This window comes from Frankia sp. EI5c, assembly GCF_001636565.1.
In the GTDB taxonomy this organism is placed as follows: Bacteria; Actinomycetota; Actinomycetes; order Frankiales; family Frankiaceae; genus Parafrankia.
On record NZ_LRTK01000025.1, the window covers coordinates 1 to 57,671 of the forward strand.

38 protein-coding genes and 23 pseudogenes (1 of these 61 running past the window's edge) are annotated in these 57,671 nt (G+C 72.7%); 35 read left to right on the forward strand and 26 right to left on the reverse strand.

Translation table 11 applies throughout. The features are described 5' to 3' along the window. Positions 1 to 73: 73 nt before the first annotated feature. The 3 genes from UG55_RS13700 to UG55_RS13710 are packed head-to-tail and all read left to right on the forward strand — an operon-like array spanning position 74 to position 5,204. Positions 74 to 2,464: a glycosyltransferase gene (locus tag UG55_RS13700; RefSeq protein ID WP_396230902.1), complete on the forward strand. Its 2,391-nt coding sequence runs from the start codon at positions 74 to 76 to the stop codon at positions 2,462 to 2,464. Beyond that, the gene (gene asnB / locus UG55_RS13705; RefSeq protein WP_066068010.1) at positions 2,464 to 4,341 is read left to right on the forward strand and encodes an asparagine synthase (glutamine-hydrolyzing); all 1,878 of its coding nucleotides are present in this window, start codon (positions 2,464 to 2,466) and stop codon (positions 4,339 to 4,341) included. The genes UG55_RS13700 and asnB overlap by 1 nt, the downstream gene beginning before the upstream one ends. Then, complete coding sequence (locus UG55_RS13710) at positions 4,338 to 5,204, forward strand: glycosyltransferase family 2 protein (RefSeq protein ID WP_066068013.1); 867 nt, start codon at positions 4,338 to 4,340, stop codon at positions 5,202 to 5,204. Before asnB ends, UG55_RS13710 begins: the two co-directional genes overlap by 4 nt. Positions 5,205 to 5,243: 39 nt before the next feature. Here UG55_RS13710 and UG55_RS36615 read toward each other — a convergent pair. The 6 genes and pseudogenes from UG55_RS36615 to UG55_RS13730 form a co-directional block, all read right to left on the reverse strand. Then, positions 5,244 to 5,388 (reverse strand): annotated as a pseudogene (locus UG55_RS36615) (acyltransferase); the annotation flags it as partial. Between the two features lies 1 nt (position 5,389). Continuing rightward, a pseudogene (locus UG55_RS46240) lies at positions 5,390 to 5,792 on the reverse strand (acyltransferase); the annotation flags it as partial. 101 nt (positions 5,793 to 5,893) lie between these two features. After that, positions 5,894 to 6,400 (reverse strand): annotated as a pseudogene (locus UG55_RS36620) (O-antigen polymerase); the annotation flags it as partial. A gap of 1 nt (position 6,401) precedes the next feature. Next, positions 6,402 to 7,423, reverse strand: a pseudogene (locus tag UG55_RS47230) (hypothetical protein); the annotation flags it as partial. After that, complete coding sequence (locus tag UG55_RS13725) at positions 7,420 to 8,505, reverse strand: hypothetical protein (RefSeq protein ID WP_066068018.1); 1,086 nt, start codon at positions 8,503 to 8,505, stop codon at positions 7,420 to 7,422. The pseudogene UG55_RS47230 and the gene UG55_RS13725, both read right to left, overlap by 4 nt. Before the next feature lie 346 nt (positions 8,506 to 8,851). Next, positions 8,852 to 9,421: a hypothetical protein gene (locus UG55_RS13730; RefSeq protein WP_157901513.1), complete on the reverse strand. Its 570-nt coding sequence runs from the start codon at positions 9,419 to 9,421 to the stop codon at positions 8,852 to 8,854. Between the two features lie 422 nt (positions 9,422 to 9,843). On the opposite strand from UG55_RS13730, the gene UG55_RS13735 reads away from it, so the two are divergent. The 10 genes and pseudogenes from UG55_RS13735 to UG55_RS13750 all read left to right on the forward strand — a co-directional run bounded on the left by UG55_RS13735 (position 9,844) and on the right by UG55_RS13750 (position 19,815). Beyond that, positions 9,844 to 10,959, forward strand: coding sequence for a glycosyltransferase (locus UG55_RS13735; RefSeq protein ID WP_128422985.1), 1,116 nt, complete (start codon positions 9,844 to 9,846; stop codon positions 10,957 to 10,959). Next, positions 10,956 to 11,602 (forward strand): annotated as a pseudogene (locus tag UG55_RS47235) (hypothetical protein); the annotation flags it as partial. The gene UG55_RS13735 and the pseudogene UG55_RS47235, both read left to right, overlap by 4 nt. Before the next feature lies 1 nt (position 11,603). Then, positions 11,604 to 12,232, forward strand: a pseudogene (locus UG55_RS47240) (DUF4082 domain-containing protein); the annotation flags it as partial. Between the two features lie 25 nt (positions 12,233 to 12,257). Then, positions 12,258 to 12,728 (forward strand): annotated as a pseudogene (locus UG55_RS30015) (right-handed parallel beta-helix repeat-containing protein); the annotation flags it as partial. A gap of 873 nt (positions 12,729 to 13,601) precedes the next feature. Further along, positions 13,602 to 13,893 (forward strand): hypothetical protein (locus UG55_RS47245; protein WP_396230903.1); only part of this gene is annotated, 292 nt, incomplete at its 3' end. Position 13,894: 1 nt separating this feature from the next. After that, a pseudogene (locus tag UG55_RS47250) lies at positions 13,895 to 14,019 on the forward strand (hypothetical protein); the annotation flags it as partial. Position 14,020: 1 nt separating this feature from the next. Next, positions 14,021 to 15,578: pseudogene (locus UG55_RS47255) on the forward strand (N,N-dimethylformamidase beta subunit family domain-containing protein); the annotation flags it as partial. Position 15,579: 1 nt separating this feature from the next. Then, positions 15,580 to 18,291 (forward strand): annotated as a pseudogene (locus tag UG55_RS47260) (DUF4082 domain-containing protein); the annotation flags it as partial. A 1-nt stretch (position 18,292) separates the two neighbouring features. Then, positions 18,293 to 18,401 (forward strand): annotated as a pseudogene (locus UG55_RS47265) (hypothetical protein); the annotation flags it as partial. Between the two features lie 151 nt (positions 18,402 to 18,552). Beyond that, positions 18,553 to 19,815: a glycosyltransferase family 4 protein gene (locus UG55_RS13750; RefSeq protein ID WP_066068030.1), complete on the forward strand. Its 1,263-nt coding sequence runs from the start codon at positions 18,553 to 18,555 to the stop codon at positions 19,813 to 19,815. Between the two features lie 26 nt (positions 19,816 to 19,841). Here UG55_RS13750 and UG55_RS45980 read toward each other — a convergent pair whose 3' ends face one another. The 8 genes and pseudogenes from UG55_RS45980 to UG55_RS36630 form a co-directional block, all read right to left on the reverse strand. Then, positions 19,842 to 22,133, reverse strand: coding sequence for an oligosaccharide flippase family protein (locus tag UG55_RS45980; protein ID WP_066068032.1), 2,292 nt, complete (start codon positions 22,131 to 22,133; stop codon positions 19,842 to 19,844). Further along, positions 22,126 to 22,743: an acyltransferase gene (locus tag UG55_RS13760; RefSeq protein WP_242424296.1), complete on the reverse strand. Its 618-nt coding sequence runs from the start codon at positions 22,741 to 22,743 to the stop codon at positions 22,126 to 22,128. The genes UG55_RS45980 and UG55_RS13760 overlap by 8 nt, the downstream gene beginning before the upstream one ends. A 25-nt stretch (positions 22,744 to 22,768) precedes the next feature. After that, positions 22,769 to 23,908 carry a DegT/DnrJ/EryC1/StrS aminotransferase family protein gene (locus UG55_RS13765; protein WP_066068036.1) on the reverse strand — a complete coding sequence of 380 codons (1,140 nt, stop codon included), beginning with the start codon at positions 23,906 to 23,908 and terminating at the stop codon, positions 22,769 to 22,771. Between the two features lie 13 nt (positions 23,909 to 23,921). Next, on the reverse strand, positions 23,922 to 24,304 hold a 383-nt coding region (locus tag UG55_RS47270; RefSeq protein ID WP_396230899.1), incomplete at its 5' end, for a DegT/DnrJ/EryC1/StrS family aminotransferase. 1 nt (position 24,305) lies between these two features. After that, a pseudogene (locus tag UG55_RS47275) lies at positions 24,306 to 25,115 on the reverse strand (DegT/DnrJ/EryC1/StrS family aminotransferase); the annotation flags it as partial. Beyond that, positions 25,112 to 26,110 carry an NAD-dependent epimerase/dehydratase family protein gene (locus UG55_RS13775; RefSeq protein WP_128422991.1) on the reverse strand — a complete coding sequence of 333 codons (999 nt, stop codon included), beginning with the start codon at positions 26,108 to 26,110 and terminating at the stop codon, positions 25,112 to 25,114. The gene UG55_RS13775 and the pseudogene UG55_RS47275, both read right to left, overlap by 4 nt. A gap of 5 nt (positions 26,111 to 26,115) precedes the next feature. Beyond that, a partial coding sequence (locus UG55_RS47280; protein WP_396230900.1) for a Gfo/Idh/MocA family oxidoreductase occupies positions 26,116 to 26,506 on the reverse strand: 391 nt, incomplete at its 5' end. Between the two features lies 1 nt (position 26,507). Next, positions 26,508 to 27,151: pseudogene (locus UG55_RS36630) on the reverse strand (Gfo/Idh/MocA family protein); the annotation flags it as partial. A gap of 660 nt (positions 27,152 to 27,811) precedes the next feature. Here UG55_RS36630 and UG55_RS45985 point away from each other — a divergent pair. Then, positions 27,812 to 28,967: MFS transporter (locus UG55_RS45985; RefSeq protein WP_396230904.1), on the forward strand; the 1,156-nt coding region annotated here is incomplete at its 3' end. Positions 28,968 to 30,189: 1,222 nt separating this feature from the next. Next, positions 30,190 to 30,744: a YdcF family protein gene (locus UG55_RS13795; protein WP_242424297.1), complete on the forward strand. Its 555-nt coding sequence runs from the start codon at positions 30,190 to 30,192 to the stop codon at positions 30,742 to 30,744. A gap of 58 nt (positions 30,745 to 30,802) precedes the next feature. Here UG55_RS13795 and UG55_RS13800 read toward each other — a convergent pair whose 3' ends face one another. Both UG55_RS13800 and UG55_RS13805 read right to left on the reverse strand, forming a co-directional pair. Then, a complete protein-coding gene (locus tag UG55_RS13800) occupies positions 30,803 to 31,306 on the reverse strand; it encodes a hypothetical protein (protein WP_066068134.1) in 504 nt (167 codons plus the stop codon). Positions 31,307 to 31,432: 126 nt separating this feature from the next. Beyond that, positions 31,433 to 32,776 (reverse strand): ABC transporter substrate-binding protein, encoded by a 1,344-nt coding sequence (locus UG55_RS13805; RefSeq protein WP_066068049.1) that lies wholly within the window; start codon positions 32,774 to 32,776, stop codon positions 31,433 to 31,435. A 145-nt stretch (positions 32,777 to 32,921) separates the two neighbouring features. On the opposite strand from UG55_RS13805, the gene UG55_RS13810 reads away from it, so the two are divergent. Both UG55_RS13810 and rsmA read left to right on the forward strand, forming a co-directional pair. Continuing rightward, positions 32,922 to 33,746 carry a TatD family hydrolase gene (locus UG55_RS13810; RefSeq protein WP_066068137.1) on the forward strand — a complete coding sequence of 275 codons (825 nt, stop codon included), beginning with the start codon at positions 32,922 to 32,924 and terminating at the stop codon, positions 33,744 to 33,746. 56 nt (positions 33,747 to 33,802) lie between these two features. Next, complete coding sequence (gene rsmA / locus UG55_RS13815; RefSeq protein ID WP_242424303.1) at positions 33,803 to 34,621, forward strand: 16S rRNA (adenine(1518)-N(6)/adenine(1519)-N(6))-dimethyltransferase RsmA; 819 nt, start codon at positions 33,803 to 33,805, stop codon at positions 34,619 to 34,621. 101 nt (positions 34,622 to 34,722) lie between these two features. On the opposite strand, the pseudogene UG55_RS36635 reads toward rsmA, so the two are convergent. The 5 genes and pseudogenes from UG55_RS36635 to glmU all read right to left on the reverse strand — a co-directional run. Beyond that, positions 34,723 to 35,081, reverse strand: a pseudogene (locus UG55_RS36635) (tryptophan--tRNA ligase); the annotation flags it as partial. 1 nt (position 35,082) lies between these two features. Beyond that, positions 35,083 to 35,745: pseudogene (trpS, locus tag UG55_RS36640) on the reverse strand (tryptophan--tRNA ligase); the annotation flags it as partial. 115 nt (positions 35,746 to 35,860) lie between these two features. After that, a partial coding sequence (gene prs / locus UG55_RS13825) for a ribose-phosphate diphosphokinase (protein ID WP_242424298.1) occupies positions 35,861 to 36,539 on the reverse strand: 679 nt, incomplete at its 5' end. Position 36,540: 1 nt separating this feature from the next. Beyond that, positions 36,541 to 36,835: pseudogene (locus tag UG55_RS36645) on the reverse strand (ribose-phosphate pyrophosphokinase-like domain-containing protein); the annotation flags it as partial. Between the two features lie 345 nt (positions 36,836 to 37,180). Further along, positions 37,181 to 38,644, reverse strand: a complete 1,464-nt coding sequence (gene glmU, locus UG55_RS13830) for a bifunctional UDP-N-acetylglucosamine diphosphorylase/glucosamine-1-phosphate N-acetyltransferase GlmU (RefSeq protein WP_083986785.1) — start codon at positions 38,642 to 38,644, stop codon at positions 37,181 to 37,183. Between the two features lie 1,171 nt (positions 38,645 to 39,815). Between glmU and UG55_RS36650 the strand changes: the two are divergent. Together UG55_RS36650 and UG55_RS13840 are read left to right on the forward strand one after the other, a co-directional pair. Continuing rightward, positions 39,816 to 40,080: pseudogene (locus UG55_RS36650) on the forward strand (acyl-CoA desaturase); the annotation flags it as partial. Between the two features lies 1 nt (position 40,081). Further along, a pseudogene (locus UG55_RS13840) lies at positions 40,082 to 40,838 on the forward strand (acyl-CoA desaturase); the annotation flags it as partial. A 19-nt stretch (positions 40,839 to 40,857) separates the two neighbouring features. On the opposite strand, the gene UG55_RS47285 reads toward UG55_RS13840, so the two are convergent. The 3 genes and pseudogenes from UG55_RS47285 to UG55_RS13850 form a co-directional block, all read right to left on the reverse strand. After that, complete coding sequence (locus tag UG55_RS47285) at positions 40,858 to 40,947, reverse strand: hypothetical protein (RefSeq protein ID WP_396230905.1); 90 nt, start codon at positions 40,945 to 40,947, stop codon at positions 40,858 to 40,860. Position 40,948: 1 nt separating this feature from the next. Further along, positions 40,949 to 42,684, reverse strand: a pseudogene (locus UG55_RS13845) (ABC-F family ATP-binding cassette domain-containing protein); the annotation flags it as partial. A gap of 34 nt (positions 42,685 to 42,718) precedes the next feature. Continuing rightward, positions 42,719 to 43,759: a 4-(cytidine 5'-diphospho)-2-C-methyl-D-erythritol kinase gene (locus UG55_RS13850; RefSeq protein WP_396230901.1), complete on the reverse strand. Its 1,041-nt coding sequence runs from the start codon at positions 43,757 to 43,759 to the stop codon at positions 42,719 to 42,721. Between the two features lie 352 nt (positions 43,760 to 44,111). Here UG55_RS13850 and UG55_RS13855 point away from each other — a divergent pair, with 352 nt between their 5' ends. The 11 genes and pseudogenes from UG55_RS13855 (at position 44,112) to UG55_RS13900 (ending at position 50,490) form a co-directional block, all read left to right on the forward strand. Continuing rightward, positions 44,112 to 44,687 carry an Asp23/Gls24 family envelope stress response protein gene (locus UG55_RS13855; RefSeq protein ID WP_066068067.1) on the forward strand — a complete coding sequence of 192 codons (576 nt, stop codon included), beginning with the start codon at positions 44,112 to 44,114 and terminating at the stop codon, positions 44,685 to 44,687. A gap of 242 nt (positions 44,688 to 44,929) precedes the next feature. Continuing rightward, a complete protein-coding gene (locus UG55_RS13860) occupies positions 44,930 to 45,241 on the forward strand; it encodes a hypothetical protein (RefSeq protein WP_128422989.1) in 312 nt (103 codons plus the stop codon). 500 nt (positions 45,242 to 45,741) lie between these two features. After that, complete coding sequence (locus UG55_RS13870) at positions 45,742 to 45,981, forward strand: DUF2273 domain-containing protein (RefSeq protein ID WP_066068077.1); 240 nt, start codon at positions 45,742 to 45,744, stop codon at positions 45,979 to 45,981. Positions 45,982 to 45,999: 18 nt separating this feature from the next. Then, positions 46,000 to 46,491 carry a hypothetical protein gene (locus UG55_RS13875; protein WP_066068146.1) on the forward strand — a complete coding sequence of 164 codons (492 nt, stop codon included), beginning with the start codon at positions 46,000 to 46,002 and terminating at the stop codon, positions 46,489 to 46,491. Positions 46,492 to 46,588: 97 nt separating this feature from the next. Further along, positions 46,589 to 46,777, forward strand: a pseudogene (locus UG55_RS36655) (hypothetical protein); the annotation flags it as partial. Between the two features lie 24 nt (positions 46,778 to 46,801). Continuing rightward, positions 46,802 to 47,422, forward strand: a complete 621-nt coding sequence (locus tag UG55_RS13880; RefSeq protein ID WP_396230906.1) for a DUF6286 domain-containing protein — start codon at positions 46,802 to 46,804, stop codon at positions 47,420 to 47,422. Beyond that, on the forward strand, positions 47,419 to 48,045 hold the full coding sequence (locus tag UG55_RS13885) for an alkaline shock response membrane anchor protein AmaP (protein ID WP_242424299.1): 627 nt from the start codon (positions 47,419 to 47,421) through the stop codon (positions 48,043 to 48,045). The genes UG55_RS13880 and UG55_RS13885 overlap by 4 nt, the downstream gene beginning before the upstream one ends. Before the next feature lie 219 nt (positions 48,046 to 48,264). Then, the gene (locus tag UG55_RS13890) at positions 48,265 to 48,894 is read left to right on the forward strand and encodes a 50S ribosomal protein L25/general stress protein Ctc (protein WP_066068087.1); all 630 of its coding nucleotides are present in this window, start codon (positions 48,265 to 48,267) and stop codon (positions 48,892 to 48,894) included. Between the two features lie 17 nt (positions 48,895 to 48,911). Beyond that, on the forward strand, positions 48,912 to 49,345 hold a 434-nt coding region (pth, locus tag UG55_RS13895; RefSeq protein WP_242424300.1), incomplete at its 3' end, for an aminoacyl-tRNA hydrolase. 1 nt (position 49,346) lies between these two features. Next, positions 49,347 to 49,499, forward strand: a pseudogene (locus UG55_RS36660) (aminoacyl-tRNA hydrolase); the annotation flags it as partial. A gap of 394 nt (positions 49,500 to 49,893) precedes the next feature. Continuing rightward, positions 49,894 to 50,490, forward strand: coding sequence for a PIG-L deacetylase family protein (locus UG55_RS13900; RefSeq protein WP_255360479.1), 597 nt, complete (start codon positions 49,894 to 49,896; stop codon positions 50,488 to 50,490). Positions 50,491 to 50,546: 56 nt separating this feature from the next. Here UG55_RS13900 and UG55_RS13905 read toward each other — a convergent pair whose 3' ends face one another. Further along, positions 50,547 to 51,782, reverse strand: a complete 1,236-nt coding sequence (locus tag UG55_RS13905; protein WP_066068096.1) for a glycosyltransferase — start codon at positions 51,780 to 51,782, stop codon at positions 50,547 to 50,549. Between the two features lie 410 nt (positions 51,783 to 52,192). Here UG55_RS13905 and UG55_RS13910 point away from each other — a divergent pair, with 410 nt between their 5' ends. From UG55_RS13910 to UG55_RS13915, 3 genes and pseudogenes are all read left to right on the forward strand, one after another. Further along, positions 52,193 to 53,404, forward strand: coding sequence for a glycosyltransferase family 2 protein (locus UG55_RS13910; protein ID WP_066068100.1), 1,212 nt, complete (start codon positions 52,193 to 52,195; stop codon positions 53,402 to 53,404). A gap of 86 nt (positions 53,405 to 53,490) precedes the next feature. Continuing rightward, positions 53,491 to 53,650: pseudogene (locus UG55_RS36665) on the forward strand (glycosyltransferase family 2 protein); the annotation flags it as partial. A 1-nt stretch (position 53,651) separates the two neighbouring features. Continuing rightward, positions 53,652 to 54,432: pseudogene (locus tag UG55_RS13915) on the forward strand (glycosyltransferase); the annotation flags it as partial. Positions 54,433 to 54,456: 24 nt separating this feature from the next. On the opposite strand, the gene UG55_RS13920 reads toward UG55_RS13915, so the two are convergent. Beyond that, positions 54,457 to 56,094: a S8 family serine peptidase gene (locus tag UG55_RS13920; protein ID WP_313954610.1), complete on the reverse strand. Its 1,638-nt coding sequence runs from the start codon at positions 56,092 to 56,094 to the stop codon at positions 54,457 to 54,459. Between the two features lie 427 nt (positions 56,095 to 56,521). On the opposite strand from UG55_RS13920, the gene UG55_RS13925 reads away from it, so the two are divergent. Both UG55_RS13925 and UG55_RS13930 read left to right on the forward strand, forming a co-directional pair. Continuing rightward, the gene (locus tag UG55_RS13925) at positions 56,522 to 57,547 is read left to right on the forward strand and encodes an NAD(P)-dependent oxidoreductase (RefSeq protein ID WP_066068103.1); all 1,026 of its coding nucleotides are present in this window, start codon (positions 56,522 to 56,524) and stop codon (positions 57,545 to 57,547) included. Next, positions 57,547 to 57,671 carry the beginning of a dTDP-4-dehydrorhamnose 3,5-epimerase family protein gene (locus tag UG55_RS13930; protein WP_066068106.1) on the forward strand. Its footprint extends 436 nt past the window's final position, so 125 of the gene's 561 nt are visible here — the first part of the coding sequence; the start codon lies at positions 57,547 to 57,549; the stop codon falls past the right edge of the window. The genes UG55_RS13925 and UG55_RS13930 overlap by 1 nt, the downstream gene beginning before the upstream one ends.

Here is a 57,671-nt window from a genome sequence, read left to right on the forward strand (position 1 = left end):
GGCTGAGTCGGCTGAGAGGGCTGAGTCGGCTGAGTCGGCGGGCGAGACGGGGCATCCGGTTGTCTCCATCGTCATCGTCACCTTCAACAGTGCTTCAGTACTCGCCGAATGTCTGTCAGCCCTGCCCGCGGCCTGCGGACGGGTGCCGGTGGAGACTCTTGTCGTCGACAACGGCTCAAGGGACTCGACGCGGGAAGTCGCTCGCGCGGCCGGCGGTGTCCGGGTCCTGTCGACCGGGGGCAACGTCGGCTACGCCGCGGCAATCAACCACGGCACGCGGGCGATGTCGCCGACCGTACGCGCCGTCCTGGTGCTGAACCCCGACATCCGGCTGCGTTCCGGCGCGGTGCCCGCGATGCTGCGGATGCTGGACGAACCAGGTACCGGCGTCGTGGCACCCAGGCTGCTGGGGCCGGCCGGGGAACCGGCGCTGTCGTTGCGCCGGGAGCCGTCCGTCAGCCGGGCCTGGGGGGAGGCGCTGCTCGGTGGCCGGGCCGGCCGGTGGCCCGTCCTGGGCGAGGTGGTGACCTCGCCGAACTCCTACGCCAGGCCGGTCACCGCCGACTGGGCGACCGGCGCCGCGCTCCTGATCTCCCGCCCCTGCGTCGACGCCGTGGGTGACTGGGACGAGCGGTACTTCCTCTATTCCGAGGAGACCGACTTCCTGCTGCGGGCCCGGGACATCGGCTTCCGGCTGCGGTACGCGCCGGACGCGGTGGGCGTTCATCTCGGCGGCGAGTCGGGCAGCTCACCGGCACTGTGGACGTTGCTCACGGCCAACCGGCTGCGGCTGTACCGGTCGCGGCACGGCGTGGCCGCGAGCACCGCGTTCGCCGCCGGGATCGTGACCGGTGAGCTGGTGCGGGCCGCGTCCGGGCGGGCGACGAGCAGGGCGGCGCTGGCGGGGCTGCTCACCGCGAGCCAGCCGCGGCTGGTGGCCCGGGCCGGAGGTGAGGGGCCGGCGTCCGCGTCGTGGTCCGGGCGGCGTGCCCGGCTGGCGGTCCTCACCGACCGGATCCCCGCCGTGGTCTCCCTCCCGATCGGCGTCGGCGCCTCCCGGGCGCCCGCGGCCGGGCGGTTCACCGGGCAGGCGGGACGTGGGCCCGGCGGTTCGGGTGGTGCCGCCGGCTCGGGCGGCAGCGGGGGCTCGGGCGCCGGCGGGGGCGCGGGTGCCATCGAGCCGCCCATCGTGTGCTTCTCCGGCCAGGACTGGTGGTACCACAACCGGGCGCATTCCGATTTCCAGCTCATGACCAGGATCGCCGCCCGGCGCCCGGTGCTGTTCGTCAACAGCCTGGCCGTCCGCATGCCATTGCCGGGTCGCAGCACCCAGCCGCTGCGGCGCATTCTCCGAAAGGCGCGGAGCATCTCCCGCGGGGTGCGGACACCGCGAGCGGAACTCCCGGACTTCCACGTTCTCTCGCCGGTGCTGCTGCCTCTCTACGGCAGCCGGACCGGTCGCGCGGTGAATGCCTGGCTCGTTCGCCGACAGGTCACCGCGGTCGCCCGCCGGCTCGGCCTGGATAATCCGTCCTATTTCGTGACGATGCCGACCGCCTGGGACGCGGTGCGCCCCCTTCCGCGGGCTGGTCTTCTGTACAACAGGTCCGACAAGCACTCCGAATTCACCGAAAGCAACGGTGCGGTGGTGGGTGCGCTGGAGGACGAGCTGATGCGGCACAGCGACCGGGTTCTGTACGTCAGCCACGAACTCATGAACCGCGACGCCGCCGTGGTGGGCGAGCGGGCGCACTTCCTCGGTCACGGGGTCGACCTCGACCATTTCAGCGCCGCGGCCGCCGGTCCCGCCCCGGCTGACATCGCGGATGTCCCGGGGCCGCGGATCGGCTTCTTCGGCGGGCTGGACGACTACACCGTCGACTTCGACCTGCTGGAACGGGTCGCCGCGGAGATCCCGACCGCGAGCCTGGTCCTGATCGGCGACGCGACCTGTTCGATGCGCCGGTTCGACGCCTACCCGAACGTGCACTGGCTGGGCTTCCGGCCCTACGAGACGATCCCGTCCTACGGCCTCGCCTTCGATGTGGCGATCATGCCCTGGCTGCGCAACGAGTGGATCCGGTTCTGCAATCCCATCAAACTGAAGGAGTACCTGGCGCTCGGGCTGCCCGTGGTGACCACGGACTACCCGCAGATCGCCGGCGACCGCGGCGTCGTGCGGGTGGCCGCCAGTCCCGAGGAATTCGTCCAGATGGTTCGGGAGACGATCGCCGACGGTGGTCCCGGTGACCCGGTCAGCCGGCGCAGGCACGTCGAGCGGGACTCCTGGGACGCGCGGACCGACGAGCTCCTGGAGCTCATTGACAAGATCGCGGGAGAGCCGGAACCCGGGCCGGCCGGGCGGCGGCGGGTCACCGGCCTGAGACGTCGGCTGTCGCCGGGCGGGCTGTCGGGCCGGCAGCCGAACCGGCGGCCGAACCGGCGGCCGGGCGGGGTCGGCTGATGTGCGGGATAGCGGGCGTCCTGCGCTTCGACGGTGAGCCGGTCGACCCGGCGTTGCTGTCAACGATGACCGGCCTGCTCACGCACCGGGGGCCGGACGCGGAGGGCTTCTGGCGCGCCGGGCCGGTCGGCTTCGGGCACCGGCGACTGTCGATCATTGACCTCGCGGGCAGCGCCCAGCCGATGGCCTCCGCCGACGAGCGCCACCACATCTGCTTCAACGGCGAGATCTTCAACTACCGGCAGCTGCGCGAGCGGATGTCGTACCCCTTCCGCACCGGCGGCGACACCGAGGTCGCGCTCGCGATGTTCGCCACGAAGGGAGCCGAGGGCCTGCGCAGCCTCGCCGGCCAGTTCGCCTTCGCCGTCCACGAGGCGGACAGCGGCCGGGTGACGCTGGTACGCGACCGCCTGGGCGTGCTTCCGCTGTACTACCACGTCGACGGCACGCAGCTGGTCTTCGCCTCCGAGATCAAAGCGATCCTGCCGGCGCTGACGAAGTCGCCGGGCGTGGACCTGCTCTCGGTGGTGGACTACCTGGCGGGCCGTTCGGTGCCGGCGCCCGCGACCCTGTTCGAGGGGATCCGCAAGCTGCTCCCCGGGCACCTGCTCACCGCGACGAGGGACGGCCGGACGGAGCTCAGGCGCTACTGGTCGCCGCCACACCCCGCCGAGGCGTGGCCGGTCGGACCCGAGCGGGCGGTCGAACTGGTCGACACCGCGTTGCGGCGGGCGGTGGAGCGCGCGACCGTCGCCGACACCCCGGTGGGCGCCTACCTGTCCGGCGGCGTCGACTCCAGCCTGGTGACCGCGCTCATGACCAGGCAGACCGACGAGCCCGTCCACACGTTCTCCGTCGGCTTCGGCCCGGGGCCCAACGACGAGCTGCCGATGGCCCGCCTCGTCAGCGGGCAGTTCGGCACCCGCCATCACGAGATCGAGGTCAGGCCGAGCGACTTCGTCGACCTGTGGCCGACCCTGACCTGGCACCGGGACGCTCCCGTCTCCGAACCGGCGGATATCGCCGTGCACCGGCTCGCCCAGCTCGCCCGGGAGCACGTGCGCGTCGTCCTGTCCGGCGAGGGCGCCGACGAGCTGTTCGGCGGCTATCCCAAGTACCGGCTCGCCGGGCTGACGTCCCGCATCGGCGTCCTCCCGTCCTGGCTGCGGGGGCCGGCGTTCGACCGGGCCCAGCAGGCACTGCCGGCGGGTGCGCACCGGCTGCGGATCGCCCTGCGGGCGCTGGGGGAGACCGACGTGCCCAGCCGGCGGGACGGCTGGTTCGCACCGTTCACCGAGCGCGAGCGGCTCCGCCTGCTGGGCGCCGCCAGGGGGGAACCCGGCCGCCTGCTGCCGGGACGGCACAACGATCCGCTGCGCGGCATGCTCGAGGCCGACCTCCTCGGCTGGCTGCCGGACAACCTGCTCGAGCGCGGGGACCGGATGACCATGGCCGCCTCGGTGGAGATGCGCCCGCCGCTGCTTGACCACGAGCTCGTCGAACTGGCCTTCCGGCTGCCCTCCGATGTGAAGGTGCGCAACGGCCGCGGCAAGTGGGTGCTCAAGGAGGTGGCGCGCCGCTACCTGCCGGCGCAGATCGTCGACCGGCCGAAGGTCGGTTTCCGGGTCCCGCTGGACAGCTGGTTCCGCGGTGACCTCTCCAAGCTCGCCACGGAGATGCTGACCGGCCGCGACTCGTTCGTCGGCGAGCTGCTCGGAGTGGCGCCCGTCCGGGAGCTGCTGACCGGGCATGCCCAGGGCCGGCGCAACGAGGAGATCCGGATCTGGACGCTGCTGTGCCTGGAGGTCTGGCACGAGGTCTTCTTCCGGCGACCTGTCCAGACCCGGCCGACGGGGCCCCGGGGAGTGGGGCTGTGAGCGACGCCGGCCGCGGCCCGGGTTCGGTGCGCGCGAGTGTGGTGATCCCGGCGCACAACGAGGCACGGGTGATCGGGCGCCTCCTCACGGGGATCGTCGGGAGCGCCGGCGGCGGGTGCTTCGAGGTGATCGTCGTGTGCAACGGGTGCACGGACGGCACCGAGGAGATAGCGGCCTCCTTCGGCCCGGGTGTGCGGGTGCTGAGCACCGACATCCCGTCAAAGATCAATGCGTTGCGGATGGGGAACGCCGCCACGGACGTCTTCCCGCGGATCTACGTCGATGCCGATGTCGAGATCGACCGGGAGGGCCTGCTCGCGCTGGCCGACGCCGTCGACGGCGGTGGCTACCTCGCCGCGTCCCCGGAGCGCATGCTGCACCTCGCCGGTTCGCCCTGGCTGGTGCGGTCCTACTACGCGGTGTGGTCCCAGCTGCCGGTGGTGTCGAACGGGCTGGTCGGCCGGGGTGTGGTCGCGGTGAGCCGGCTGGGCTACCAGCGCATCGCCGCCCTGCCCGACGTCGTCAACGACGACCTTTACCTCCACCTGGCCTTCGAGCCCTCCGAGCGAACGGTGGTGCGCGCGGCCTGTTCGACGGTGCGGCCCCCGCGCCGGGTCGCGGACCTGCTGCGCCGCCGCGCCCGGGCCTCCATGGGCAACGCCGAGCAGGCGCACTCGCGGCCCCGCGGTGGGGCCGCCGCGAACCTCCGGGTCGTCGCCGGGATCCTCCGCGGCCACCCCGGTCAGGTTCCGACGGTGGCGGGGTTTCTCGTCGTCACCGCGGGTGGGCGGCTGTGGGCGCGGGCGCATCGCCGCCGCGGCGGCCCGGTCACCTGGCTGCGGGACAACAGCAGCCGGGCCTGACCGTCCGGATGTGACGACGAACAGCGCCCGGGGCGGGGATCACCGCGCGGCGCGGGGCGGAAGGTCGCGAACCCGGCGGGCCGGGACTCCGGCGTAGACCCCGTCCGCCGCGCAGTCCGCGGTGACCACGGCACCCGCGGCGATCACGCATCCGTCCTGGATGGTGACCCCCGGCATGATCGTTNCCCGGGCCCCGATCCAGCAGCCGTCACCGATCACGATCGGGCGGCCGGCGAGCGCTCCGGCGCGGGACCGGCCGAGCCCCGGCTCATGGGTGCTCGTGCACAGCAGCACCTGCATGCCCAGGTGACAGTCGGCGCCGATCGTGATGTCCGCGAGCGAGTCAAAAAAGCACCCGCGGTTGACGTAGGTACGCGGGCCGATGGAGACATTCCGGCCGCCGAACCAGCACCCGGGGGAGATCGCGGCTCCGGACACCCGCAGGCCGGTTCGGTGCAGCAGCCGCACCCGCAGCGGCCGGGGGGCGACCGGCGTGGCGAGCGCGCCGTTGAGGACCACATCGCGGACCATCTCGCGGGCGACCTGGCGAGCCCGGGTGAGGCGGGGTGGCACGTCTGCCGGAGGCATGTCTGCCGGGGCGGCCAGGCCGCCGGATTGCGAGACGGCCTCGCCGCCCGGCGCGCCGCCGTCCGGCGCGCTGTCGTCAGCGTCGGGCTGGGTCAACGCGGTCAACGTGTAGTCCTTCCGTGCTCCGCTCGTGTGCTCCGTGGTCCGGCCGTGTGCTCTGCGCTCCGGGTCGGCGCCTTCGTCAGCCGCCAGGCCGCCCCGCAGCAGCCGAGCAGGAGGAAGGTCAGGCTGGCGATCAGCGAGAAGCTCATCGCGTCGAAGGTCACGTAACTGAGCATCACCGCGAACACGCTGGCGGTCAGCGCGCGGATGAGGTCCCGGGAGCGCTGGTCGGGCGCCCGCCGCAGCGCGATCACCACGCAGACCAGGGGAACCACGAACAGCAGGATGAGTGCGACCAGGCCGACCGCGCCGATCTCGACCAGACCGCCCAGGAACTGGTTGTCGAGGGTGCGGTAGATGTCCGGCAGGAAGGTGCGGAAGCCGCGGCCGAACAGCGGCGCCTGGTCGAAGTAGTAGCCGACGGTCGCGTAGTCGCTGGTCCGGCCGGAGGTGCTCGGGTCGTTCGCGATCCCGGAGAACATGCTGCGCACGGTGCCCAGCAGCCCNGGAACGGCCAGTCGCATGAGAACCAGGAAGACCGGCGCGATGATGAGCGCCCGCAGGCGCACCCGGGCGGGCCAGCCGGTGAACAGCACGATGATGGTGACCATCGCGGCGAGCAGGCCGCTGCGGGACAGCGTCATCGGCAACGCGGCCATCAGCATGATCACGCCACCCCAGCGCAGCCGGCCGCGCAGGCGGCTGGCGGCGGGCTGCAGCGCGAAGTGGAACGCGAACGGCAGGATGGCCGCGAAGACCACGCCGGCCTCGATCGGATGGCTAGCGGTCGCCTTGATCCGGACGAAGTCCGACCGGGTGCTCAGCTCGTCGAAGTCGGCGACCGCCTGCAGGCCGGGCGGGCGGAGGGCGGCCAGCGGGTTGAAGCCGGTGTAGAACTGCACCAGCCCGAGCAGGCCGAGCAGGCCGCCGCCGATGGCCAGCCGCCGCAGCAGGGTCTCCAGCCGGTCGAGGCTGGTCACACCGTCACAGGCGAGCAGCATGACGCCCAGCCAGCACAGGGTGGCGATGAGGCCTCGGTCAGCCGCGCGGATCTCCACCGCGGACGTCACCCGGACGTTCGAGGCGGTGTAGCTGAGGAGCACCACGATCAGGAAGAGCAGCCCCGTGGTACGGACCGGGTTCGCCTCCCGGGCCAGGCCCAGCGCGGGATGCAGGCGGCCGCCGAGCCAGTACAGCAGGCCGACGAGGCCGATGAGGTTCGCCGGGGTCGCGGCGGAGCCGAGCGAGCCGATGACCAACTGGGCGGACAGGCCGAGCAGCAGCACCACGAAGACCGTGAGCAGGCTGACCACGTCCAGGTTGGCGAGCGGTCGCAGCAAGGCCACCAGCGCCGGCCCCGCCGTGCCAGGCGGGCCGGGCACGGCCGGGCCGCGGAGGCCGGATGTCGCCTGGGTGCGATCCGCGCCGGCCGGCCAGCCGGGGGAGCGCACCGAACTCTGGTCTCCGCGGCCGAGCCGGTTCCCCGTGGCCGCGCCGGCCGGCGAGATCCTCGAAGTGCCGGTGGTCATGAAAGTCGATCGGTGCCCAACGGCCGGCGGTCGAAGACCGACTCGGTGCCGTCGTCAGGCGCGTTCGGTCTCCGCAGCGGGATCCGGTAGGTGCGTTCGGTGTCGTTCTCCGAGCGCTTCTGCGGCGCGGGCTCGAAGATGTTCGGCTGGTCGGCCGCCGGGCGTTCCCGGCGCTCGTCCCGCGTCGGCCGGGCGGCCGGCGGGGCGTCCCGGTCGTTCCGATCGGCCGTGGCGCGGGCGGGCGTGGCGCGATCGGCCGTGGCCGGCCGCGAAGCACGGGACACGTCTTCGTAGCCCGGCCGCTCCGGGCGGTCGGAGCGCTCGGGACGGTCCGGGCGCGCGGGGTAGCCGAGGTGGTCGGCGTAGTCCGGACGTTCGGACCGGCCAGGGCGGTCGGGATAGCCCAGACCGTCGGCGGGCTCGGGCGGGCCGGGGCGGCCGGCATCCCCGCCGGGTGGTGCCGGAACGGCGGCGGCCGGTCGCGGGGACCGGAACCGGTCGAACAGCAGAACACCCAGGAAGGTGAACAGTGAGCACACCGCGAGCGCGAGCACGGCACGGGTGTAACGGGCCTTCTGGTTCACCGTCACCAGCGGCGACTGGGTGATCTTGTTGAGGACGAACCAGGAGGAGCGCGGAGCACCGCCCTTCTGCTGCTCCTCGTCCAGGATCGCACCCAGTCTGGTGACCACGTAGTTGACGGTGGTCACGACCGCGGCCCGGTCCGGCCCCTTTGCCTGCACGTTCAGAACAGGGCCGGCGGCGTCGGTGGGGATGCCCACCATGTAGCCCGCGGTGGCCCCCTGCGCCGCGGCCTCGTCGACCGCCTCGGCGGTGCTCACCAGTCGGCTGAGCACTTCCGCGGTGATCCGCAGCGCCTGCCCGAAACCCAGGTACGGATTGTCGACCTTGCCGGTGTCCGCCGACGTGGCCGAGGGCAGCAGGAAGACCTGGGCTGACCCCTCATAACTGACGGGAGTGGCGACGTAGCCGCCGATGGCGGCCACCAGGGTGACGATGACGCCCACGGCGGTGAGCCGCCACCGGCGAAGCAGAATGGCGAGCGGTCCGTTCAGCTGCATCGCGTGTTCCCCTCGGTTCCGGGCCGGAAAGCGGTGCCGGTCCGGAAGGCCTGGGCTTCCGAGAACGGGCGAGGCNGCGGTGGCCTCCGGGCACGGGGGTTGGCGCGGCCTGATCCAGGTGGCGCACACCAGCCGCGGCCCGGTCTTGCCGAGCGCAGGATTCCGATTCGAGAAAGCAAGAGAATACCCCCCCAGTTCCCAGGGTCACACGCCGCCGCCGACGGCATATGGGCGTGGGAAAGCCGCCTGGCAGGCGCGCAGGCTGTCAACACGTCGTCGTTACCCGAAGCGGTTGCGGTTCGGTGCCGCCGGGCGCTCATCCGCCGGCCGCTCATCCCCGGGGCGCTCATCGGAGCCGCGCTCGCCGGGCACTGGTTCCCACGGCCGCGGCCGAGATGGCGGTGACCAGCAGGACGCCAACGGCGGCTCGGGGGCGGCTGCCGCCCGCGTAGGAGGCCGGACCCGCCAGGCTGGTGGTCTCCCGGTTGCCTCGCGGCAGCGGCACCAACACGATGCGCTTGCCCGTGGGAATTCCATCCTGCCAGCGCTCGAGCTGCTCCGACAGCCGGCTCACCACCGCGCTGACGGTGTTGCGAGCCATCGTGCCGTCACTGTCCGCGGCGACGATATTGATGATTGTGCTTCGGTCGATGACATCCGCGAAGGGCTCGGTGCTGTTCCGGGAGAAGGCGAGCTGAAAACTGCTCAGTACACCCGGGCCCAGCGCTCCCGGCCGGGTCAGCTCGGAACGCGCATAGTAGATCAGCAGCTCACCGGCGAACTGGGCGTTCGCCGCATCGTCGCGGCCCTCGTCCACCCGGAGCACAACCGCCAGGCTCGCGGCCTGTGGGGGCGGGCGCAGGAAAAGCGTGACCGCGCCCAACATCGCTCCGGCTGCCAGTACGGCAGCCAGCACAATTCGGGCCCGCCCCATTCCCGTCCCCCCATGGCGCCCTCGCCGGTTGGCGCCGGGCGGATGTAATCGGCTCCCGAGAGCTTCGCACGGCCGGAGCCGATGGCGCCCCCAGCCGCGGAGATCCGGATCCTGTTGGAGACGGCCGACATCATCCCCCGCCGGCCACCACCATAGGGCAGCTACCGCGGGTACCTGTCAGCCGGCTGTCCCGGGCTCGGGCTGTCTCGGTTACCATCAGCCGCGCATTCGTTGGCACGGATGTTCAATCGGGAGGGGGACCGATGAGCTTCGCCGTGCGTGTACCCGACCTGTCGGCAGCGACACAGTGGCGTGAATTCGTCACCGTGTGTGCGACGAACCGTTGGGATGGCGTCAAGCTACACGACCGATCGCTTACCGAACAGCTGGCCCGGCACGTTCCCGTGCTGTACGTCGACCCGCCTGTCTCACCGGCGACGCCGGGCCGGCGGCCGGACATCGCCCGGCCGACGGCGCCGCGGGTGCGGATGCTGGGCGACAACCTGGCGCACCTGGCCCCGGTGGTGCTGCCCGGCCTGCGGCGGCAGGGGGTCGCCCCCGCGAACGCCGAGATCGTGCGCCGGCAGATCCGGCGAGCCGTCCGTGACCTCGCCGCGGCGGCCGCGAGCCCGGCCGCGAGCCCGGCCGCCGCGCTGGTCGAGGCGGACGTGCTGCTGCCGGCCTTCGGAGCCGCGCGGGAGCGGCTGCGCGTCTACTGGGCACAGGACGACTACGCCGGGGGCGCGGCCCTGCTCGGCCTGGATCCGGTGCGGGTGCAGGTCGCGGAGGTGAAGGTGGCCGCGAAGGCGGATGTCGTCATCGCGGCCAGCCCGGTCGTCCACGCGAAACTGGCCGCGCTGGGCGCGGATCCCCTGCTGATTCCCTACGGTTGCGATCCGGATGCCTTCGCGGGCGTCGAGTCCGCGCCCGTGCCGGAGGACGTGCGCCTGCCGGGCCCGGTGGCCGGACTCGTCGGCCATATCAATGCGCGAATTGATCTGAGTCTGTTGGAAGCGGTCGCCGACACCGGGAATTCGCTGCTGCTGGTCGGCCCCATAGACCCGGCCTTCGAACCGGGTCGGATGCGTGCCCTGCTGGCCCGGGAGAACGTGCTCTCGGTCGGGCGGAAGCCGGCGGAGGAGCTGCCGGGCTATCTGCGGACCATCGACGTCGGCCTCGTGCCGTACGCCGACACGCCCTTCAATCGTGGTAGTTTCCCGCTCAAGACCCTTGAGTACCTCGCAGCCGGGCGGGCGGCTGTCTCGACGGATCTGCCGGCCACCCGGTGGTTGGATTCGTCGTTGATAGTCACCGCCACCACTCCGCCGGATTTCGCGGCGGCGGTCACCGCGGAGCTGCAACGCGAGCGGTCCGGCCAGCTGGCCGCCGCCCGCCGCGCGTTCGCGGAATGCCATAGCTGGGGGCGCCGGGCCGCGGATTTCGCAGCGGCAATCCGGGTTGCCCGACATGACGGTTCTGTGTCCATTTCCGGGGGGGACCGACCGGGAGGCACGCAATGACCGCGAACGATACCTGGAGCGATTTCCAGACGGCCGAGCGAACGCCCGGCGGAACCGAACCGGAGTCGGAGCCGGAGTCGGAGCCGGAGCCCGTACCAGCGTCTGGCCTGGAACCGGGATCGGTGACAGGCCCGCTGGTGGATCCGGGGACGGGTCAGTTGACGGTGGGCCCGGGGACGGGTCCGGTGGCGAACCCCCAGCCGGGGCCGGTGGCGGGTCCGGGAACGGGCCCGTTGGTGACCGGCCCGGGGACAGGAGCGCTGGCGGAACCGGGAACGGCGCGGCCCGCCCAGCCGGCGTCCGGATCCGGTGGTGGCCGTCGCGGCCGGCGCCGCGCGCCGCGCGCCGCGCGCCCGGCTCGGAGACCGCGCCGGAATCTGACGATAGTGCTGGTCGTGGCGCTGGTTGCCGGCCTGACCGGCCTTGTGGTCGGGCTGCGAGCCAGCTCGAGCAGCCTGAACATCTCCGCGGCGGGCCGGTCGGGCAGCGGTTCCGGCGGCCCGATCAGCCTGTGGAGTGGCCGGGGCACCCTGGCGGTCGAGGTAAGTCCGGACACCCGCCGGGTGGTGCTGGGGCTGCGGTTCCGCGTCGAGGTGTCCGGTGAGATCTCCGCGCTGCGGGTCTACCGTCCCCGCGCCGGCGGNGGGCCGAGCGCCGGCACCCTGTGGTCCTCGGACGGGCGGCTGCTCAGCACGCTCACGGTTGCCGACAGTGATCGCCCCGGGTGGCGGCGCGGGGTCTTCGACCGTCCGGTCGCGGTGCAGGCGGGGCGGACCTATGTCGCCGCCTACCAGGTAGAAACCGGCTCCTATGTCGACCAGGTCGACTATTTCAAGGGCAATCAGGTGCGCCGGGTCGGCCCGCTTGTGGGGCTGGCCGGGGTGTACACCTACCGCGCGTCCGCCTTCCCCACCGAGATCTGGCAGGACAGCAACTACTACGTGGACGTGGAGTTCCGGCCGGGTGCCCGGACAACCGGCGCGCCGGTGACCGTCCCGCCCTCGCAGGGGCCGAACGCGACCGCTCCCCCCGGCACTGAGCCGTCCGCCGCCCCCTCCGTTGGGTCGACGGCCCCCGGAGCGGAGGTGTCAACCGCTCCCGAAGCCGGTGCTACGGGTGCCGGTGACGTGGGTTCCGGCGGGACCGGGTCCGCCGGGGCGGGCTCGGGCTCGGTCGGGACCGGCTCCGGGGGGACGGGTTCCAGCGGAACCGGCTCCGCGGACGTGCCGTCCGGCTCCGGTGGTGGAGTTCCGAGCGGAGGCTGGCCGGGGCCNGGCAACACAGGTGTCCGGGCCGGCGTGACGCTCACCCCGTCCGGCTCGATCACGGTGACCAAGGACAACACGGTGATCAGCAACCTGGACGTCAAGGGAACGATCACCGTGCGTGCCCGTAACGTGACCATCCGGAACGTGCGGGTGCACGGCTGTGGTGATGGCGGTGCCATCAACGTCGGTTACATGCAGGACAGGGCCGGTCCCACCCTGATCGAGGATGTCGAGGTCAGCGGGGACGGCCTGGCGTGTGACCGGTCCGGCATCGGAAACGCGAACATGACCATCCGGCGCGCGAACATCCACGGCTTCCGGGCAGGTATCTACTCCGATGGCAGCACTGTGGTCGAGGGCAGCTGGGTGCACGACCTCTACTCCAACCAGTCGTCCCACATGGACGGATTCCTGTCGAACGGTGGCTCGAACCTGACCCTCATCGGCAACACGATCGAATGTGCCGTGCCGGACGGAAACGACTACTGCTCGGGCGCGGTCNGGCTGTTCGGTGACTTCGCGCCCATCCAGAACGTGTTGATTCAACGTAATCTCTTCAACACGCAGGGCGCTTACTGCGTGTACGGCGGGTCTGGCGAGCAGAAGCCGTTCCCGGTCGCCAGCAACGTGCGCATCCTGGACAACACCTTCGGTCGCCGATACCACCCCAAATGCGGGACGTACGGGACGATCGCAGGATTCGTGCGCAGTGGCGGAAACGTGCTCTCCGGGAACGTGTGGGCCGACACGGGTGCGGCAGTGACTCTCTGACCTGACCTGCTCACGCGAGGTGGGTGGCGCTTGGCGCCACCCACCTCGTTGCGTTGGGCGACCGAGCGCCGAAAAAGCAACGTATAAACAACCCATCCACCGGAAGACGCCCCTGTTTGCTCGCGGCAGGCATGGGCGCTAACGTGTCAAGTCGCCACAGGGGCACTTACGGGGGTAACGTGCCGCTTGGCCCTGGGGGGTCCAAAATGGGTGTCATCTTCTGTCCGCCGCGGCGTTTCCGGCCAGCCTTCGGCCAGCCGCCGGCGTTCCACTGCCGCGTGCCGGCCGGCACGGGGTCTCGGCACGCGTCCGCCACCGGGCGCACGGTCGCCCGGGGCCGGTCGAACCGCTGACGGAGATCACCCGTCACACTTCGGTAACAGCCTCCCCCAACTCCAGGAACTGCCATCCGGCCAAACCTGACCCGTGGGCCGGGCGAGGACGGGTAACCCGTCCGAAAATCGGGAGATCGAGATGCATTCTCGTCGGCGCGTGGTCAGCCTGTGGCGTCACCGGGCGGCCCCGCCGCCGCGCCGCCGCGGCATCTCGGCACTCGCCCGCGCGACCGCGCACGCGCCGGGGCGAGTCGCCGCGCTGACGATGATGGTGGCGGTCGCTCTCGTCGGGCTGACCGTGCTGCCCGGGCACCCGACGCTGCCGGCCGCCCAGGCCGCCGGCCCGTGTGACCCTCCCGTGAACCCGATCGTCTGTGAGAACAGCCTGCCGGGCTCCCCGCCGTCCGAATGGCGCCTGTCCGGCGCCGGCGACCCGAGCATTCAGGGTTTCGGCACGCAGATCAGCGTGAACAAGGGCGAGACCATCCGCTTCAAGGTGAAGACGGACGCCTCGGCCTACCGCATCGACATCTTCCGGATGGGCTACTACCAGGGCAACGNGGCCCGCAAGGTCGACAGCATCACGCCGAGCGCGTCCCTGCCGCAGATTCAGCCGGCCTGCTACACGGACAACACGACGCACCTCGTCGACTGCGGCAACTGGGCCGAGTCCGCGTCCTGGGCGGNGCCCTCGACCGCCGTCTCCGGTATCTACTTCGCGATCCTCCACCGGCTGGACACCGGCGGTGAAGGACAGATCACCTGGGTCGTCCGGGACGACTCCAGTCACAGCGACATCCTGGTGCAGGCGTCCGACACGTCCTGGCAGGCGTACAACTGCTACGGCGGGTACAGCCTCTACGAGCTCGGCGCGGACTGCCACCAGGCGAAGAAGGTCAGTTACAACCGCCCGTTCGCGACCCCGCAGAACAAGTTCCAGGACTGGGTACTCAGCGCCGAATACCCGATGATCCGGTTCCTGGAGTCGAACGGGTACGACCTGAGCTACACCAGCGGCATCGACGGCGACAAGTCCGGCGCGCCGATGCTCAACCACCGGGTCTTCATGTCCTCCGGCCACGACGAGTACTGGTCGGGTAAGCAGCGGACCCACGTGGAGCAGGCGCGCGACGCCGGGGTCAACCTGGCCTTCTTCTCCGGCAACGAGGTCTACTGGAAGGTCCGCTGGGAGAAGAGCATCGACGGCTCCGGCCAGGAGTACCGGACGATGGTCTGCTACAAGGAGTCGCGGGACAACGCCAAGACGGACCCGTCCAGCGAGTGGACCGGCACCTGGCGGGACACCCGCTTCTCGCCGCCGTCGGACGCCGGCAAGCCGGAGAACGCGCTGACCGGCACCTACTGGGTCGTGCAGAGCGACTACCACGCGATCAAGGTGCCGGCCGAGGACGGCAAGATGCGCTTCTGGCGCAACACCGGTGTCGACAAGCTGGCTCCCGGCCAGGTGGCCACGCTCGCGTCGAGCACGCTGGCCTACGAGTGGGACACCGACATCGACAACGGCTTCCGGCCGGCCGGGCTGTTCCAGGTCGCCCACTCGGATGTGGCGGACGCGACGTCGGTGGTCAAGGACGCCTACGGCAATGTCGTCCAGCCGGGCCAGGCGACCCACGCGATGACCATGTACCGGGCGCCCAGCGGCGCCCTGGTGTTCGGGGCCGGCACCATCCAGTGGTCCTGGGGCCTGGACGAGGCCAACCCCGACAACACTCAGCCGGACTCCCGGATGCGGCAGGCTACCGTCAACCTGCTCGCCGACATGAGTGCCCAGCCCAGGACGCTCCTCCCGGGCCTGAGCCTGGCGACGAAGTCGACCGACACCACCGGCCCCACCGCCACGATCACCTCGCCGGCCGGCGGGGCCGCGCACGCGAACGGCGCGACCGTCACCGTCACCGGGAAGGCGGCCGACTCCGGCGGCGGTGTCGTCGGCGGCGTCGAGATCTCGATGGACGGCGGGGCCAGCTGGCACCCGGCCAAGGGCCGCGAGTCCTGGACCTACACCGGCACGGCCGTCGGCGTGGGGGCGGTGGCTATCAAGGTCCGGGCCACCGACGACAGCGGCAACATCGGCCCGGTCACCCAGGTCGCGACCACGGTCTCCTGCCCCTGCACGATCTTCCCGACCGATGCCGTCCCCGCCAATCCGTCGACCAACGACGGCTCAGCGATCACCGTGGGCGTCAAGTTCACCTCGACCATGGACGGCTCGATCACCGGCGCCNGCTTCTACAAGGGCGCCGGCAACACCGGCACGCACACCGCGACGCTGTGGACGGGCGACGGCACGCTGCTGGCCAGCGGGACGTTCGCCGACGAGACCGCCAGCGGCTGGCAGACGGTCGCCTTCCCCCAGGCGGTCGGTGTCTCCAAGGACACCACCTATGTGATCGCCTACCACGCGCCGTCCGGTCACTACGCGGCCGACGCCGACTACTTCACCAACGCCGGCACCACCGGACTGCCGCTGAAGGCGCTGCCCGGCGGCCCCACCGCCGCCAACGGCGTGTACCGCTACGGCCCGGCCGGGCAGTTCCCGAACCAGTCGGTGACCCCGACCGTCGGCCAGCTCAACTCCGCCTGGAACTACTGGGTGGACGCGATCTTCTCGGACGCCTCCGCCGCCGATGTGACGCCGCCGGCGGTGGCGACGCGGACACCCGCGTCCGCCGCCACGAACGTCGACCCGGCGACCACGGTCTCGGCCACCTTCTCCGAGGAGATCACCGCCAACAGCGCGTCGCTGGTCCTCCGGGACGCGGCCAACGTGGTGATCCCCTCGACGGTCGCCTACAGCGCCCAGGACCGACGGATCACGCTGACCCCGAGCGCGACGCTGACCAGCGGAAGCACGTACACCGCGGTGCTGTCCGGCGCCAGCGACGCCGCCGGCAACGTCATGAGCCCGGTGTCCTGGTCGTTCACCACCGCCGGCCCGCGCACCTGCCCCTGCACGATCTGGGACGCCTCCGCGGCCCCGGCGGTGCCCGCGAGCACCGACCCGGCCGCGATCGAGCTCGGGGTGAAGTTCCAGCCGACCACCAACGGCTGGATCTACGGTGTGCGCTTCTACAAGGGCCCCGGCAACACCGGCACCCACGTCGGTTCGCTGTGGGACTCCGCCGGGACGAGGCTGGCCTCGGTGACCTTCACCGGTGAGTCGGCGACCGGCTGGCAGCAGGCCGCGGTGTGGCCTCCGGTCGCGGTGACCGCGGGCACGACCTACACGGCGTCCTACTACGCGCCGGCGGGCCACTACGCGTACACCAACGGGGCCTTCTCCACCGCCGGTGCCGGCACCGCGCCGATCAGGGCGCTGTCGAACACCGACGCGGGTGGGAACGGCGTCTACCGGTACGGCGCGAGTGGCTTCCCGACGAACACGGCCCAGGCCTCGAACTACTGGATCGACGTCGTCTTCGACACCGCCGCCCCCAGCGACTCGGTGCCGCCGGTGATCGCCGGGGTCAGCCCGTCGCCGGGCGCGACCGGGGTCGCCGCGGGCACACCGATCACCGCGACGTTCAGCGAGGCCGTGCAGCCGAGCAGCATCTCGATGGTGCTGAAGAACGCCGCGGGTGCCACCGTCGCCGGCGCCGTCAGCTATGACGCGCCGACCCAGACCGCCCGGTTCACCCCGAGCGCGTCGCTGGTCACCAGCGCGGCCTACACGGTGACCGTCTCCGGCGCGAAGGACCTCTTCGACAACGCGATGGCCGGGCCCGAGACGTGGACCTTCACGATGGCCGCGCCGGCCTGCCCGTGCACCGTGTTCGGCACGGCCACCCCGACCCAGATAGCCGGCGACTCGCAGGCGATCGAGGTCGGCATGAAGTTCCGGGTGGACCAGCCCGGCTACATCAGCGGGGTCCGGTTCTACAAGTCCACCGGGAACACCGGTACCCACCTGGGCAGCCTCTGGTCGGCGACGGGCACCCGCCTGGCGTTGGCCGTCTTCACCAACGAGACGGCCTCCGGCTGGCAGACGGTCTCCTTCCCCGCACCGGTGGCGGTGACGCCGGGAACCACCTATGTGGTCTCGTACCACACCAACACCGGCTACTACGCGAACACGGGGGGCTACTTCACCAGCCCGCCCGCGAGCGCGTCACCGATGGTCGTGCTGGCCAGCGGCGTGGACGGCCCCAACGGGCTCTATCTCTACGGCGGTACGGCGTTCCCGACGAACTCGTACCAGAACGCCAACTACTGGGTGGACCCGGTGTTCGTCCTGAACGGCACGCCGGACACCACCCCGCCGACGATCGCGAGCCGCAGCCCGGCGCCCGGCTCGACCTCCAACCAGACCTCCGGCCCGGTCACCGTCACCTTCAGCGAGCCGATCAACCCGTCGACGCTCGGCCTGACGCTCAAGGACGCGGCGAACAACACCGTGGCCGGCACGGTCAGCTACAGCTGGGAGACCTCGACAGCGACGCTGATCCCGGGCCAGGACCTGAGCTCCGGGCAGCCGTACACGGTGACCGTCGGCGCGAAGGACCTGGCCGGCAACGCGCTGGCGGCCACCTCCTGGTCGTTCACGCCGGTGGTCGCCTGCCCCTGCACGATCTTCCCGGAGACGGCGACGCCGGCCGTCGCCGCGGCTTCGGACGCGGCCCAGGTGGAACTCGGCGTCAAGTTCCGGACGGATCAGAACGGATACGTGACCGGGATCCGGTTCTACAAGGGCGCGACGAACACCGGGACCCACATCGGTCACCTGTGGGATGCGAGCGGTAACCTTCTTGCTGACGCGACCTTCACCAACGAATCGGCTTCGGGCTGGCAGCAGGTCCTCTTCAGCACCCCGGTGCAGGTGACGGCCGGCACCACCTACGTCGCCTCGTACAACTCCTCAGCCGGCCGCTACTCGTACACCGCGAACTACTTCGGCTCGACGACCACCAGGGCGCCCGTACGCGCGCTCGGTAACGGCGNCGACGGGCCGAACGGCGTGTACAAGTACGGGGCTTCCAGCTTCCCGAACGGCGACGGAGGCAAGAGCAACTACTGGGTCGACGTCGTGTTCACAGCAAGCCTGTCCTAGTGCCGTTCCGGAGGTGCCGCTCCGGGGCACTAGGTGCCAGGGCCCGGCCGGTCCGGGACGGGGCCACAGCACGGGCCGGTCAGCCCGGCCGTGGGCCCCGTCCGGCCGCGCGGCCGGCGGCCCTGGGCCCTGACCCGAGCGGAGAGCCATCGTGAAGATCCTGGTCTACCCCCATCACCTGGAGATCGGCGGAAGCCAGACCAACGCCATCGACCTCGCCACCGAGCTGCGGGACACGCACGGTCACGAGGTGGTGTTCTTCGCGACTCCGGGGCCGGCCGCGGCGCTGCTGCACGAGCGGAAGATCCGCCTGATCCCGGCGCCGGCGGCCTACGGGGCACCGTCGGCCCGGATGATCGCGGCACTCGTCCGCACCACCCTGGAACAGCGGCCCGACGTCGTCCACGCCTGGGACTGGCCGCAGTGCATCAACGCGCTGCTGGCCCTCGGGCCGCTCGGCGTGCCCTTCGCCGGCAGCGACATGAACAACCTGTCGGTCTCCGCGCACCTGCCGAAGGCGGTGCCCATGACCTTCGGGACGGAGGAGACCACCGACGTGGCCCGCACGCTGGGCCACCGCCGGGTCCTGCTGCTGGAGCCACCGGTCGACACCAGCCGGGACGACCCCGCGGCCGTGGACGGCGAGGCCGTCCGCAAGGAGCACGGCGTCGGCGGTGACGAGCTGCTGGTGGTCGCGGTCTCCAGACTGGTGGGCTGGCTGAAGCTGGAAGGCCTGATCCGCGGCATCGAGGCGGTCGGTGAGCTCGCGGCCGATCATCCGGTGCGTTTTCTCATCATCGGCTCCGGCACCGCCGAGGAGGATCTGCGGCGCCGCGCCGCGGTCGTGAACGAGAAGGCCGGGCGCCAGGTCGTCACCGTGCCGGGCCCGATGCTCGACCCGCGCGGGGCCTACGCGGCCGCCGACGTCGTGCTCGGCATGGGCGGCTCGGCCCTGCGCGGGCTGGCCTTCGGCAAGCCGGTGCTGCTCACCGGGGAGAAGGGCTTCTCCACCGTGGTCAGCGAGGACACCGTGACACCGCTGTTCTGGCGCGGCTACTACGGGGTCGGCGACGGGACCCCCTCCGATCTCGCGGGCCAGCTCGCCACCCTGCTCAACGACGCCGCGCTGCGCCGGAGCCTCGGCGGCTGGGCACGGGAGCTCGTCCTGGACCGCTATTCGCTGGCTGTCGGCGGACGCCGCCTCGACGGGTTTCTGACGGAGGCGGTGAACCAGCCGCCGGCGCGGCGGGACATCCTGCGGGACCTGGCCGCGGTCGCCCCGCGAGCCACCGCCAGCCGGGTGATCCCGGCCGCCGTCCGCGACCGGCTGCGCGGTGCTCCGGCCCCCACCAGCTGGGCGGACGTGGCCGTGGCGCGGGGCACGCAGGACAGCCCGCCGCCTGCCGGCGGCTGAGGCGCCGCACGCCCAGGCCGCCCGCGCTACCGGCGTGCTGTCCCGCCGCCGGCGCGCCGGTTCCGGCGGTGCCCGCTGGCCGCCCGGCGGGCCCCGGGGGCGGGATCCCCGGCGCCCGCCCGCGGCGCGGCTACGGACACGGGCCCGGCGGCGGGCCCGGATGCAGTGGTGGGCCCGGACGCGGTGGCAGGCCCGGGCGTGGTTTCGCGCGGCGGCCGGATCAGGGCGCGCATGGGGGCGACGACGGCGGCGTACGCCAACGTCGCCGCCGATCCTCCGACCAGCAGCGCGAGTGGCGGCGAGGTCGTGACCACCGGGCCGACCTGGGCGACGGCGCCGAAGACCAGCCCGCCGATCGTGGGCCGGACGAGGGCCAGAGCGATCTTCCCCAGCGAGAAGTCGAGGGCCCGCAGGGCCAGGCAGAAGGCCGGTACGACGATCAGCACGGCCACGACCAGGTGCGCCGCCGCGAGTCCGCGCAGACCGTCGAGACGGGCGCCGACCGCGAGCGCGGGTACCAGCGTGACCAGCCAGATCACCTGGATGCGGACCATGACGCGGGCCTTGCCGATGGCGACCAGCAGGTCGTCGGTGATCTCGATGCCCACGCGGACGACGGAGAGCAGGGCCAGGTAGCGCAGCGCGTCCGCGGCGGGCACCCACTTCTCGCCGTAGACGGTCCGGATCACCTCGGGGCCCAGCGTCGCCAGCAGCACGCAGACCGGCATCGTGACGGCCGTGAGCAGCGCCAGCGAGCGGGCGTAGGCGTCGCGCAGCCGGGCCGGGTCGGAGCCGAGCTGGGCGAACCCGACCAGGCTCACCCGCCGGACCGCGAAGGAGAACATGTTCACCGGCCAGCTCGCCAGGTTGAACGCCTGCGTGTAGAAGCCGAGCCGCAGCGTCCCCAGTGTTCGGCCGGTGATCGCGGTGTCGACATTCAGCATGCAGAAGGTCAGGAAGCCGGAGCCGGTCAGCGGCACGCCGTCCGCGGCCAGCCGGCGGGCCAGATCCGGCCGGAAGCCCGGCAGGGGGCGGCGCGGTGCCAGCGCGAAGATCGCGAGCGCGCCGACGAGGTTGCCGGCCAGGCGACTGACGACCAGTGCCCAGACGCCCATGCCGGTCGCCGCCAGCCCGATCGAGAGCCCGGCCCAGACCACGAGGTTCGCGCTGTCCGCGATGGTCCGACGTCCCTGCGAGAAGGAGCGGGTCAGCAGGGCGGTCGGTACCGCGGCGGTGGCGTCGATGAGGATGGTGAGAGCGAGGACCCGCAGGACGTCGGAGGCCTCGGGCATGTGCATCGCCGCGGCGAACAACGGCGCGGCGAGGAAGAACAGCACGTACAGCAGGGCACTGAAGGCCATGATCAGCGTGACGCCGGTGCGCTCGACCTCGCGGATGTCGCCTTCCCACCGGATCAGGGCGGCCGTGATCCCGGCGTCGTTGAGGCTCATCAGCAGCTGCATGGCGAGCAGCGCGACCGCGAACACGCCGAACTCGGCGGGTGCCAGTATCCGGCCCAGGGCGATCCCGATGATCAGGACGCCGGCCCGGGAGATGACGTTGTTCAGGAAGCTCCAGCCCAGTCCTTTCCGGAGCTTGCTGCCCATCTGGTCGTCCGGGCCGTCGGCAGCCGGGAGCGGGGCCTCCGCCGCGCTCGCGAGCGCCGGGCCCAGCATGAGCGCGGTGCTGTCCGTGCGGTGGCGGAGCGCGGCCTGACCGATCACCATGGTCGGTTCGGCGTCCCGGGACATCCGCGGACCGGCGTGGGAGCGCTGCCCCGGCCGTGCCGCCGGTTCCAGCGGCTCCAGGGCTTCGAGCCCGTCCCGCGATCCGAAGCCGGCTCCCGGCCCGGACGGCGTGGGCATCCGCTGCACGGTGACCGTGCGTTCGCTGTCGGCCGGTCTGTCGGCTGGTCTGTCGGCCGGTCTGGCCGCCGGTACGTCTGCCCGCCGCAGCGTGACGGTTCGCTCGATGTCCGCCGAGGGCGGTGCGGCGTCCGGCCGAGATGCCAGGCCGTCTCCCGGCAGCGCCGGCCGCTGCACCTTCACCGTGCGCTCGGCGTCATCCGCGGACGGCGTCGGGCCGGCCGGAGGGGTCGGGCGGCCCGCGGGGAGCGCCGGACGCTGAACCAGGACGGTCTGCTCGATGTCCGCCGCCTCGGCCGCCTCCGCCGCCTCGGTCGCCTCGGCCGCCTCGGCCGACTCCAGGGCCGGGTCCCAGGCCAGGGTTACGGTTCGTTCCTGATCTTCTGGCGGGTTCCGCGGGGCCGCGGAGGTGCGCCGGCCCGGCGGGATGTCCTCGTCGGAAGGATCAGGCATGATCCGCGATGATGCCGCCACTGGCGGAGTCCAGGCGATGGCGGATCCCGCAGGCACAGGTCAGGTCCGCACCCAGGCGCTCGCCGCAGGCGCACATCCAGCCGATCTGCCGGGCGGGGTTGCCGACGACCATCGCCCCCGGCGGAACGTCCCGGATGACCACCGTGCCGGCACCGACGAAGGCGTTCTCGCCGATGGTGACACCGCAGACGATCGTGGCGTTCGCGCCGATCGTGGCGCCCGACCGGATCAGGGTGGGCAGCAGGTCGTCGCCGGACTTCTTCACGGCGGCCCGCGGGTTGTAGTCGTTGGTGAACACGGCGTTCGGGCCGAGGAAGACGTCGTCGTCCACGGTCAGGCCGTTGAACAGCGCGACGTTGTTCTTGACGGTCACCCGGTCGCCGAGCCGTACCTCGGACTCGATGAAAGCGTGGTCGCAGATGTTGCAGTCGGCGCCGACCACCGCCCCGGGAAGGACATGCGCGAACGCCCAGACCCGGGTACCGGGCCCGATCCGGTCGCTCTCGCACAGCGCGGCCGGGTGGACGTAGGGCGGCCTCGCTCCGGCCGCCTCGGCCGCTGCCCCGTCTGTCGCGATCTGAGCCGCCACTGCGGTCCCTCCCGTTGTCACCGTCTCAGGCGGCACTGTCGACCAGCGCCTTCGCCAGGGATTCCACGACACGTCGCTGCTGGGCCTCGGTGATCTCAGGGTAGATCGGCAGCGAGAGGATCTGCCCGGCGAGCAGATCCGTGACCGGGCAGGGCCGCGGGGCATGGCCGGCGAAGGGCACGCTGCGGTGGATGGGCCGCGGGTAGTGGACGCCGGCCCCGATCCCGGCGGCGTGCAGGCGGCCCAGCACCCGGTCGCGTTCCGGCACCCGGATGACGTACAGGTGCCAGACGTGCACGTTGCCGGGGGCGACCCGCGGACGGCCCAGATCGAGACCGAGGGACTGCTCCACGTCGGTGAGCAGGGAGTCGTAGCGGGCGGCGGCCGCGCGCCGGGCCTCGTTCGCCGCCGCGAGCCGGGCGAGCTTGGCGCGCAGCACCACCGCCTGCAGCGTGTCGAGCCGGGAGTTGACGCCCAGGTGGGTGTGTTCGTACTTGGTCAGGCTGCCGTGGCAGGAGATCGCCCGCACGGTGGTGGCGAGTTCCTCGTCGTCGGTGAGCACCGCCCCCGCGTCGCCGTAGGCGCCGAGGTTCTTGCCTGGATAGAAGCTGGTCGCGGCCGGCCCGGCGGAACCGATCCCGGCGCCGTGGCGGGTGGCGCCCTGCGCCTGCGCCGCGTCCTCGACGACGGCGATCTCCCGTCCCGCGAGGGCCGCCTTGATCCCGTCGAGCGGGGCGAGCTGCCCGAACAGATGCACCGGGATCACCGCTCGGGTGCGGGGAGTGATCGCCTCGGCGACCCGCTCGGGGTCGAGCAGCTGGTAGGTCACCTCGGCGTCGACCAGGACCGGGCGGGCGCCGGCGCGCGCGACCGCCTCCGCGGTGGCGATGAAGGAGTTCGCGGGCAGCACGACCTCGTCCTCGGGCCGGGTGCCCACCCCGAGGGCACGCAGCGCGAGCTCGATCGCGTCGGTGCCGTTGCCGACCCCGACACAGTGCCCGCGGCCGGTGAAGGCGGCGAACTCCCGCTCGAACTCGGTGACCGGGGCGCCGCCGACGAACGCCGTCGTCGCCAGCACCTGGGCGAAGCCCGCCGCGACCTCGTCGGCGACGGCGCGGTGCGCGGCCGCGAGGTCCACGAAGGGAACCGGGTCGTTCGTAGTCATCTTCGACGTCCTCTCAGCGATCGCTCGGGCTGGCGGTGACCCCGGCCGCCGCCGCGTGGAGGGACGCCGCGACCCGCTCGACGTCGTCCTGGGTCATCTCGTGGAACAGCGGCAGGATCACGGTCCGGTCGGTGAGCCGGTCCGTCACCGGGAGATCGGCCCCGCCCTGGCCCGCGTAGGCGGGCTCCCGGTGCGCGGCCATGATGCCGCGCCGAGCTGAGATGCCGTCGCGCAGCAGATGTTCGAGCAGCTCGTTGCGGGTGCCGGGGAAGGCCTCGGTGAGCTCCACCCAGAAGGACTGGTAGTTGGTCGTCCCGTAGGGCGGATCGGCGCACACCCGGAGGCCGGGCACGCCGGCGAGTGCCCGCTGGTAGTGGGCGGCGAGTTCGCGGCGGCNGGCGATCAGCTCCGTCAGGCGCCCGAGCTGCACGAGCCCGATCGCGGCCTGGACGTCCGTCATGCGGTAGTTGTAACCGGTCTCGACGTAGTCCTCGATCATGATGCGGCTGCTCGCGTGGCGTTCCGCGGCGCTGACGCTCATGCCGTGCTCGCGTAGCCGCCGGGCCCGCGCCGCCCACTCCGGGCGGTCGGTGACCAGTGCTCCGCCCTCCCCGGTCGTGAGCAGCTTGCGGGGATGGAAGGAGAAGGCGGCCAGCCCGGCGTCGCCGCCGACCGCCCGGCCCCGGTAGGTGGACCCGATCGCGCAGGCCGAGTCCTGCACCAGCTCGAGGCCACGGCGCAGGCACAGCGCGCGCAGCGGCTCGACGTCCAGCGGCATCCCGCCCTGGTCGACCCCGATGACCGCGCGGGTGGCGGGGGTGAGGGCGGCCTCGACGGTCGCCGTGGTGACGTTCTGGGTGCTCGGGTCCACGTCGGCGAAGACCGGCGTGGCGCCGACGTAGCGGACGGCGTTCGCCGTGGCGATGAACGACAGCGACGGAACGACGACCTCGTCGCCCGGGCCGACCCCCGCCACCAGCATGGCGAGGTGGAGGGCGGCGGTGCAGCTGGAGACGACGACCGCGTCGGCGGCGCCGAGGCGCGCCGCCAGCGCCCGCTCGAACTCCGCCACCCGCGGGCCCTGGGCCACCCAGCCCGACCGCACCGCCTCAGCGGCGGCCGCGGCCTCCTCCGCACCCAGCCAGGGGCGCATCACGGGCAGCAGGGCCGGCCTGGCCGTGGTGCCCGCCGGGGAGTCCGCGCTCATCGGACGGGGCTCCCCGCCGGGGCGCTCCCCGCGCCTGTGGTGACGGTGCCGAGCCCCCGCCACCACGTGACCAGCTCACGCAGGCCCTGCTCAAGGCCGATCGAGGCGACGAAGCCGAGGTCACGCCGCGCCCGCGAGATGTCGGCGAGCCGGCGGGGAACCGGGTTGGTCTTCCGCTCCGGCCCGAACTCGGGCTCCAGGTCGCTGCCCATCGCGGCGGCCAGCGCGCGGGCCAGCTCCAGCAGGCTGGTCTCCCGCCCACTCGCGACGTTGTACACCTCGTCCGAGACGTCGGAGCGGGCCGCGGCGATGTTGGCCCGGGCGATGTCGACCGCGTTCACGAAGTCCATCGTCTGACTGCCGTCACCGAAGATCAGTGGCCGTTCGCCGCGTTCGATGCGCTCCATCCAGCGGATCAGGACCTCGGTGTAGGCGCCGTGGGCGTCCATGCGCGGGCCGTAGACGTTGAAGTAGCGCAGGACGACGTAGTCGAGGCCGTACATGTCGTTGAAGCTGCGCAGCAACGACTCGTTGAACAGCTTCGCCGCCCCGTAGATCGTGCGGTTGTCGTACGGGTGGTGGCGCTCGTCGGTGGGGAACTGCTCGGCGAGGCCGTAGACGGAGGCCGACGACGCGGCCACCACCCGGCGGACGCCCGCCTCGACCGCGGCCTCCAGCACGTTGAAGGTGCCGGTGGCGAGCACGTCGAAGGCGAGCCGAGGCTCCTGCGCACACTGGGTGATGCGTATCGCGGCCTGGTGGAACACGAGGTCCACGCCGGCCATCGCCTTGGCGACGGTCTCGGCGTCCCGCACGTCGCCTTCGATGACGGTCACCGGGCCGGTCCGCAGCGCCTCGGCGAGGTTCTCGCGCCGGCCGCGGGTGAAGTTGTCGAGGATGACTATCTCGGCCGGCCCGAGCGGAATCAGCTGGTCGGTGATGTGCGACCCGATGAGACCGGCGCCGCCGGTGATGAGGACACGACGACCGGCGATGTCGGTCATTCGGGGAGCCCTTTCCCTTCGGTTGGCAGCAGGACCGCCTGGCCGCCGCTGGCGGCGCTTTCGGCGGCGGCTTCGAGTATTCTCAGGACCCGCAGCCCCGACGAGCCGTCGGTCCGGGCCGGCCGCCCCTCGCGGATCGCCTCGGCGAACTCGGTGACGACGCCGCGCAGCGCCTCGGTCTCGGCGAGGGCCGGGGCCACCATGTCACCCACCCGGTAGGAGACGAGGCGCCGCGCCCGGTCGTCCAGAGGCTGTTCGCTGATCTCGACGCCCTTGTCATAGATGCTCAGCCGCTGGGACGGTTCCAGGTCGTCCCACACGATCATTTTGCGGGAACCGCCGACCACCGTTTTCCGGATCTTCGTGGGGCTTAGCCAGTTCACGTGGNTGTGCGCGATCCCGCCGCCCTGAAGCGGCATCGTGAGATACCCGACGCAGCTGCGGCCGGCGTTCACCGGATCGGCCCCGAGCGCGGTCACGGAGAGCGGAGCGAATTCCGCCGGCAGAATGAAGTCGAGGATCGACAGGTCGTGCGGGGCGAGATCCCAGAACACATCGACATCTGGCTGGATCAGCCCGAGATTGATGCGCACGGAATCGATGTACTGGATGTCGCCGATCTCGCCGCTGTGGGTGAGCTCGCGGATTCGCGCGACCGACGGCGTGTAGCAGTAGGTGTGGTCGCACATCAGGACGACACCGGCGGCCTCGGCGGCCGCGACCAGCTTGGCGCCGTCCGCGGCCGTCGCCGCGAGCGGCTTCTCGACCAGGACGTGCCGGCCCGCTTCGATACAGGCGAGGGTGAGATCCGTGTGGCTGGCTGCCGGCGTCGCGATGGCGACCGCGGTGACGTCCGGGTCGGCCAGCACATCCGACAGCTCCGAGCTGACCCGCACGTCACCGAGGTGCCCCGCCACGGCGCGGGCCCGGTCGGTGTCGAAGTCGCAGACCCAGCGCAGGCGCCAGTGCTCGGAGCTCGCGAAGTTGCGAACCAGATTCGGGCCCCAGTATCCGGCTCCGACCACGGCAACCNCGAACGGTTGCAAAGAAATCTCCTTCACGTGGATTCGGCTGTGGCGCCCCTGCGGCCACCACGACATTCACGGCTGGGAGAGGGAAGGAGCACTGCCTGCGTTCGGAAAATCATCGATAGAAACTGAATGAAGGCTTTGTGAAGCCTTCGCTCAGCTGGTGCGCGGCGCCCGGCCGCGAAAGCGAACTTTCCTGTGTGCCTGACCGGCGGTGTGGAAGACCCCCGCGCCCCGTAGCACATCCCCCCATGTGGCATCCCCCCATCCGGGGGGTACTGTAGCATTCGTCCACGATGATCGTGATGGAGACGGAATCCTGACCCAGCCAATCCGTTTCCCCGCCGGGGCGGTGTCCCGGCCTGGTCCCGGCGCCTGGCGGCCCGGCCGCGCGGAGCGGCCCGCCCCGGCCCGGCCGTGGGCGGTCGAGCGCCGGCTGTGAGCGGCCGGCCGGCCCGCAGTCAGCCAGTCAGCCAGGGGGGCGGCCGCTGTGTACACGGTGTCGCCGCCGCCTGCCCGCGCGGGCGCGGGCGCGGCGGCCGAGCCGACCGCGGGTGGGGAGGGATCCGGCGGCACCGCGGTGCGGCGGCGCCGGTTGCGGGCGATCGGTCCCACCGTCATCCTGCTCNGGCTGACCAGCCTTCTCACCGACCTGTCCACGGAGATGGTCACCGCGGTCCTGCCGCTCTACCTGGTGGAGCGGCTGGGCTTCACCCCGTTCCAGTACGGGCTTGTCAGCGGCCTTTACCAGGGGGCCAGCGCGCTGAGCCGGCTGGTCAGCGGATTCGTGTCGGACCGGTTCCACCGGCACCGCGACGTCGCCGCCGCCGGCTATGCCATGTCGGCGGTCGCGAAGGTGGTGCTGGCGGCGGGGGGCACCAGCCCGAGCACGCTGTCCGGGGCGCTCGCGGCCGACCAGATCGGCAAGGGCGTCCGCACGGCGCCCCGCGACGCGATGCTGTCGCTTTCCGCGCCCCCCGCCCGGCTCGGGTTCGTCTTCGGCCTGCACCGGGCGATGGACACCGTAGGCGCGATGCTCGGCCCGTTCGTCGCGTTCGCGCTGCTCGCGGTCTCACCCGGCTCCTACGACCTGGTGTTCGTGCTCAGCGCGTGTGTCGGGCTGGTGGGCGTGGCCGTGATCGTGCTGCTCGTCCGCCCGCCCTCCACCCGCTCGCAGGGTGCCGCGGGGGCGGCCGGGGAACGGCCATCACCCGCCGCCACGCTCGGGCTGCTGCGGTCGCGGCGGTTCCGGCGGCTGGCCTGTGTCGGTGTCGGGCTGGCGCTGTGCACCGTCGGCGACGGCTTCGTGTACCTGCGCCTGCAACAGCAGGTCTCGCTCGCCGGGGTGTACTTCCCGCTGCTGGCGGCCGGGGTTTACTGCGTCTACCTGGCGCTGGCGCTGCCGCTGGGGTACCTGGCCGACCTCGTGGGCCGGCAGCGGGTGTTCGTCGGCGGCTATCTTGCGCTGAGCGGTGTCTACCTTGTGCTCTGCCGTTCCGAGCCGGGAGTGGGCGGGCTCGTCGCGGTGCTGGTCCTGCTGGGCGCCTACTACGCGGCGACCGACGGCATGCTGGCCGCGGCGGCGAGCGCGCTGGTGCCCGCCCGGCTGCGTACGGGCGGCCTCGCCCTCGTCCAGACCGGGGTGGCACTCGCGCAGCTCGCCGGGGCGGCGTCCTTCGGCGCCCTGTGGACGCTGCGTGGGCCGGATGTGGCCTTCCGCTGGGCCGTGGCCGCGGGGCTGGTCGCGGTGGTGCTGGCGGTGGTGGCGCTGCGCGGCGTGCGGGTCGGCCGATCCGGTCCGGGCGAGGGAGATGATCAGGNGGGGGAGCGAGAGCAGCGTGGCTGAGGAACGGCGCCGAGGACGGGCCGGCACCGGCCCGGCTGACGGCGCGGAGGGCGAGCCCGAGGCGCCGTCGAGATCACGCGTGACCGTCGTGGCGTTCCTGATCGTGCTGGTGGCCTGCCTGCTGGTGGGCACCGGCTACGTCGTCCACGTGCTGCGCCGGGACGCCGACCGGGAGGCCGCTCGGGTCGCGACGGTGACGAACGGTGCCGCGCGGCTGGACCCGTCCACCCTGGGCAGTGATCCCCGGGTGATCTTCCGCTCCACCGCCCGGGACGGCAGCTACGGCCGGGTGGCGATGGTGCCGCGCGACGAACCCGCCAGCACCCCCGCCGTGACCTCGATGTCCTGCGACCGGGTGGACGTGCGCGGTGAGATCGGCCTCTGCCTGAGCTCGGACCGCGGCCTCGTCACCACCTACCAGGCGTACCTGTTCGACGCCGACCTCCACACGCTGCACTCCTTCCGGCTGGGCGGGGTGCCCAGCCGGGCCCGGCTGTCGGCGGACGCCCGGCTGGCCGCGGTCACGGTCTTCGTCACCGGCCATTCGTACGCGGGCCCGGCCTTCTCCACCGCGACCACGCTGTACGACGTCGAGAACCGGCAGGAGCTGGGGAACCTCGAACAGTTCGCGATCTATCGCGACGGCGAGCGGATCAACCCGGTCGACCAGAACTTCTGGGGCGTCACCTTCGCGGCCGACGACGACACCTTCTACGCCACGCTGTCGACCGACGGGACGACCTACCTGGTGCGCGGGTCGCTGCGGGCCCGTGAGGTGCACACCCTGACCACCAACGTGGAGTGCCCGTCGCTGTCTCCGGACGGCACCCGGGTGGCGTTCAAGGAACGGGTCGCGGACGACGGCCCCGTCCGGTGGGTCGCGACGGTGCTCGACCTGCGGACCATGCGCCGCACGCAGCTGAGCGACACGCGATCGGTTGACGATCAGATCGCCTGGTACGACAACGAGACCATCGCGTACGGCCTGCCCAGGGACGGTGCGGAGGCCGCGATCACCGACACCTGGATCGAGCCGGCCGACGGCTCCGGCCAGGCACGCGTGCTCGTGCCCAAGGCGTGGTCGCCCGCTTTCCGGGGCTGATCATCGGGTGGGTCCGGCAACAGCGGGGACACGTGAAACAGAGCACCACCCGGTGCCGGCCAGATCCGCCTGCCCGCCGGCTAGCGTCACGGTGGTGGTGATCGAGGACGCTCGACAGCGGCGCAGGTCGAGACAGCGGCTGGCGATCCGCTACGGGGTTCCCGGCCTCACGCTCCTGTTCGTTCTGGCCACCGTGCGGCTGATCGCGTTCCCGAAGATCGACGAGCCGCGGCCGGTGGATGCGATCTTCATGCTCGGCGGGCCGGGGCCGCGGCTGGACCGGACCCTCGAACTGGCGCGGTCGGGCATCGCGCCGACCGTGGTGATCTCCATGCCGGGAACCCGGCGCTGCCCCTCCACCGCCGACATCGGCCGTGACGTGCGGGTCGTCTGCTTCTGGCCCGATCCCAAGACGACGCAGGGCGAGGCCCGGGAGGCCGCCCGGCTGGCGCGGCTGCACGGCTGGGAGTCGATCCTGTTCGTCACCGACCGCTCCCAGGACAGCCGGGCCCGGCTTCGCATCGGCCGTTGCTACGACGGTGAGCTGCTCGTGGACGCCGTCGGGACCCGCCTGCGCGACTGGCCGTACCTGTTCACCTACCAGACGGCGGCCATGGTCAAGGCGGTCGTGTGGCAGCGGAGCTGCTGACGGCCGGGCCGCGGGCCGCGCCGGCCGCGGGCCCCGCCGCCCTCAGCAGCCCCCGCTCTCAGCAGCCCCGCTGAAACACCAGCGCCTTCCCCATCGCGGCCCACTCGTAGGCGATCATGTACGGCCACATGTTCCGCGGCGGCGGGACGGGACTCATCAGGACCTTGCCGGAGTAGCAGCGCGCGAGCCGGATCCGCGCCCGGGTCGTCTGGGTGGTGGCGGTGACCACGATGACGGACTTCCAGCCGTACCGGGCGGCCGCGATCGCCGTCCAGCGGGACTCGCCCTGGGTGGTGAGGGGATCCGGCGCGAAGCAGATCACCTCGACGTTCGGGATGGGCGGTGGGCACGGGTCGTTCGCCGTCGGCATCGAGACCGCCAGCGTCGGCGCGTATCCGGCTCGGGCCAGGCCCACCGCGTGCTCCAGCCGGCCCGGGCTGCCGGCGAACATCACGATGGCGTCCGCCGGTGCGAGCGAGTCGGGCCGGGGATGGATGAAGAGGCGGTCGGTTGCGACGAGGAACACCAGGCCGCTGACCCCGAGGGCGAGGAGCAGGGTCATCCGGCGCCGCCTGGCGTGGCCCGGGTCGGGGCGGTCCGGTAGCTGCTGGTCGCGGTTCTCGGCCTGGCTGGTGGTCTCGGCCTGGCTGGTGGTCTCGGTCTGGCCGAGGGACATCCGAGCCCGCCCTCAGCTCGGCCGCTGCAGGCCGAAGCCGCCGGTGCCCAGGCCCGGCCTCGGTCGGCCGAGGCCGAACGGGCGCCCCGGCATGCCCTGCGCGGGCAGCGGCACCGTCCCCCCGGTCCCGGTCCCGGTCCCGCCGTCGGTGTCGGTGTCGGTGTCGCCTGGTACAGGTGCCCGCGCCGGGCCGCCCGGTGCCCCAGGGCCGCCGGAGTGCCCGGTCGCGGGGCCGGCCGGCAGCCGGTCCCCCCGCGGGTCACCATCGGCGGCGAGGCCACCGGGGGGCGGGGCGTTCCACCGCGGATGGTGGAAAGGCGCCCGGGCGGCGTCCCGTGGCCAGACCGTCCAGGAGGCACCGGACTGCCACTGGACGATCGGCACCTGGTGGCCCACCTGTAGCCCGGTCGCCTCGTCGAGCCGGAACCGGCCGAGCAGGGTCGTGGTGTCCAGCCCGCGGGCGGCCGCCAGCAGCGAGGCATCGCCGACCCCGCCGCAGTACCGGATGCAACGGCCCAGAATGAGCCCGGAGACGTAGGCCCAGGCCGCCGTCTCGGTGGGCGCCACCCCGTGCAGCAGCGTGAAGTCGGCGGAGAACTCCCGGGCGGCCGGGCCGGTCCCCGGCTCGACGGCGCCTTCCGGCGCCCAGCTCGCCGGGGCGAGCAGGCCCTCGCGCAGGGCACCCAGCGTCGCCGTCGCCTCGGCACTGACCGCCGTGGAGAACGCGGCCGCCCGCCAGGAACGGCGCAGCAGGATGTCGGCGATCTCCAGCTCGTCCTCGGCGCCCGCGTGCACGATCAGGACGTCGGCCGGCGGCAGCGGGCGGGCCGCGGCCCCGCCCCGGCCCGGGGCGAAGACGTTCGACGTGACCTCGTAGCCCTGCGCCCGGGCCGCGGCCTTGCACACCGACGTGAGCTCCACGGCGAGCTCGCCGGAGGCCAGCAGCGCGACGCGGCGGGCCTGCCGGTCCACGGAGCGGATCGCCGACAGCACCCCGCGGGGCCAGGTCGAGGCCGGAGCCGCCACGTTCACGACGTGCGGGAAGGCCTGCCGGACGAAACGGGTGGATGGCGCGCCGGCGTTGAAGACGACCCGGCTGGTGGCGCCCAGGGCGCCCAGGGCGGCCCGCATGCCGATCGGCCCGAAGATCGCCGCGGGCCGGGTCGCGACCGCCGAGCGCATCGCGCGGACCGGATCGGGGTGGGCGTCGAAGGCCGTCACACCCACCTCGTCCCAGGGCGGGGGCAGCCGTTCGTCACGTGCCCAGAGCGTCATTCCGCGCAGCGCCGCCAGGCCAAGGGCGGCGTCCGGTCCGGTCAGCGGCGTGACCAGCGCTACGGGAAGCGGCGTCGTCATGGAAGAAAGCCCGTGAGGTCAAGCACTCCTTCAGAATCGCACGGCCGTCGTGCCGACACGCCCGGCGGGAGCCCTAAGATCTGGCGTGGGGAGATACCGCGACGGATGCCGCGGTGACGTGTCCGCCAAGTGGGGAGTGGACTGGGTGGCGAGGAACTCCGGCCGGGTGGGCGACCCGCCGCCACCGCCCGATCCGCTGGCCGTCCCCGCGGTCGACGCGCACTGCCACCTGGACCTGATGGACACACCGGTGGCCGAGGCGGTCGCGGCGGCCCGGGCGGTCGGTATCACCCGAATGGTCACGGTCGGTGTCGATCTAGAGACCAGCCGGTGGCAGGCTGAGATCGCGGCGGCCCATCCCGAGGTGTGGGCGGCGGTCGCGATCCATCCCAACGAGGCGGCGTCGGGTGTGGACGAGGCGACCTTCGAAGCGATCGCCAAGCTCGCCCGCGCGGACGGCGTCGTCGCGGTGGGGGAGACCGGCCTGGACTACTTCCGCACGCCGCCGGAGCGGCACGCGGCCCAGCAGGAGAGCTTCCGCCGGCACATCGCGATCGCGAAGGAGACCGGCCGGGCGTTGATGATCCACGACCGGGAGGCGCACGACGACACGCTGCGCATCCTGGCGGCGGAGGGCGCGCCCGAGCGGGTGGTGTTCCACGCCTTCTCCGGCGATGCGGCCATGGCCAGGACCTGCGCCGACGCCGGGTACGTGATGTCCTTCGCCGGCAATGTGACCTTCAAGAACGCCGGCGAGCTGCGCGCGGCCGCCGCGGTGGCGCCGCGGGATCTCCTGCTGGTCGAGACCGACGCGCCGTACCTCACCCCGGCCCCGTGGCGCGGCCGGCCGGGCGGGCCCTATCTGGTCCCGCTGACGCTGCGGCTGCTCGCGCAGACCCGCGGCGAGCAGGTGGACGACCTCGCCGCGGCGGTGGCGGCCAACGCCGAACGGACCTTCGGGCCCTGGTAGAGATCGAGGGGCTCCTCTCGCCGGCCGACATCCGCGAGCTCGCCCAGGCGCTGGACCTGCGGCCGACGAAGCGCCGGGGCCAGAACTTCCTGGTCGACCCGAACACCGTCCGCCGGCTCGTCCGGCTGGCCGCGATCGGCCCGGACGATGTCGCGCTCGAGGTCGGCCCCGGGCTGGGCTCGCTCACTCTCGGCCTGGTCGCCGAGGCCGGCGCGGTCGCCGCGGTCGAGGTGGATCCGCGGCTCGCCGCCGCCCTGCCGGTGACGGCGGCGGCCCGGCTGCCCGCCGAGGTGGCGGGCCGGCTGCACGTGATCGAGGCCGACGGCCTGCGGGTGGGCCCCGCCGACCTGCCCGCCGCGGTCGCCGCCCCGACGGTGCTGGCGGCGAACCTGCCGTACAACATCGCGGTACCGCTGCTGCTGGGCCTGCTTGAGCGGTTCCCGACTGTGCGGCGTGGCCTGGTCATGGTGCAGGCGGAGGTCGCCGACCGCCTCACCGCGCCGCCAGGCGGCCGGATCTACGGCGTGCCGAGTGTCAAACTCGCCTGGTACGCCGAGGCGCGCCCGGCCGGAGGGGTGCCCCGGCCGGTGTTCTGGCCGCAGCCGAACGTCGACTCGGGCCTGGTCGCGTTCAGTCGCCGGCCCACCCCGCCGGCCGAGGCGTCGCTGCGCGCGGAGGTCTTCGCCGCGGTGGACGCGGCCTTCGCGCAGCGGCGCAAAACGCTTCGGACGGCGCTGGCGTCCTGGGCCGGTTCGGCGGGCCGGGCCGAGCGGCTCGCGCGGGCCGCCGGCGTGGACCCGGGCGCCCGCGGCGAGACCCTCGACGTGGAGGCGTTCGTCCGCATCGCGCGCCAGGCCCGCCTCGATCCGGCCTGACGGGTGGAACCGAGACCCGCCCGGTAGACGATGCAAGTGAACTTGAAATCCGGCCGCAAGATCTCAAGTTTTCGCCCCGGGGGAGGCGGGCCGCTGGCGCGCTAGCGGTCGACGCCGATGGCGCGGCGGGCGCCGGCGAGGACGGGGCGGGCCCGCTCCCGGGCCTTCTCCGCACCGGCGGCCAGGATGGCGTCCAGCTCGCTGTCGGGGGCGATGAGCTCCTCGTAGCGGGCCCGCAGCGGGGTCAGCCAGGCGTCCAGCGTCTCGAACAGGGCGTTCTTCAGCTCGCCCCAGCCGGTGCCGCCCCGCTCCAGCCGGACCCGCATGTCCTTGACGGCTTCCGGGGTCGCGAAGTTCTCGTAGATCTGGAACGCGGCCGAGCTGTCCGGGTCCTTCGGCGCCTCGACGGGCGTGCTGTCGCTGCGGATGCCGCGGACGAGCTTGCGCAGCTGCGACGGCGNGGCGAACAGCGGGATCGTGTTCCCGTAGGACTTGCTCATCTTGCGGCCGTCGGTGCCGGGCATCGTCCGGGCGCCGGTGCCGGGCGGGATCAGCGCTTCGGGGATCTTCAGGCTGTACTCGCTGCCGAAGAGGTGGTTGAACGAGCCCGCGATGTCCGCCGCGTACTCGACGTGCTGGACCTGGTCCTGCCCCACCGGGACCACGTCGGAGCCCATGATGAGGATGTCGACGGCCATCAGGATGGGGTAGTTGAACAACCCCATGTTGACGCCGGCGTCCAGGTCGGCGACGCCGTTCTCGGCGTTGCGGTCACGGGCCGCCTTGTAGGCGTGCGCCCGGTTCATCAGGCCCTTGCCGGTGACGCAGGAAAGGATCCAGGAGAGCTCGAAGATCTCCGGCACGTCGGACTGCTTGTAGAAGACCGTGCGCTCCGGGTCGAGGCCGAGCGTGATCCAGGTGGCGGCGACGGAGCGGGTGTACGCGGCGAACTTCGCCCGGTCCCGGATCGAGGTCAGCGCGTGGTAGTCGGCGATGAAGTAGATCGACTCGTACGTCGCCGCGAGCTCGAGCGCGGGACGGATCGCCCCGATGTAGTTGCCCAGGTGCGGCTCGCCGGTCGGCTTGATCCCGGTCAGCGACACCCGTGGGCGGTCCTGCGTCATGTCGGCTGATTCTACGGACAGCCGGCACGGCCGACGGCGGGTGCGGCGGCGCGCCCACCGCCGGCCGCACCCACTCGGCTCAGGTGCCGGGCCGGGTGCCGGGCCGGGCGTCGGGTCAGGCGTCGCCGCCGAAGAGGCCGGTGACCGAGCCGTCCTCGAAGACCGCCTTGATCGCGGCGGCGATCAGCGGCGCGATCGACAGTTCGGTGATCTTGTCGATGCGCGCCTCGCTGGCCAGCGGCAGGGTGTTGGTGAGGACGACCTCGCTGATCTCGGAGTTCTTCAGCCGGTCCGCGGCCGGCCCGGACAGCACGCCGTGGGTGGCCGCCGCGATGACGTTGGTCGCGCCGTGCTCCTTGAGCGACTCCGCCGCCTTCGTGATCGTGCCGGCGGTGTCGATCATGTCGTCGACGATCACGCAGGTGCGCCCGTCGACCTCGCCGACGACGTCGAACATCTTGACCTGGTTCGGCACGTCCGGGTCGCGGCGCTTGTGGATGATCGCCAGCGGGCAGCTGAGCCGGTCGGTCCACCGTTCCGCGACGCGCACCCGGCCCGAGTCCGGCGCCACCACGGTGACCTCGGAGGTGTCGAGCTTGCTCTCGATGTAGTCCGCGAGCAGCGGCAGCGCGAACAGGTGGTCCACCGGCCCGTCGAAGAAGCCCTGGATCTGCGCGGTGTGCAGGTCGACGGACATCAGCCGGTCCGCGCCCGCGGTCTTGAACAGATCGGCGACCAGACGGGCCGAGATCGGCTCCCGCCCGCGGTGCTTCTTGTCCTGGCGGGCGTAGGGGNAGAACGGGGCGACGACGGTGATGCGTTTGGCGCTCGCCCGCTTGAGGGCGTCCACCATGATCAGTTGCTCCATCAGCCAGGTGTTCACCGGAGCGCCGTGCGCCTGAAGCACGAAGGCGTCGCAGCCGCGGACGGACTCCTCGAACCGGACGAAGATCTCGCCGCTGGCGAACTCGTACGCGCTCGTGGGGACCGGCTCCACCTCGAGCGCTCGGGCGACCTCGGCCGTGAGCTCGGGGTGGGAGCGTCCCGCGAAGAGCATCAGGTTCCGACGGTTCTCGGTCTGGTATCCCACCGGTTTCTCCTCAGGGCGTTGCTGGCGGCGCTGACAGGCGGCCGTGACAGGGACGGTTGCGGACGTGGGACCGTTGCGGAGCCGCCGGCGGCCGGGGCCGGCGGCGGGCCGTGGGACGGGGCACCCGGGACCGGGCGGTGCTCGTCGTCTGCCGGGACCGGGGTAACGACGCCGCCTGGCCAGGTGGGACCTGCCCGCTCCGGCCGGGCGGCGGCCTGGGCCGGGGGCGGGCGAAACCGAGCGATCCNAGATCAGCGCACCTCTGGCCAAACCTCTCCCACGTTCGACCTGTGGCGGGACAAATGCCAGCGAATTGCGGGGCCAGGGAATCGGCTGTGCCTCAACTCACGTTCCCGGCCGGCGCTGGGTGGACTCCCGCCCGGCCTGGGCGGCCTGGGCGGCTCGGGCCGCCGCGCTGTCCGGTCGGCGCCGCAACACCCAGTCGACGATGGTGCGCTGCCGCCCCTCCCGGACCGCCAGCGCGCCGGGCGGGACGTCCTCGCGGATGACGGAGCCGGCACCGGTGTAGGCGCCGTCCCCGACGGTGACCGGGGCCACCAGCATCGTGTCACTGCCGATCCGGACATCCGAGCCGATCACCGTGCGGTGCTTGGCCACGCCGTCGTAGTTCACGAACACGGTGGTGCAACCGATGTTGGTCCGCTCGCCGATCACCGCGTCGCCGACGTAGGCGAGGTGCGGGACCTTCGTCTCCGCGCCGATGTCGGCGGCCTTGGTCTCGACGAAGGCGCCGATCCGGCCGCTCCGGCCGAGCCGGGTCCCGGGGCGCAGGTGCGCGAAGGGGCCGACGGCGGCACCCGGGCCCACCTCGGCGCCCTCCAGCACGGAGCGGGTCACCCGGGCGCCCGCGGCGACGACCGTGTTGACGAGGGTGCAGTCCGGGCCGACCTCCGCGCCGGCGGCGATGCTCGTGGCCCCGCGCAGGTGCGTGTTCGGCCAGATCGTCGTGTCGGGCTCCAGCACGACGCCGGCGTCGATCCAGGTCGAGGCCGGGTCGACGATCGTGGTTCCGGCGAGCATGGCGGCGGTGACGATGCGGTCGCGCAGCACGAGCCCGGCCTCGCCGAGCTGCCTGCGGTCGTTGACGCCGGCCGCCTCGGCCGCGTCCGCCAGCACGTGCGCGCCCACCGGCAGGCCGTCGGTGACCAGGAGACCGACCACGTCGGTGAGGTACTCCTCGCCCTGGGCGTTCTCGGTGGTGAGCCGCTTCAGCGCGCCGCGCAGCAGCTCGACGTCGAACACGTACACGCCGGTGTTGATCTCGTTGATCGCGGCCGTGGTCGCGTCCGCGTCACGCTGCTCGACGATCTCGCGCACCTCGCCGCCGGGGCCGCGCACGATCCGGCCATAGCCGGTGGGGTCGGCCACCGCGGCGGTCAGCACGGTGGCCGCGGCCCCGCTCGCCTGGTGCCGGTCGACGAGGGCGGCGACCGCCGCACTGGTCAACAGCGGGACGTCACCCGGCAGCACCACCGCGGCCGCGTCCGGCGGGAGGTCACCGAGGGCGCCGAGCGCCGCTCGCACGGCATGCCCGGTGCCGCCCTGATGCTCCTGCACGGCCGTGGCGACGTGCGGGGCACGCTCGGCCAGCATGGCCGTCACCTGCTCCCGCCCATGACCGACCACCACGACGACCCGCTCGGGCCGGACCGGCTCGGCCGCGGCGAGCACGTGTTCCAGCAGGGTGCGGCCGGCGAGCGGGTGCAGGACCTTCGGCAGCCTGGAACGCATTCGCCGGCCTTCGCCCGCCGCCAGAACGATGACAGCGGCCGGACGTGGCTGAGTCACACGAGCTCCCGCGATCTCGACGGACCGGACTGCGTTGCGATCTAACTCCGCGACGTGCGATGGACGATCCGCCGTCAAGCACCGACGCGGGTTCGCCCGGCCGGCTCGCGGCGGGTGAGGCAACGCCCGCAAGCCTACCGAGGCAGCACTCTACCAATGCCGCGCGGGCTCCACGGCGGGATCGTGGGTTCGTGTGCGGGTGGGTCCCGGAAATCAAAAACACTGTTGCCGGACACTCGATGAAATCCGGTGTCAGGCGCGTCGGAATATTCGCGTTCCCCGTGGGCTCCGCCGCCACGACTCGAACGTGGACTAAGAGAACCAAAATCTCCTGTGCTGCCTATTACACTACGGCGGACCGAGGGGGAATGCGGACCGCGGGGAAAACGCCGGTCAGTCCCGGCGCTACTCTACCATCGGGCCGGCTGTCGGAAGATATGTTCGCGTTCCGCGGTGGGCGCGGCGTGGGCCGAAGCGGGCGGGTCGAAGAAGTTGGGCCGAAGCAGTTGGGCGGGGTCACCGGTCGTGGGCTCTCGCCGTGGGCGCGGGCGGGGCCGTCCCGGGCGGAGCGGCGGGGCCGCCGGCATCGCCCGGGCTGGCACCGCCCGCGCGGGCACCGCCCGCGCTCTCCTCGCGCCCTTCGCGGCCCGGAGTCTCGCTTGGCCTCGGTCGGGTGTCCGACCCGTTGCCGGCTGCCGCGAGCCGGTGGTCCGTGCTGATGCCCGGGGTGGGGGCCAGGGGCAAGGGGCCCGACCCGATCACCATGGTGCTGCCTGCTGCCTGCTGCCTGCTGCCTGCTGCCTGCTGCCTGCTGCCTGCTGCCTGCTGTCGGTAGGCCCGGTTGTCGTCGTCGGTCGGGCTGTTGCCCTCGATGTGTCCCGATGTCGTCGGTCCAGGTGGGCATCGGGAGGGCGCCCGGAGGGGCGAAGGCGACAATCCCGTCACCGCTGGTGTCGGGGCCCGCGCCACGGGGAACCTGTGATCGGGGGCGTGGTGAACCTGCGATCAGGTCTTGCGTGATCCGCCGCCCGCTCCGGACCGGCCGGCCCGGCCGGCACGGCCCGTTTGCGTGGCGGACGCCGCGATTGGGGCCGGTTGTCAGCCAAGCGGGCTAACGTGACGACCAGAGGGTCGGCAGTGAGCGGCCCACCGCGACGGACGGGATGAAGCAATGACCGCTACCGACACGGTGAAAGCCACCGAAACCGGGCGTCAGGGCGGGCCTGCCGCTGACAGTGACCAGGAGGTCGCAGGCGTCCGCGCGGGCGCGGCGGCGACACCGGCCGCGAGTCACACCGTAGCGCCGCCTTCGGCCGCCCGTGCGCGCGGTGAACAGATCGTGCTGCTCGCGACGATCCTGATTCCCTTCGCGGCGCTGGTCGCGGCCGTTCCCCTGCTGTGGGGCCGCTGGATCTCCTGGCGCGACGTGATATTGGNGGCCGTGATGTACGCGATCACCGGTCACGGCATCACCATCGGATTCCACCGCTATTTCACCCACCGGGGATTCAAGACCTCCCGGCCGGTGCGGGCCGCGTTGGCGATCGCCGGAAACATGGCCATCGAGGGGCCGGTGATCCGCTGGGTCGCTGACCACCGGCGGCACCACGCCTTCAGCGACGCCGACGGCGACCCGCACTCGCCGTGGCGCTACGGAACCGGGCCGGCCGCGCTCGCGCGGGGTCTGTGGCACTCGCACATCGGGTGGCTTTTCGAGGTCGAGCAGACCGACCAGCGCCGTTACGCCCCCGACCTCCTGGACGATCCCATGATCGTCCGGATCAGTCGCTCCTTCGCCCTCTGCGCCTTCGTCAGCCTGGCCCTGCCTGCCGTGGTCGGCGGGCTGTGGGGTGGCTCGTTCGAGGCCGCCGTGCAGGCGTTCTTCTGGGCCTCGCTGGTGCGGGTGGCGCTGTTGCACCACGTGACCTGGTCGGTGAACAGCATCTGCCATGTCATGGGCGCCCGGCCCTACCGCTCCCGGGACCACTCCGGCAACGTCTGGTCGCTGGCGCTGCTTTCCATGGGCGAGTCCTGGCACAACCTGCACCACGCCGAGCCCACCTCGGCCCGGCACGGCGTCCGCCCCTGGCAGATCGACACCAGCTTCTACGGCATCAAGCTGATGGAGACCTTGCGGCTGGTGTGGGACGTCCGCTGGCCCGACCCGGAGCGGCTGGCCAGCAAGCGCGCCTGACGGCCGCTCCGGGGCGTCGTCAGGAGCCCTCGATCCGGGCTGCCAGCGCCAGCCACTGTTCCTCGGTGGTGTCCTTCTGCGTCGTGACGGCCTGCAGCTCGGTGTTCAGNGAGATGATCCGCCGGTGGTCGGTGGCTGCCTCGGCCAGCGCGGCGTGCAGCTCCGACTCCTGGCGCTCCAGCTTCTCGAGCGCGCGCTCCAGGCGGGCCAGCTCCTTCCGGGCCACACGCAGCTCTCCGGAGCTCAGCGCCGGGCGTGCCGTGGCTGGCGCGCCGGTCCCCTTCCGCCCGTCGGTGGCCCCGCCGCCGGCCCCGTTCGCCGTCCCCGGTGACGGGGCGCCCGCGGCGGCGGACTCGGCGGCCTCCCGCCGGGCCAGGTACTCCTCCACCCCACCCGGCAGCATGGTGATCTTCCCGTCGCCGAGCAGCGCCAGCACCGTGTCGCAGGTCCGTTCCAGGAAGTAGCGGTCGTGGCTGACTACGACCAGCGTGCCCGGCCAGGAGTCCAGCAGGTCCTCCAGCGCCGTCAGCGTGTCGGTGTCGAGATCGTTGGTGGGCTCGTCCAGGAGCAGCACGTTCGGCCGCTCCATCAGCAGGCGCAGCAGCTGGAGGCGGCGGCGCTCGCCGCCGGACAGGTCACGCACCCGCGTCCACTGCCGGCCGGACGGCAGCCCGAACTGCTCCAGCATCTGCCCGGCGGTCCGCTCCCGGCCGCGTTCGACGGTGAGCACCCGGGCGACCTCCTCGACCGCCTCCAGCGCCCGCAGCTCGCCCGGAAGCTCCGCGACCTCCTGCGACAGCGTCGCCACGCGCACGCTCGCCCCGGCCCGGACCCGCCCGGAGCGTGGCTGAAGCTGCCCGGTGAGCAGGCGCAGCAGCGACGTCTTCCCGGCGCCGTTGACGCCGACCAGCCCGATCCGGTCGCCGGGCCCCAGCCGCCAGGTCACGTCGCGCAGCAGCTCGCGGTCGCCGACGACCAGATCGACGTCCTCGACGTCGTAGACATCCTTGCCGAGGCGGGAGGCGGCGAAGGTGCGCAGCTGGAGACTGTCGCGGGCGGGCGGCTCGTCGGCGATGAGCGCGTTCGCGGCATCGATGCGGAAGCGGGGCTTGCTGGTGCGGGCCGGCGGGCCGCGGCGCAGCCAGGCCAGCTCCTTGCGCAGCAGGTTCTGCCGCCGCGCCTCGGTCACGTCGGCGCGCCGGGAGCGTTCCGCCCGGGCCAGGACGTAGGCGGAGTAGCCGCCCTCGTAGGCGTCGATCCGCCCGTCGACGACCTCCCAGACACGGTCGCACGCCTCGTCGAGGAACCACCGGTCGTGGGTGGCCACGAGCAGGGCACCCCGCCGGGAGCCGAGATGGCGCGCCAGCCAGGCGACCCCCTCCACGTCCAGGTGGTTCGTGGGCTCGTCGAGGATCAGCAGGTCCAGCTCACGGACCAGCAGGCGGGCCAGGGCCACCCGGCGGCGCTCGCCGCCGGACATGGTGGCCGTGGGCTCGTCCAGCCGGTCGCGCAGCCCGAGCCCGGTGAGCACCGCCCGCTGGCGCGGGTCGGCCGCCCACACGTGGTCGGCGACGTCGCCGACGACGGCGGAGCGGACGGTGCCGGGTGGAAGGTCATCCGCCTGCGACAGGGCGCCGATCCGGGTGCCGCCGGCGTGGACGACTCGGCCGGAGTCGGGCGCGGCCGCACCGGAGACGATGCGCAGCAGCGTCGACTTCCCGGCTCCGTTGCGGCCGACCACGCCGACCCGTTCGCCGGTGCCGAGCCCGAGGCTCACCCCGTCAAGCAGGGTGCGCGTGCCGTGCGCGGCCGAGACGGTCTCCAGGGAGACCACGACCGAGCTCACAACAGCACCCCCATCGGGACGGTCGGCAGCCGGGTCACGCGGGTACGGACGGAGTGCGGACCTGGGCGCCGGCGACCGGGCCGTGAGCGCGCCGCACCGCGCGGGCGACCCCCATGCCCGCCAGGCTCGCCGCGAGCGAGACGCTGGCCGCGGCGTCCCGGGCCAGGAACGCGCAGGTCGGCCCGGAGCCGCTCACGATCGCCCCGATCGCGCCGAGCTCGATCCCGCTTTCCAGCACCCGACGCAGCGACGGGCGAAGGCGCAGCGCGGCCGGCTGGAGGTCGTTGACCAGGGCGGCACCGAGCTCCTCCGGGTCGCCGCCGCGCAGCGCGGCCAACACCGCGTCGGCGGAGGTCGGCCCGGTCCGGAGCCGGCCCTCGGCGAGCCGGTCGAACTCGGCGTAGACGGCGGGTGTCGACAGCCCGCCATCGGCCAGCGCGAACACCCAGTGGTACTCACCGCGGGCGAGGACGTCGGTGAGCTGCTCGCCGCGGCCGGTGCCGAGCGCCGTCCCACCGGTGAGCGGGAAGGGGACGTCGCTGCCCAGCCGGGAGGCAAGCTCCACCAGGGTCTCGCGGTCCAGGCCGGTGCCCCACAGCGCGTCGCAGGCGACCAGGGCCGCGGCGGCGTCCGCGCTGCCACCCGCCATGCCCGCGGCGACCGGGATGCCCTTCGACAGGGACAGGTGGACCGCTTCGCCGCGGACCCCGGCGGCCTCGGCCACCAGGTAGGCGGCGCGGACAGCCAGGTTGTCCCGACCCGTCGGAACCACCGAGATCGAGGCGTCGGCGGCTCCGTCCGCCTGGCCCGCCCCGCCGGACCCGTCGGGATCCGCGGCGGCGGAAGCCGGCCGGGCACCCTCGCCGGCGACCCCGACGGTGACCGCGATCGGGTCGTCGTCGGTGAAGACCGGGCCGGAGCCGTCCGGCCCGGCGAGGGACTCGGGTGGCACCGAGGTCGCGGTGATCTCGTCGTAGAGCGAGACGGCCTGCAGGATCGTCGTTACTTCGTGGTACCCGTCGCTGCGCAGCGGGCCCACACCGAGGTGCAGGTTGACCTTGGCGGGAGCGCGCACGGTGACGGCGGACTGGGCGTTGCCGGGTTCGGCGGTGCGTCGACCCGGATTCGATCGAGGCAGCGGACGCTCCTTGGCTCAGGCGTCGCTCGCGGCGAGCGCGCGGGCAGGGCCGGTGGCGGTCACCAGGGCCCGCGCTCAACTTATCGGTCCGGACGTCCCGTCGGCTCCGCGCGCCGGTGGGCGAATGAGGCTGGTCCGGGCGGGTACCCCGTCGACAGCACAGCACTGCGGGACAGTCCCGACCCGGTCGGGGGGTGCCTGGCGGCATCCGCGGCTGTCTGGCGGCGCCGGTCGGGCCGGCCGGGCCGGTCGGCTGGACGAGAGGAACCGTGACGCGGAAGGAAGAGCGATGACGACCACCACTCGGACCCAGGGCGCACCAACGGACGCGGCGCAGACGGGGCTGGGCGAGACCTGGACCGGGCACGGGCAGTCGGCGTCCCAGCGGGGCCGGCCAGGTGAAGACCAGCAGAACGGGACCAGCCAGGGCACCTCCGGGCGTTCGGGTGCCCCCGCCCGGCGTTCGTCCACCGAACTGGTGACGGCGCAGGGCCGGACCTCGATCGCGGACTCCGTGGTCCGCAAGATCGCCGGCGTGGCGACGCGAGAGGTCTCCGGAGTACACGAGCTCGGCACCGGCGGCAGCCGCGCGGTAGGCACCTTCAAGTCGCGGCTGCCGGGCACCAGCCCGAGTGTCTCGCAGGGCGTGACAGTCGAGGTGGGGGAGCGGCAGGCGGCTGTCGACCTCGACGTGGTCTGTGAGTACGGAGTTTCCATCGTCGATCTCTCCCAGGCCGTGCGGCGCAACGTCGTCGACTCGATCGAGCAGATGACCGGTCTTGAGGTCACCGAGGTCAACATCGCCGTGGACGACATCTACATCGGCGACGACGAGTCCGGGCAGACCGCGCCGCGGGTGCAGTGAGCGCCGCGGCCCCCCGGCCTGGCTGGCCCGCGGATCCGGCGGCGATCGCGCGGAAGGTGCTCGCCTGCCCCGACGTCGTGCGCCTGGTCGCTCGCCCGAGCGTCCTCGCCGGCCCGGCCCGGGCCGGGTGCGCCGGAACCGCTGCGTCGGCTGGGACTGCTGTGTCGGCTGGGACTGCTGTGTCGGCTGGGACTGCTGTGTCGGCTGGGACTGCTGTGTCGGCTGGGACTGATGGGGCCGCCGTGCCTGCTGAGACTTCGGTGGGCGCGCCCCCCGGCTACGGCGAGGGAGGCACCAGGGGCCACGACGGCACGGGCACTGTGGCCGCGTTCCAGGAACTGGTCAGCTACGCCGGAGGCCGGCGGATCGAGGGAGTGCGGCTGCGGTCGGACGCCGTCGTCGTCGGTGTGGTCGGCCGCTTCGGCCCTACCATGACCGAGCTGGCCGGGCAGGTCCGCGCGGCGGTCCTCAGCGCCGCGCCGGGGGCCCCGCGGGTCGACGTCCTGATCGATGATCTGGACGTCGACGTGCCGGCCTGGGCCGGTGTCACCTGACCAGCCCGGCCGAGCCTCCCGCCGCCGGGCGCCGGGCGCTGTGGCCGGGAACGCTGTCGCCGGGAACGCGGTCGCCGGGAGCGCGGCGGCCGGGGCGCGGGCAAGGGCCGCTCGTCGGCGGTTCGTGCTGGCGAACCATCCCGACCGCGGAGGCGACCCGGCCGCCTTCGCCCGGGGGCTGCGCGCGTTCGACATCCCGGCCCGCGCCCCGGCCGGCGTCCCGCGCGGTGCCACGGCGACGAACGCCAAGGGGACGACGAACGCGCCGCCGGTGACCTTTTACCGCCGGCGAGGCCCACTGCACCGGGCCCTGAACTGGAAGGTCCTGGCCACTCGGCTGAGACTGGGATTCGCAGCGGCCCGGCGCCACCCGGCGCGGCGGGGCCGCTCGTCGGTTGGCCCTCCGCCCGGAGGTGTGTCCGCCCGGCGGCATGGCGGGAGCGCCGTGCCGCGGTCGGGTCCGCAGCCCGGGCCGGTGAGCCGGTGAGGGAGGTGCCTGGATGCGATCAGGTGCGCTCGGGCTCGTTGCCGGGCTGGTCGCGGGGCTCGCGCTCGCGTTCGGTGGGTTCGGCGAGTTCCTCATCGTGCTGCTCTTCGGTGCGATCGGGCTGGTTGTCGGCAAGATCGTGGATGGTGACATCGACCTGAGCCGGTTCGACCGCGGTCGCTGGCGGTCGGCGTCCGAACGGGACGGATCCGGCGGCTTCGCCGGTGGCGAGCGCCGTCGGTGGCGGTCGTGAGGCGTGAGCGTGGCGATCGTGAGCAGTGAACGGCCGGCCGGAGCCGGCCGGGAGCGCGAGCGCCAGGCGGGATCCGTGCGGGTGGCCGAACGGGTGGTCGCGAAGATCGCCGCGATTGCGGCCGCCGACATCGAGGGCGTGGGTGCGCCACCGCCACGCCTGCTCAGCCGCGCCGGCGGGTCGAGCGGGCGGAGTGGGCTGCGCCGGCGCCTGGGCTCGCCTCGTCGGGAGGGTCGTCCGCGGCGCGGGCGGTGGCCGGCCGACCGGGTGACCGACTCCTCCGCCGCCCGTCCTGGTCGCTGGCCCGAGGTGACGGCCCAGGTCGTGGACGGCGCGGCCCGGGTGTCGCTGACGCTGTCGGTGGCGTATCCGGCTCCGGTCGCGCGGACCACCGAGGCCGTCCGAAGCCGGGTGAGTGAGCGGGTCGCCGCGCTGGCCGGGCTACCGGTCGCCCGCATCGACATCAGGATCCTGACGCTTTGTGACGAAGGCGCCGCGCGCGTCCGCTGAACGTCGACGGCGGCGCGCGCTCCGCTGAGCCCGCTGAACCCGGTGAGCCGGCCGCCGGTCCGACCGCGAGGGCGGACCGGGGCGGGAGGGAGGCACGATGCGGCCCGGAAACCGCGTACCCGCGGCCCTCGTGGCAGCGGTACTCGCCGCCGCCGGCGTGGTGGCGGTGGTGGAGATCATCGCTGCGGCCGTCGGGCGCGGTCCGGTGATCGTCGACTGGCCGTCCTGGTCGCGCCACCTGGCAGCCTGGACGTGGTCGTCCGGTGCGGCCCGCTTCTCCGGGGTGNTGATCGCCCTCGCGGGGCTGGGCCTGCTGCTCGGCTCCCAGCTCGGCGGGCGGTCGCGGTTCCGGGCCCGCCCGACCGTGGCCGGATCGGCAGTGTTCGTGTCCCAGCGGGCACTCGCCCGCGCGCTGCGATCGGCGGCGCTGTCCGTCGACGGGATCGCGGCGGTTTCGGTGCGGGTCCGGCGCCGCCGTGCCGTGGTCCGTCCCCGCTTGCGGGCGCGGGTGTCCTACGGCGCGATACCGCAGCTCAAGGCCGCCCTCAGTCGTTCGTTGGACGGGTTCGACCTGCTTCGGCCCCCCCGCATCGTGATCGAGCCGACGGCAGCGCGGCGCCGCGGCCGACGCCGCCACCGCGCGGTTGCGCGGATCCCGGCAGCTGCTGGCGCCGCGGGGCCGCCCACCCCGGCCGCGGGCACCCCGCGGTCCGGCGCCATGCAGTCGGGCTGGGGGGCGTCGGCGGCTCGTCCGGTCGCCGGTCGTCCGGTCGCCGGTCGTGCGGTCGCCGGTCGTGCGGCCACTGGGCAACCGGCGGGTGGGCAACCGGCGGGTGGGCGTTCGGCGGGTGAGCGTTCGGCGAGCGGCGGGGGCCGCTCGCGGGAGCGGATCAGGCAGGGGAACGCGGCTGGTCAGGAGGGCCGGCGGTGAGCCGCGGCAGGCGGGTGGCGAGTAGCCGGGCCAGCGCGTCGCGGCGCGGTCGGGTTTCGGTGGTGGAGCGCTGGAACCGGTGGTTGTTGCGGTTCCTGGGGCTGTTTCTGGTCGGCGTCGGTGTGGTCGTTCTGTTGGCCGGTTTTGAAGTTTTCGGCACGTCACTCGCCGACCGGCCGGTACTCGACGCGGATGCCGGATCCTTCGCGGCCGAGCACGGCTGGTTCTGGCCGGCCGTGGGCACCGCGGCCGGCCTGATGGCGCTAGGCTCGCTCGGCTGGTTGGCCGCCCAGCTGCGGAGTGGTCGCCTGCGTGGTCTCTACGTGATTGACGACGCGGTCGGCGGGGTCCGTCTCGACGCCGCGGCACTCACCGACGCCGTGGCGGACGACCTGGTCCGCAACCCGGTTGTCCGAACCGCCCGGGTGGCGATGCTGGGCCGGCCGCGCCACCCCGTGCTGCGGATGTCCGTCGAGGCCCAGGAGGATGCCGATGCCCGCGCGGTCCGCTCCGACGTCGAGCGGCGGGTGCTGCCGCGGGCCCGGCGCGCGCTGGGCCGCCCGGATCTGGCCGCCGAGATCGAGATCGGGGTGTATGCGGGCGCCCCGGCACGGGTGCGCTGAATCCGCCGCCCCGACGGCTTTGTAGCCTTGCGTGGGTGGTGAGGTACCACACGTCGTGCCGGTCCGGGGGCGACACGACACCTGTCAGGTGTTGACAGTGAAGCTTCCGGTACTGTTGAGGACCGCGTCCGTCGCGATCCCGCCCGCCGGCCCTGACCCCTCACCGCGCAGGTGAGTCGCAGGAGCCGAGTTCACATTCTCGAAAGGATGAGCGCCCCCATGTCCGAGGTCCGCATCGCCGCGGAGCCGCGCACCGAGTTCGGGAAGGGCGGGGCTCGTCGCACCCGCCGGGCCGGCAAGGTCCCGGCTGTTCTCTACGGTCACGGCCAGCCGCCGCGCCACATCGCGCTGCCCGCCCACGATCTGCTGCACGCATTCAAGACCGACGCCGGCACCAACGTCCTGCTGACGCTGGAGCTGGCCGGCCGTACGGAGCTGGCACTCCCGAAGGAGGTCCAGCGCCACCCGATCCGCGGTAGCTACGAGCATCTCGACCTCGTGCTGGTGAACCGCGGTGAGCACGTCTCCGTTGAGATCTCCGTGATCCTCACCGGTGAGGCCCACCCCGACACGTTTGTCGACCAGCAGGTCACCGCGATCGCGGTGAAGGCCGACGCGACGTCGCTGCCGGCCCCGATCGAGGTGGACATCACCGGCCTGGAGCCGGGGCACGGCATCTCGGCTTCGCAGCTTGAGCTGCCGCGTGGTGTCGAGCTGGAGGCCGACCCCGAGCTGATCATCGTCCAGGGCCTGGCGAAGAAGACCGCAGCCCAGGCCGCGGCCGATCTCGGTGAGACGCCCGAGGCCGGCGAGGGCGCCGGGGCCACCGAAGCCGCTGCTTCGGCCTGAGTGTTTCGGCGAGCCGCGTGGACGTTCCTGTCAGTGACGGGCCGTGGCTCGCCGTAGGCCTCGGCAACCCGGGGCCGGGCTATGCGGGAAACCGGCACAACGTCGGTTTCATGGTGGTGGACCTGCTGGCCGAGCGCACCGGCGCTCGGCTGCGGTCCCACCGCTCCCGGGCGGACGTCGACCAGGTGCGGCTGGCCGGGCAGCCGGCGGTGCTTGCCAGGCCCCGGACGTTCATGAACGTCTCGGGGCCGCCGGTGGCGGCACTCCGGGCCTTCTACAAGGTTGACTTCTCCCGGCTGATCGTCGTGCACGACGAGCTGGACATCCCGTTCGGGGCCATCCGGCTCAAGCGCGGCGGCGGGGACAACGGTCACAACGGGCTGCGGTCGATCACATCGTCGCTGGGCTCACGTGACTATCTGCGGGTGCGGGTCGGTATCGGCCGCCCGCCNGGCCGGATGGATCCGGCCGACTTCGTGCTGCGTGACTTCAGCACCGTGGAGCGCAAGGAGCTCCCGCTGCTCATCGACAGGGCCGCTGACGCCGTCGAGTCGCTGCTGACCGAGGAACTCGCCGCGGTGCAGAACCGCTTCCACGCCGGCTGACCACGGTAACGCCGGCTCACCACGGTAGGTTGGGCCTGGTGCGGCGCCCCGGGCGGCCATGGCGTGGTGTCCTGGCAGCAGACGTCCGGGCAGAGCAGGCGCCCCGGCAGGCACAGCCCTGGCGGCCCTGACAGATCTGTGGCGGCCACGAGGCCCTGGCCCGGTCGGGAGATCGGCGTGACCTGGGCTCCCGGCCGGGAGGAGTGTGCGAGTCCGTGACGGGTAAGCGGGGACGGGCCACGGCCAGTCGCGCCGGGAACGCCGGGAACGCCTGGAACGCCGGGAAGACCGGGAACGACTGGAAGACCGGGGACGTCGGTGCCAACCAGGGCCGGCGATGCTCGCGCTGACGCCGGGCCGCCCTGTCGCGGGTGAGGCCTACACCGTGGTCGCNCTGGGCGCGCACGCTGACGACGTGGAGATCGGCGCCGGCGGCACGATCGCCCAGATGATCGCCGCGCATCCCGGCACGATGGTCCACTGGGTGGTCTTCTCCGGCAGCGGTGAGCGCGGCTCCGAGGCCGAGGTGAGTGCCCGCGAGCTGCTCGGAGCGTCCCTCGGCTCGCTGCACCTGCACGAGGTGCGGGACGGGTTCCTCCCCCGCGAGTGGAGCGGGGTGAAGGAGATGCTGCTCCAGATCTCCCGCCAGGTGACGCCGGACATCGTCTTCGCCCCCGCCCTCGGCGATGCCCATCAGGACCATCGCATGCTTGCCGAACTGGCCTGGCAGGCGTTCCGGGGAGCGCTGATCCTCGGCTACGAGATCCCCAAGTGGGAGGGCGACCGCGGCACGCCCAACCTTTACGTCCCGGTGCCCGAGCCGGCGGTGGCAGCCAAGGTCGAACACCTGCAGCGGCATTTCCGCAGCCAGCATGACCGCGTCTGGTTCGACGAGGAGACCTTCCGGGCCACGATGCGGCTGCGGGGCGTGGAGTGCGGCAGCCGCTACGCCGAGGCCTTCGACGCGCGCAAGCTGACGCTGGTCTGGTAGTTCCGCGCGGTTGATCCCGCGCGCCGACCGGTTGATCCGCGGATCCCGCGGCGCTCCTACTCGGCTGAGGCGTGGTCGGCGGCCGGCTGGTCAGCCTGGCCCGACAGCATGCCCCGGATGCGGCCGATGAGCGTCGCGTGGTCGAGCTCCCGCAGGACGAACTCGCGACCCGCGGTGCCGATCTCCGCCGCCAGCCACGGGTTCTCCAGCAGGCCGCAGACCGCGTCGGCGAACGCGCCCGGGTCCTCGGCGACGAGCAGATGCCTGCCCGCGCGCCAGCCCAGACCACGGCTGCCCGTCGGGGTGCTGACCACCGGCGTGCCCGCGGACATCGCCTCGATCGCCTTGATGTTGACCCCGGAGCCGGAGCGCATCGGGTTCACCGAGACCGCGGCCCCGGCGACATAGCCGAGAACACTCGGGACGTCCGTGTGCAGCTCGACGCCGTCGAAGCCGCCGAGCCACTCGGCCAGCCCGTCCTCGGGGCGCCGGCCGACCACCCGCAGCACCGCCGCCGGGTGCCGCATGCGGATCGTGGGCCAGCAGCCGCCGAGGAACCACCGCAGCGCTTCGATGTTCGTCGGGGTGTCCAGCGAGCCGACGAAGACGAGCCCCTCCGGAGCCCGCTCGACGTTCGCGAGCCCGCCGGCCACCAGCGCGCCGGCGACGGTGTTCGCGGGCAGGAACGGCGGCAGATGGAACGTGGGGACACTGGCCCGTGCCCGGCGCCACTCGTGGTCCTCGACGGAGATGTCCGCGATGGCGTTCACCAGCGGCGAGTGGTGCATCTCCTGCTCGGCGAGCCGCAGCCGGTGGTACTCCAGCTCGTAGGCGACCGCCCGGGGGCCGGTGGAACTACGGGCCAGCACCCGGAAGAACTCCGAGTCGATGTTGTGCGCGCGCACGAGATGCGGCAGCCGCCACAGGCGCGCGATCTCCTCGCCCAGATGCGACGTCCGGCAGCTGTAGCTGATGACCGAGTCGGCGCGGGGAGGGGTGTGCCGCAACGCCCGGCGCAGCGGCCCCACCGGGCGCGAGGCGTGGATGAACGGCCGCGGTGACAGGTGTGCCAGCGGGCTGTCGTCGCGGGGTAGCTGGATGACGGCCGCACCGGGGACCGCCGCCTCGTAGGCGGCGATGTCCAGCTCGGTACGGGAGGGCACCAGGACCTGCATCCGGATGCCGGCCGCAGAGGCCGCGGTGAGGAAGCTGAAGGTCTCGACCCGCCCACCGGCGTCGGCGGGCAGGAAGGGCTCCTCGACAACCACGATCCAGCGCTCGGAGTCGCTCACGCCAGAACTGTAGCCCCGTGGGCCGACGGACCGGCCGCGCGGTCGGCGGAGGGGACACCGCGGGCAGCCGGCGCCGGGTGCATTCGTCGTAACCCGTGCCGCCTGTGGTCTCTCCGTGGTCGCGCCGGCCGGTGGTCTCGTCACACTCCGGTGCCCACGGGCTCATGCCGGGCTGGCACCCACACCGGGAACGAGCCGGTGAACCGGGCGGATACAGGATTCGTTTCCAGCTGATTGCGGGCCGGGAAAACCGACTCGGGCAGGTGGGCGACCGGCCCGGCCCGACCTGGCACCGAAGTGCTGCCGGACCAGCGGTCGCGCCCCGGACCGGGCGGGCACGCGGCGGAGCCGGCGGTAACAACGCCCGGGCCCTCTCTGCGGTCCCGCAAGGGCACCGCTACGGTAATGCCATGACAGGAGCTCGTGCGTTCGGTAAGGGCGTCGCGATCGCGGCACTCGGCGCGACCGCCGTGTACGGTCACGTTCTGTATCCTGCCTATATCGGGCATCGCAGTCGTGGGCTCACGCCGTCACAGCCCGAGGATCCGGAGATCTGGCCGGGGCTGAGCGTTGTGGTCTCCGCCTACCGTGAGGCCGCCGTCATCGGCGCGAAGCTCGACGAGCTGATCGGCACGGACTACCCCGGGCAGATGGAGATCATCGTCGTCGCCGACGACGCGGAGACGGCCGCCGCCGCCCGCCGTCCCGGAGTGCGGGTCCTGTCCTCCGGAGAGCGGCTGGGCAAGGCCCGGGCGGTCAACCGCGGGGTCGCTGCCGCCAGCAACGACGTGGTCGTGCTCACCGACGCCAACGCCGTGCTCGCACCGCACGCGCTGCGGGCCGCCGCGCGTCACTTCGCCGACGAGACCGTCGGGGCGGTCGCCGGTGAGAAGCAGGTCGACGACCCGGCAGGTGCCCAGGGCTTCTACTGGAAGTTCGAGTCCTGGCTCAAGCAGTGCGAGTCCGCCACCGGCGCCACCATCGGAGTCGTGGGCGAGATGCTCGCCTTTCGGCGCAAGGCGTTCCGCCCGTTGCCCGGCGACACCGCCGTCGACGACGCCTGGCTGGCGCTCGACATCCTGGAAAGTGGTCTGCGGGTCGTCTACGAGCCCGAGGCGTACTCCATCGAGACCTCGGCACCGGACTACTCGGCCGAGTGGGAGCGCCGCACCCGCATCGTCGCGGGCAACCTCGACATGCTCTGGCGGCGCCGCTCGGCGCTGGTGCCCGGCGCGCTGCCGGTGACGTCCCAGCTGTGGGGGCACCGGCTCGTCCGGTCCTCGTTCGGCCCGATGGCCCATGTCGCGCTGGTGGCGCTCAGCGTGCCGGCCGCGCGGCACAGCTGGGCCGCGCGGGTCTTCCTGGTCGGCAACGCGGCCGGGGCCGCCAGCGCCGGAGTACTCATGAAGGGCGGCACGCCGCCCGGCCCGAGCCGGCTGGTGGCGCAGGTGTTCTTCCTGCAGGCGGTCGCGCTCGGGGGAGTCCGCCGCTTCCTGGCGCACGACCGCCCCGCGGTCTGGCCGAAGCCCGAGCGGCAGGCCCCCGCGGCCCCGGAGGCGTCTCCGACGCAGCTTCCGGCTGCGGCTGGCCCCGCGACCACGCAGACCTCGAGGGCGAGCTGAACAGGAGCGATCCCGTGTCGGACAATGATTCTGCCCTGGGCGGCACGCCCGAGGCGGCCCTGGAGCAGGAGCCCGCGGCGTCCGCGGTGTCCGTACCCGAGGCCCGCGCCTCGGTGGCGCCCAGCACGCGGCCCGTCGCGGCCGGCTGGTCGTTCGAGCTGTTGCTGGTGAGCTTCCACAGCCGCGACCAGCTTGAGCAGATGCTCGCCACGTTGCCCGTCGACCTGCCCCTGGTGGTCGTCGACANCGCCAAGGGCGCGGACCGTGTCGACGAGCTGGTCGCCGCCAGGCCGAACGGCCGGTACATCGACTCCGGCGGCGGCAAGGGCTTCGCGAAGGCCTCGAACATGGGCATGCGGTCGTCCGCCTACGACTACGTGGTGCTGGGTAATCCGGACAGCCGCCCGACCGTCGAGGTCATGCAGGCCCTCGTCGACGATCTGGAGCGCGACCCCGAGCTGGTCGTCAGCGCGGCGACGATGCAGGGCACCGACGGGCGGCCAGAGCTGGGGAACGGCGGCTGGGAGCCGACACCCCGCCGGGTCCTCATGCACGTACTGGGCGCGCACAAGGTCGCGCCGGAGTCGGCGCTGTTCGCCCGCCCGACCCCCAACCGGCCGATGAACCCCGAGTGGCTGACCGGCGCCTGCATGGCCGTGCGCCGCGGGGCGTTCCTCGACCTCGGCGGCTTCGACGAGACGTTCTTCGTCTACAACGAGGACATGGCACTGGGCCGGGCGATCCGGGAGGCGGGGCTGCGCCAGCAGCTGCGCACCGACCTGCTCGTCCCGCACGGCGCGGGTGGGTCCGGTGCCGGCAAGACCTGGATGCTCCAGATGCGCGGTGCCTCGATGGTCCGCTACCTGCGCAAGCACAACGCCCCCGCGCGGGTGAACGTCATGCGTTCCATGCTGGTCGCGGGATACGCGGGCCGCACGGTTCTCTCCCGGGCCCGCGGTCGGAAGGCCACGGCGGACGAGCACGCCGCATACATCAAGGGCCTGCTGGTCGGTCCGCCGCCTCGCTGACCACCGCCCGGCGCCCCCGCGTACTCAGCGGGGGGTGTGCCAGTCGCGGGTGTCGACGGGAGCCTCCGCCCCACCGCTCTCCCGCTGGACGGGTCGTGCCTGCCGGACCGGTCGGGGTGACGAGACCGGTCGGGGTGAGGAGACCGGACGCGGTGCCGGTCGTGGTGAGGAGACCGGTCGGGGTGGCGAGGCCGGCGGCGGTGGCGGCGAGCCCGGTCGGGTGGACGCCGCGGGCCAGCCGGGCTGCGCGGGAGGCCAGGCGGGCCGACAGGTCTGCGCGGGCTGGGCGCTCCACCGCGCCGCCGCGGTCGCCGTGGCCGTGGCCATGGTGGCCGGGGCGATGTCCTCCGGCGGGGCCCGCCGGAGCCTGCGTCGCCGCAGCATCGCCGCGAACCTGGCGCCGGCCACGACATGCGCGAGCGCGCCGAGCAGCGCGCCTTCCACGACGGCCAGGCCGAGCATGAGGATCCAGACCTCGGCGGAAGGTCCGTCAGAGCTGCGCGGGATCACCGGCGCGACCACGTCGTCCACCCGCGGCCGCGCGCTGTCGGCCGTCGCGTCCGCGCTCGGGGCCCGCGGGGCGAGCAGCGGGCTGGCGGCGACGAGGGGCAGCCTGGCGGTCAGCGCCGCCACCGGGTCCACCAGGCCGAAGCCGTACTGGTCGTCGTGCCCCAGGGGGCCCATGTCGACCGCGGTGCGGATCAGCCGGTTGACCACGTTGGGCGCGTCGAGCTCCGGCATCGCCGCGCGGACGAGTGCCGCCACGCCCGCGACGATCGCGGCGGAGTTGCTGGTGCCGCCGCCGGTGTCGAGCCCGTCGCTGGAGACCCGTTCCGGTACCGGAGCCCGGATACCCGGCCCGGGAGCCGCCAGCATGGCCTCAGGGCCGCGCACCGAGCCGCCCCAGAACAGGCCCCGGTAGTCCGAACCGGTCACGGCGATCACTCCGGGAACGTTCGCCGGTGAGCCCACCGCGGTGTCGCCGGGTTCGGCGTTGCCGGCCGAGGCGATGACGACGACGTCGTGCGCCAGCGCGTAGCTGACGGCGCGCTCCTCGGCGGGGGTCGCCCGCCCGGCTGAGCCGAGCGACATGCTGATCACGTCGGCGCCGCGGTCCACCGCGATCCGGATGGCCCGGGCGACCTCCTCGGAGTCCGCCTCGACGCCGGTGGAGATCGGCAGGATCTTCGCCTTCGGGGCGACTCCCCAGACGGCCGGGTCCCCGACATCGGCACGGGCCGCGATGATGCCGGCCATCGCCGTGCCGTGACCGTCGGGATCGTCGTCGCGCATCCCGTCCGGCGCCGCGTCCGGGCCGATGCCGGCACCGGTCACCAACTGGCCGCGCAGCTTGGGGTGGGTGGAGTCCACACCGCCGTCGATGACCGCCACGACGGTGCCGTCGCCGAGAGTGATCCGGTGCGCGTCCGCGAGTCGCAGGCTCTCGTGGTACCACTGCTGATCGTCGGCGGTGAGACCACGGGACATGAGCCCGCTGTCCGTCAGCCCGCCCGAGGTGAGCCCGCCTGAGGTGAGCCCGCCTGAGGTGAGCCCGCCGGCTGGGGACGGGGTGCCGCTGGCCACCGCGGCCAGGGCGGCGGGTACGGGCGTCGTCAACGGCATCAGCACGGCCAGCGCAACCGCGACCCGGGCCAGGAACAACGGCCCGCCTCGCCGAGGGTGGAGGGCTCCGCCCCGGTGACCTGTCACCCGACCTGCCTTATGACGCTCCGCAGCGCGGACCAGGGGCGGCGCGGCATGTCCCGAGCGCGACACGCCTGCGAACAGGGACACACCGTGTCCGCAGCCGAGCTTTCCACATCCTGGACGTTGTGCGGCCGTTTGTCCGTGAGTCGACAGGCCCCCCGTTCGGGCCCGACGCATGTCGGGGTCGGCGCATGGCGCACGTCACACTTCGGTCGTGTCCCGACCTGTCGACTGTTTGCGCACAGTGGCGGTCGCCAGACGGACAGAAACATGCCGGGGCGTCGGCAACGCCCCGTCGAACCACCTCGGTACCTNCTGGGATCGGAACGTTGGGCCGCGTGTGGATTCCGCGTGCCGTTGTCGAGATCGGGAGGATTCGCGGATGAAGGTGCTCGTCACCGGCACGGAAGGCTATCTGGGCTGCCTGCTGGCACCGGAGCTGCTGCGGGATGGTCACGAGGTGGTCGGCGTGGACACCGGCTACTACAAGTACGGCTGGCTCTACCGTGGCACCGACCGCGCTCCGTACACGATCGACAAGGATTTGCGGAACCTCACCGTCGAGGACTTCGAAGGCGTCGACGCCGTCGTGCACATGGCGGAGCTGTCCAACGACCCGCTCGGCGCGCTCGCGCCCGATGTCACCTACAAGGTGAACCACCAGGGGTCCCTCCGGCTGGCGAAGCTCGCCAAGCAGGCCGGCGTGGAGCGCTTCGTCTACATGTCGTCCTGCAGCGTCTACGGGGTCGCGGCCGGCGCGGACGTCACGGAGGAGTCTCCGGTCAACCCGCAGACCCCGTACGCGGAGTGCAAGGTCTATGTCGAGCGGGACGTCTCGCCGCTCGCGGACGACACGTTCTCGCCGACGTTCATGCGCAACGCGACGGCCTACGGCGCCTCGCCGCGGATGCGTTTCGACATCGTGCTGAACAACCTCGCCGGGGTTGCCTGGACCACCGGTGAGATCGCTATGACGTCGGACGGCACCCCGTGGCGCCCGCTGGTGCACGGCCTGGACATCGCGAAGGCGATCCGGTGCGTTCTCGCCGCACCGCGGGACGTCGTCCACAACCAGATCTTCAACGTGGGTGACAGCGCGCAGAACTACCAGGTGAAGGAGATCGCGGACGCGGTCGCCTCGGTCTTCACCGGCTGCCGGCTGAGCTTCGGGGACAACGCCGGGGACAACCGCAGCTACCGCGTCTCGTTCGAGAAGATCGCCACGCAGCTCCCCGGGTTCGCCTGCGACTGGGACGCCCACCGCGGCGCGAAGCAGCTGCACGAGGTCTTCAGCCGCATCCAGCTCGACAACGAGACGTTCACCGGCCGCGGCCACACCCGCCTCAAGCAGCTGCAGTACCTGATCGGCACGGGGCAGGTGGACGCAGAGCTGTTCTGGACCGCCTGATGATCCTGGCGCCCACGGCGATCGACGGCGTGACGGTGGTGGACGTCGAGGCGTTCACCGACGCCCGCGGCCTGTTCGCGCGCACCTTCTGCGCCGAGGAGTTCGCCGCCGCGGGGCTGGAGGT

Bases quoted from the DNA above. Each gene is read 5' to 3' on its own strand.
- asnB (WP_066068010.1), top strand. From the start codon at position 2,464: ATGTGCGGGATAGCGGGCGTCCTGCGCTTCGACGGTGAGCCGGTCGAC.
- UG55_RS13725 (WP_066068018.1), bottom strand. From the start codon at position 8,505: ATGCAGCTGAACGGACCGCTCGCCATTCTGCTTCGCCGGTGGCGGCTC.
- UG55_RS45980 (WP_066068032.1), bottom strand. From the start codon at position 22,133: ATGCCTGATCCTTCCGACGAGGACATCCCGCCGGGCCGGCGCACCTCC.
- UG55_RS13765 (WP_066068036.1), bottom strand. From the start codon at position 23,908: ATGACTACGAACGACCCGGTTCCCTTCGTGGACCTCGCGGCCGCGCAC.
- UG55_RS13800 (WP_066068134.1), bottom strand. From the start codon at position 31,306: ATGACCCTGCTCCTCGCCCTCGGGGTCAGCGGCCTGGTGTTCCTCGTC.
- UG55_RS13805 (WP_066068049.1), bottom strand. From the start codon at position 32,776: ATGACGACGCCGCTTCCCGTAGCGCTGGTCACGCCGCTGACCGGACCG.
- UG55_RS13855 (WP_066068067.1), top strand. From the start codon at position 44,112: ATGACGACCACCACTCGGACCCAGGGCGCACCAACGGACGCGGCGCAG.
- UG55_RS13870 (WP_066068077.1), top strand. From the start codon at position 45,742: ATGCGATCAGGTGCGCTCGGGCTCGTTGCCGGGCTGGTCGCGGGGCTC.
- UG55_RS13890 (WP_066068087.1), top strand. From the start codon at position 48,265: ATGTCCGAGGTCCGCATCGCCGCGGAGCCGCGCACCGAGTTCGGGAAG.
- UG55_RS13910 (WP_066068100.1), top strand. From the start codon at position 52,193: ATGACAGGAGCTCGTGCGTTCGGTAAGGGCGTCGCGATCGCGGCACTC.
- UG55_RS13925 (WP_066068103.1), top strand. From the start codon at position 56,522: ATGAAGGTGCTCGTCACCGGCACGGAAGGCTATCTGGGCTGCCTGCTG.